Source organism: Niallia laureatilytica (assembly GCF_046613985.1).
Classification (GTDB): Bacteria; Bacillota; Bacilli; order Bacillales; family Cytobacillaceae; genus Niallia.
The window spans coordinates 1-41,530 of record NZ_JBKKHP010000022.1; the positions used below are offsets into that span (position 1 = coordinate 1).

Genomic DNA, 41,530 nt, shown 5'->3' on the forward strand with positions numbered 1-41,530 from the left:
CAGTATGGCTGGACTTCTGTATTAATTAGCTACAATATTAACCAATTTTCCTGGAACAGCAATAATCTTTCTGACTGTTTTCCCGTCAATTTGCTCTTTCACTTGACTGTCTTCCATAGCGATTTGCTCTAGAGCATCTTTATTCGCATCAGCTGGAACCATCAATTTTGTTTTTACTTTACCGTTGATTTGGATAACGATTTCGATTTCATCGTCTACCAATTTTGCTTCATCATATGCTGGCCATGCTTCATATGCAATCGTACCTGATGAGCTTCCAAGTTTTTCCCACAGCTCTTCTGTAATATGAGGGCAAATTGGGGAAAGAAGCTTCACAAAGCCTTCAATATAAGCTTTTGGAATCGCATCTGCCTTATAGCACTCATTAATGAAGACCATCATTTGGGAAATAGCTGTGTTAAAGCGTAATCCTTCAAAGTCCTCTGTAACCTTCTTCACCGTTTGGTGGTAGATTTTGTCTAGACCCTTCGCTTCATCGATTTCTTGAACTTTGCTTGAAATCTCACCATTATCATCCACAAGCAATCTCCAAATACGGTCAAGGAATCTTCTTGAACCATCAAGTCCGTTCGTTGACCAAGCTATTGCTGCATCAAGTGGTCCCATGAACATTTCATACAAGCGAAGTGTATCAGCACCATGGCTTGAGACTATTTCATCCGGATTAACTACATTACCTTTAGACTTACTCATTTTTTCATTGTTTTCACCAAGAATCATCCCTTGGTTATACAGCTTTTGGAATGGCTCTTTCGTAGGTACAACGCCTAAATCATACAATACCTTGTGCCAGAAGCGTGCGTACAATAAATGCAGAACCGCATGCTCTACACCACCGATATAAATATCAACTGGAAGCCATTCTTTCAGCTTTTCAGGGTCTGCAATAGCTTCACTGTTTTTCGGATCGATATAGCGGATATAATACCAGCTGCTGCCCGCCCATTGCGGCATTGTGTTTGTTTCACGTCTGCCTTTTTTACCTGTAACCGGATCTACTACATTAACCCACTCAGAGATGTTTGCCAAAGGCGATTCACCAGTTCCAGATGGTTTAATCTCTGCTGTATCAGGCAATGTTAGCGGCAATTCTTCCACAGGGACACCTGTCATTGTGCCATCTTCCCAGTGAATAATTGGAATTGGTTCACCCCAGTATCTTTGACGGCTGAATAACCAGTCACGAAGTCTGTAGGTTACTTTCTTCGTACCGATGCCTTTCTCTTCAAGCCATGCAATCATCTTAGTGATTGCCTCTTCTTTTTGCAGCCCATCAAGGAAGTCAGAGTTAACATGCGCTCCATCACCAGTATAGGCTTCTTCCTGTACATTTCCGCCAGCTACCACTTCTTTAATTGGCAAATCAAAAGTTTTTGCAAACTCGAAGTCTCTTTCATCATGTGCAGGAACTGCCATAATGCTTCCAGTTCCATAGCTGACAAGCACGTAGTCTGCAATCCAAATCGGCATTTTTTCGCCATTCACTGGATTAACAGCATAAGCTCCTGTGAATACACCTGTTTTTTCTTTAGCAAGGTCCGTTCTTTCCAAATCACTCTTGCTCTTAATTTTCTCTAAATATGCTTCAACTGCTTCCTTTTGCTCTGCTGTTGTGATTTTATCAACTAACGCATGCTCAGGAGCAAGTACAGCATAAGTAGCACCAAACAGTGTGTCTGGTCTTGTCGTGAACACAGTGAATGTTTCATCATGGTTATCAATTTGGAAAGTCACTTCCGCTCCTTCAGAACGTCCGATCCAGTTTCTTTGCATTTCTTTAATGCTTTCCGGCCAATCCACTTCATCCAAATCTTCAAGCAAACGGTCAGCATAAGCTGTAATCTTTAAAATCCATTGTCTCATCGGGCGTCTTTCAACAGGATGTCCGCCCCTTTCGCTCTTTCCGTCAATGACCTCTTCATTGGCAAGCACTGTTCCTAAAGCAGGGCACCAGTTAACTGCCACTTCATCAACATATGCTAAGCCTTTTTCAAATAGCTGTAAGAAAATCCATTGTGTCCATTTATAATAATCTGGATCTGTAGTGTTAATCTCTCTGTCCCAGTCATAGGAGAATCCTAAAGAGTTGATTTGACGTCTGAATGTTTCAATATTTTTTTCTGTGAATAGTGCTGGATGGTTGCCTGTATCAAGTGCATATTGTTCTGCAGGTAATCCAAATGCATCCCAACCCATTGGATGAAGAACATTAAAATCCTGCATTCTTTTCATTCTTGAAAGAATATCAGTAGCTGTATATCCTTCTGGATGTCCTACGTGAAGGCCCGCTCCGGATGGATATGGGAACATGTCAAGTGCATAGAATTTCTTTTTCCCTTTATCTTCACTTGTTTTAAACGTTTTATTTTGTTGCCAATAGCTTTGCCATTTCTTTTCTATGTTCTGATGATTAAAGCTCATCTTATTTCCTCCTATTAGTTTTCTATTCGCAGGGTTTGTTTTCCTTAGAAAACAAAAAATCCCCTCATCCCAAATAGGGACGAGAGGAATATATGTATATCTCCCGCGGTACCACCCACAATTAGTGAATAAATCACTCGCTTCATTTATCCCTTAACGCGGTGTACGGCAAGCATTACTGTTAGTTCACACTTGCAACTCAAAGGCGAGTTCAAGATTTTTTTTGACTGGCTTGCACCATCCGCCAGCTCTCTTCAACAAAAAAGCATCTTTACTATTCCTTTTCCTAGCTGTTGCCCTATATGATGTTTATTGTATGTTATTTTCTTCACGGATGCAAGAAGTTATTAAGCAAGAACTATCTCCGCCAGCTCCTTGTTAAGCATATGCACCGTTAAGGATTTCGGTCACCGTTTGTTTGCTTCAAGTGACGCAATAAATTGCAGGAGCTTTTTATCCTGACCTTTGCCAGCAATCACAGATACACCAACAGGAACGCCGTCTACTTCTGCAAGCGGGATATTCACCTGCGGGAAGCCGGTTAACCCAGCAATGCAGCAGAGCTGGAATGTCCTGCTTCTGCGCAGTTCCAGTTCTTCCACCGACAGATTGAGCAGAGGTGCTTTTCCAGGTGATGTTGGAATGATTAAAAGGCCATCATCCTTTAGCAGTTTTTCCATATTTTCTTGAATCATACGTCTTTTCTTTATAAATGGGGACATATCAGCTTCAGCTAGTGTGCTTGCCCATTGAAATCGTTCTGCAATGCCAGGACCGAAGGATGGTTTATACTTTTCAATCCATTTTCCATGCTCCTCCCAAATCTCTCTGCCTTGCAGCATCCTGAACGTCTCTGCCCAGTCAGCAAGCCCCTCATTTGCCAATACCGTTTGCGAATGTGTTAAAGAAGCTGTCTGCCATTTTTTCAACTCCGTTAATAATGCCTCTTTTGCATTAGGTTCAATCAATTCCCATGCATCATCTGCCATCAAAATACGAGTGAAAGGCTCTCTGGAACCTTCCTCTTTAATCAATACGTTGCCAACCTTTCGTAATGTCTCTGCGTCTCTTGCCATCCAACCGACAGTATCAAAGCTTTTAGCTAACGGAATGACTCCTTCCATATCAACAATATTATGAGTTGGACGGATGCCATAGATTCCACAATAAGAAGAAGGAATTCGGACAGACCCGCCCGTATCTGTTCCGATTGCAAAATCAGTTAATTCCGCTGCTACTGCGACTGCTGATCCGCATGATGAGCCGCCAGGAATGCGCTTTGGATCTTTCGGGTTGATTGGAGTTCCATAATAAAAGTTTTCTCCATTAAGACTATACATCAGTTCATCTGTTATCGTCGTTCCTTCAAGCCTTGCGCCATTATTAAGTAACAGGCTGAGAGAGAAAGCTGTACTTGCTGCAGCAGGGTGAGTCTTGAGCCAATCTGGATTTCCTGCCGTTGACTGATGTCCTTTTATAGCAAACACATCCTTAACTGCAAAGCTTAAGCCTGATAATTCCCCTGTATTTAATGGTTCTAATACAACCTCTTTTTTTGCAAATGCCCCAAAATCCTTAACCATCTTCTCCTCATCCTTCCCGTAATTAAACTTGCAAATGTGTGACGATGTTGTAGTCCTTTATCGCCCATTTACTGTCTTTATAATGAATATTGCTTATACAAGCATTTGTTAAGTATGTATTGTCTAATGTAATTTCCTCGTTTGACAGAATTCTTAAAATGGTATGAATGACAGCACCATGAGCAACAAGGAGAACTTTTTGCTGTGGGTAGCTTTGCAGAATATCTGCCAAGCCCTGTTTCAGTCTTTCTGCCAATTCCCAGTAAGGCTCTGCATTAGGATAAAGCATATCAGGATAAAGGACCTGTCTTTCCTCCTTTGTTTTTCCTTCTGCATCCCCAAAGCTTCTTTCAATGAATTCGGCCATTTCTACTATAGGCAGGTTTAGAGACTCGTTTATAATAGCCGCAGTTTCCTTTGCCCGAATAAGAGGGCTTGTGATGATAAGATCCCAGCTAGTTTCCTTCAAATAGTCCCGGCATTGTTCTGCTTGTCTAATTCCGTTCGAGTTTAATGGAATATCGGTTCTGCCTTGAATCTTCCCTAAGGAATTCCAATCTGTCTCTCCGTGCCTTATTAAACAAATATTTGTCATGAATCTTAATTCCTTTCTATACAAGAGCATGATATTTCTACTGTAGATTAAATAGTCTAACTTTTCAATAAATTATCTGTTTTATTCGCACGGTTGTTAAAAGTAACCGTTTTAATTAACAGAAAATAACTAATTTTCCGCCTTCATGCAGATGGAGTTATTTCTATTGCAGGAGTTCTAAAATCGCATTACACTTATTGCTGGTAGCAAATTAAATGGTAAAGGAGCACCACATATGCCTAGAGCACTATGGCTTTTAGTAATTGGAATGGCTGTCAATGTCACCGGCTCTTCTTTGCTTTGGCCATTAAACAGTATATATATCCACGACCACCTCGGAAAATCTCTTACAGTTGCCGGTTTTATCTTAATGCTTAATTCTGGTGCAAGTGTAATCGGGAATTTGGTTGGCGGCGCGCTTTATGATAAATTAGGAGGCTATCTCTCCATTCTTCTGGGAATTTCGTTAACAGCTTTGTCCTTGTTAGGGCTGTCCGTCTGGAATGCTTGGGAAGCTTATTGCTTCTTCTTCACATTGTCAGGCTTTGGATCTGGGATTATTTATCCAAGCATGTATGCAATGGCGGGAAATGTCTGGCCAGAGGGAGGCAGAAAAGCGTTTAACAGCATTTATGTTGCCCAAAACGCTGGAGTTGCATTAGGTTCAGCAATTGGCGGGCTAATTGCTTCCTATTCGTTCACTTGGATTTTTATCTCTAATACATTTATGTATGTTGTATTTTTCTTTATTGCTTTATTGAGCTATAAAAACATCCAAGTTCAACCAATTGTGCAAACGGCAGGAGACAATGGTATAAAAAGAAAGAAAGCACATCGAAATCCAGCTATTTATGCCCTTACTATTCTCGGCTTCGGTTATTTGCTGTGCTGGATTTGTTATGTACAATGGCAAGCGACCATTTCTACACATACACAAGAGTTAAATATTCCGCTTGCACAATACAGTTTACTATGGGCCGTTAACGGCGGCTTAATCGTTTTTGGTCAGCCTCTCATCAGTCTGTTTACGAAGAAAATATGTTCTTCTGTAAAAATGCAGATGTTAATTGGTATTGTTATTTTTATTATTTCTTTCCTTATCGTCGGTCAAGCAGACATGTTTGCAGGGTTCTTAGCTGCCATGATCATTCTCACCGTAGGGGAAATGTTAATATGGCCAGCTGTTCCAACCATTGCAGATAAACTGGCACCAAAGGGGCGGGAAGGCTTCTTCCAAGGTATTATCAACAGTACAGCAACCGGCGGCAGAATGATAGGTCCTTTATTAGGAGGCTATCTAGTCGATGTTAATGGAATTGGCCTGCTAGTACCTGTATTAATTTTCTTACTTGTTATTGGTATGGCAGCTGCTTACTTCTATGATGCACCATTAAAAACCAGCAAGCTTAGAGTACCTAAAACAGAATAATATTAAAAGGGCGATTCATCATTAGAATCGCCCTTTTTGATGCATTACTAAGACTCTTTATGGTAAATGTAGGGCCATTTGATTTTGCTTATCCTGTATAAGCAGCCTCATTCTGTATAATTGATCCCTTTGCTGCGCGTTGGCACTATGATCCATCGTTTGCAAGTCATTAAATACATTTTCCAGCTGAAATTGTGCATCTGTATATTCTTCTATATTATAATGCTCCTGCATTTGAGCAATTTTATACTGTTCTTCTGCATAGCCTATCGCTGTATTACATCTTTCCAAAAGCTCATCCATAGAATCACGAGTTGCCAATATATAGCCCTCCCAACAAGTGTTGCTGTCTTTGAAGCAATAGTGCTTCGCTACATATTATCTGTAGTCTGCAACCTTCTTATGACTTCCTTTTCTTTACTGAATTAGCGGTTTATATAAAACTGTTTGGAGAAGCAGCAGTTACATGTTAAAATTTTTGTTATGCATTTAGATTGCATTATAAGGAGGTCATTCTTTTGAGTCAGCAAAATCCTTTTGCTTATGCAGCTGATAATAAAAGATATCATACATGGAATTATCATTTGCGAGGCGAGTTTGGACATAAAGTATTTAAAATCGCACTAGACGGAGGCTTCGATTGCCCTAACCGGGACGGCACGGTGGCACACGGCGGCTGTACTTTCTGCAGTGCTGCTGGTAGCGGTGACTTTGCAGGGAATCGTGTCGATTCATTGGAAAAGCAATTTCACGATATAAAAAACAAAATGCATGGAAAGTGGAAAGACGGCAAATATATGGCTTATTTCCAAGCATATACAAATACACATGCTCCTGTTGAAGTGCTGAGAGAAAAGTATGAAACTGTTTTGAAGCAGGAAAATGTTGTAGGCATTTCCATTGCGACAAGACCAGATTGTCTTCCTGATGATGTTGTTGAATATTTGGCAGAACTGAATGAGCGCACCTATTTATGGGTGGAGCTTGGCTTGCAGACTGTCCATGAAAAAACAGCACAGCTTATTAATAGAGCCCATGATTATCAAACATATGTGGATGGTGTTAATAAACTGAGAAAACATAATATCCGCATTTGCTCACATATCATTAACGGGCTTCCACTTGAGACGAATGAAATGATGATGGAAACAGCGAAAGAAGTGAGCAAGCTTGATGTGCAAGGAATTAAAATTCACTTGCTTCATTTGCTGAAGGGCACACCTATGGTTAAACAATATGAAAAAGGATTGCTTAAGTTTCTAACCTTTGACGAATATATTCAGCTTGTTTGCGACCAGCTGGAAATATTGCCGCCAAGTATGATCATTCATCGAATTACAGGCGATGGACCGATTGATTTAATGGTTGGACCAATGTGGAGTGTCAACAAATGGGATGTACTGAACAGCATTGATGCAGAATTGAAAAGACGTGACAGCTGGCAAGGAAAATTTTATAATGCGGAAAAGGTGACGATATGAAGCTGGAACGCATACTTCCCTTTGCAAGAACATTGTTAGAAAATGCAATCGATGAAGACGATATTGCCATTGATGCGACAATGGGAAATGGTCATGACACCTGTTTTCTGGCAAACCTTGTAGGAGAAGGCGGCAAGGTATACAGCTTCGATATTCAGGATCAGGCCCTTGAAGCAACGAAAAGCAGACTTGCAGCCCAGTCCCTTACTAATCGGGTAATTCTTACTAAAACAGGGCATGAAAATGTGGAAAAAATTATTCCTGAAAAACTGCATGGACTTGTGAAGGGTGCTATTTTCAATTTAGGCTATTTGCCTGGTGGAGATAAATCAATCGTTACAAATTCGAACACGACTATAATGGCAGTCGAACAAATATTTAACATGCTTGCACCAGAAGGAATCATTATTCTTGTCATTTATCATGGACATACTGAAGGTGCACAAGAAAGAGACGAGCTGCTTACATTCGCTGAAAACTTCAGTCAGGAAAAAGCGCATGTTTTAAAATATCAGTTCATTAACCAAAAAAACAACCCGCCTTTTATTATTGCCATTGAGAAAAGATAAATAAGAAAAAATGCCGGATAATCAGTAAGACTGATTCCCGGCATTTTTTTATTTCTTTTCGTTTAAGGAAGGGTGAAGCAGACAATACATGAGGCAATCATAAATATGTTCATTTTGAACCATATATTTTGCCAAAGTACCTTCTTTATGAAAACCTGCTCTTTCCAGCATTTTTTGAGATGAATTATTTTCAGGATACACAATCGCTGAGATTCGGTTCAATTGCAAAGCAGAAAATCCGTATGATATAACTTCAGAAATAGCCTCCATCCCATAGCCCTTTTTCCAAAAATCCGGGTGAAGCTCATAACCGATTTCAGCCCGCTTATGCTTTTGATGCCATGCATGATAGCCAATTGTCCCAATAAAAGCGCCGCTGTCCTTTTCTACCATTCCCCAGCGAATTCCTTTTTGCATGCTGTAATTCATATTGAAAATTGCCAGCAAGGAACGTGCTTCCTCAATTGTGGTAAAAGGCTCTTGCCCGTAGTGCACCGTAACGTCAGGACGACTTAATATACTATAAATCGCTTTAACATCTTTTTCTTCTATCTCTCTTAAAAGCAACCGATCTGTTTCTAGTTCAGGAAACATCTGCAACTCCCCTTGTCGGCCTACATTTATTTAGATATCGTCTTCATCATTCCTGCTGGAATCATCTTTTGAAACTTGCGGTATGCTCGTCCATTAATATAAAAGAAGTAGCCAACCGGACCGGAAGTTTTAATAATTTCCCTTGCCAGCTTTCTAATATTTTGCTGCTTATATACTTTCTCGTCAGATAAGTAGACACCGAGCAGTCCTCTGTTAATAAGTTTGTGGAACCGTTGATGAGGGAGATTTTTTGTATGTCTGTCTGCTTCTTCTACAAAATGCTTTAACCGGCTGAAAAGCTCTTCTTCATCTTTATAATAGAAGCAGAAATTTAAATCGCCGCCCTGTCTGTCTTCTTCCTGATCGATAAAGTAATCTAATAATATGTGAAGACCTTGTATATATGGAAAATAGCCGTCTCGAATATTGGAGGAATAAGCTGGCTGAAAATCCTTTCTTAATGCATAAGAAACTAAACAAAATATCCCTAATGTTGAACCGGAGCATGCAGAGAATTCATACCAATCCATTTCAGGTATTGCGTGCTTGTTCTCATCAAACCATGATTTCAATCTTGGAATTCTTTCCTCTACCATAACATGCTTATGTATTTGCAAATCGCAATAATAACGGCAAAGTTCAAGTAACTGGTCTTTAATATATTCGTAATTCTCTAGCTCTGCGAGTGTGTCCCGGCATGTCTTGGCTAAATCATACAAGTAGCCGCCGTCGTCTTGATCCTCTCGGAACCGGTAATAGTTAGTGGGTTGTGCCCCGACTGTGAGCGCATGCTCCATTGATTCATGCAGTGCAGAGAAATCCCGCGGATCTAATGAAGTGCTCCGGTCACATAGATTATCAAGATAATCGCTGATTGTTTGGTATGCCACAATAAATTTAATGGCAGTCTTATATTCATGCCTTGAAATAAGGGCCATGATTGATCCGCCTTCACAGTGGAATGTTTTGTCCTTTATGCTCGCCAAAGCCTGTCTTTGCAGCTCAGGATTTGGAATTTGCTTTGCTCTGTTCGTCCAATAGTTCAGTTCCTTGTGAACAACAGGAAAAACCTTTAAATACACTTTAGACATTAATGTTAGTGGCATGTTTGGTACAGACATTTTTAAAACCTCACTTATACAATATAACCTATCGATTTTAGCTGACTATTGATAAAATCAAGCGCATAGTCAAACACATCATCTCGTTCCGGCTCGTTAAAGATTTCATGGTAGCATTGTGGCCATTCTTTAAATCTCTTTTCTGATAATGGTACCATATTGAACCAGTTTTTTACCATTTTTTTATCTACTACTGAATCGTCTCCCCCTTGCATAAGAAGAAGAGGCAAATCCTGCATTTTGTTTACATTCGCAAAGGCTGCAGCCATTGCACTAATCAGTTCTCTATACCATCTTACAGACACTTTTGTAATATATAAGGTATCGTTGCTATCTATTTCCCTAATTTCTGCATTTCTAGTCGCCATTTCGATTGTTAAGCCTGTATTCATGCGCAGTCTAGGCGCAGCTTTGTTCAAAAGGATTGAAATGGCGCTCAACAGCTTCGGCGGATATTTTTTTAACCCAAGACATGGCGATGAGAGAATAAGACCAGCAAGCTTAAGATTCTCCTGTTGCAGCAGACGAATAGATGCCAAGCCTCCTAAGCTGTGTGCAATCAAAAAAACCGGCAATTCAAATTGGTAGGCTGCTTGAATCCAGTCTTTAACTTCAATTGTATACTCACTGAAAGAGTCGATATGCCCCCTGCTTGACCGTGTTGTCATGCCTTGGCCTGGAAGATCCCCCATCACGACATGAAAACCAGATAAGCGAAACATTTCAATTAGCCAACCGTAACGGCGATGATGCTCCATAGCACCATGAACAATCACGACGACTGCTTTAGCCTCTCCTTCCGCTTCCCATTTCCACATAAAAAATCTCCCCCATTCGACTTATCACAGTATTGCTTCTTCTATTATGTAACACGTAAATGCACTTTGACAAATTTTTAAATTAAATTACGGCGATTGTTCCTGATTATTTAAGGAAAATTAAAGGTTGCCGCAGTACTCTATATTTGATAAAACACATATTTAATACAAAAAATCGGTTTTTATATTATGCACTAACGGGAAAAAAATATTAAAAAATAACCAAATGCAGCCTCTTTAGGCGTGAAAGGTATCTTCAAGTCAAGAAAGTTCATTTCTTACTATTTATTTTCTCAAAATTTATCCGATAAATACTTATATAAGAAATAGGTGATGAAAATGAATACAAACGAAATAATACTATACTCTGTCCTTGCTCTATTCTTCGTATTATTCCTTGTAGTTCAAAAAAGGCTTACTAAAATTGTAAAAGGACTGCTCTTTTCCTTAATAGCCATATTAGTTGGCATCAGCTTTTATGTATTAAATTTAGACGGTTCTAAGAATTTTGCGCTTGCAAAAGAGCGGGTAGAGGAAATAGCTGTTACAGCTAAAGAAAATGTAGAAAAATTGAGTTCAAAAGTAACTATAAAAGAATCTGTGTTATTGGAAGCAACTGCAATGAATCAACTGCCAGAGCTTCCGAGAGGCTGTGAAGTGACGGCTCTTGCGATGCTTTTGCAATATGCAGGTGTAGATGTAGATAAGATGACACTTGCAGAAGAAATTACTAAAAATACTACAGCATATGAAGTCGTTAACGGTACTATTTATTATGGCAATCCTAATGATGGGTTTGTCGGAGATATGTATTCCCTTGAAGGTCCGGGGCTTGGTGTTTATCATAAGCCGATTGCTGAGCTAGCGGAAAAATATCTTCCAGGAGCAATCGTTGATTTTACTGGCTCTGATTTCGATTCGGTAAAAGAACAGCTTTCAGAAGGCCGTCCAGTTTGGGTTATTACTAATTCAAAATTCCAAGAGCTTTCTGATGATAATTTCCGCACATGGGTAACTCCAAGCGGCACAATCGATATCACATATTCCGAGCATTCCGTCCTGATAACTGGCTATGACGAAGATTATGTTTACTTTAATGATCCATTGACAGGTGAACAAAATAAAAAAGCACCCATCGATGATTTTATTGCATCGTGGGTGCAGATGGGAAGCCAAGCAATAACTTACAGCAACTAACTTCCCTACTCCATTAATTAAACAAGTGTTTTTTCTTTTAAATATTCCTTTTCGAAGGAATATTTTTTTTCGATATAAACACTATGCCAAACCATAAACATCAATACAGTCCAAATTTTGCGGCTGTTGTCAGCTTTACCTTGGCAATGGTCTTCCAATAGCTGCAATACAACAGATTTGTTCAGCAAATGGTCTGTATCGCTTTCTTTAATGATTGTTTTTGCCCATTCGTTCATCTCATCTTTTAACCAGTGACGAATTGGCACAGGGAAGCCTAGTTTTTTACGTGTTAATACATGCTCAGGCACAAAGCTTTCCGCTGCTTTTCTTAAAATATACTTTGTAGTTCCATTTGCAGTCTTTAAGCTAGACGGTATTTTAGAAGCTACTTCAAACACAGCTTTATCTAAGAAAGGTACACGCAATTCTAGAGAGTGAGCCATTGTCATTTTGTCTGCTTTCAGCAAAATATCTCCTCTCATCCATGTGTGGATGTCAATAAACTGCATGCGGTCAACTGGATCATAACCTTTGCTTTCTTCATAAAGAGGTTTTGTAATATCTGTATGATCAATATTTTTGTTGTAGATGGACAGCAACTGTGCTTTTTCACTTTCACTGAACATCTTAGCATTTCCGATATATCTTTGTTCCATCGGTGTCACACCGCGTTCAATAAAGCTCTTTCCTTTAACACCTTCAGGAAGAATCGCTGCAATAGCACGCAACAGGGACTTACCAATTTTAGGAATTTTATTAAATACTTCCAATGACTGCGGCTCACGGTAAATATTGTATCCGCCAAACAGTTCATCTGCACCTTCGCCTGAAAGAACAACTGTAACATGTTTTCTAGCTTCTTGTGCAACAAAGTATAAAGGCACACATGCTGGATCAGCAAGCGGATCATCCATATGCCACATAATTTTCGGAATTTCATTCATATATTCCTGTGGTGTAATGATGCGGCTGATGTTTTCTAAACCAAGCTTATCCGCTGTTTCCTTCGCTACGTCAATTTCACTGAAACCATTATGCTCAAACCCGACAGAGAATGTTTTAATTCCAGGATGGAATTCTTTCGCAATACTAGCAATAATCGATGAATCAATTCCGCCGGAAAGGAAAGAACCAACAGGAACATCGCTTCGCATATGCATTTTTACACTGTCAAACAGCACATCTTTAATTTCTTTAACGAACTCTGATTCCGTTTTGTTCACAGGCTGGAAAGATGCTCTCCAATAGCGTTTAATATCCATTGGCTCACCAAGTTTTTTCGTGAAGTAATGACCTGGCTCAAGCTTGTTGATGCCTTCTGACATTGTATTAGTCTCAGGAACAAACTGGTAAGTCATATAATGCTGAAGAGACTCATAGTTTAATACATCGCTTTCTAATGCCATTGCAATACTCTTTTTCTCTGATGCAAAGTAAGTCTTTTCACCATCATCAAAATAGAAGAAAGGCTTGATTCCAAATGGATCACGAGCACCATACAATGTTTTTTCCTGCTTGTCCCAAATAACAAATGCAAACATGCCGCGAAGTTTTTCAACAGCCTTTTCTTTTTCATGGCTGTAAAGGGCAATGATTACTTCTGTATCTGAGTTAGTTTGGAACGTTAAGCCTGCCTTCACTAGCTCTTCTCTGATTTCCAAATAGTTATAAACTTCTCCGTTGAAGATGATCCAATAACGTTCATTTTCATATGTTAACGGCTGATGCCCAGACTCGATATCAATAATACTCAATCTTCTGAAGCCGAATTGGATATGTTCATCATAGAAGTATCCTTCATCATCCGGTCCACGGTGTGTAATAATTCTATTCATATTCGCAAATTGTTCTTTTTGCGCCTCTTGGAAGTTTTGCTCTTTTTCATGTATACAGCCTACAAAACCACACATACTGCTCACCTACTCCATTCTTCTCCTGTTACTAAGGAGACCTAAATTACTGTTAGTATAAACTTTTACTGTTAATCTTTAAATGTAATCCGAGCTATTTTAAAACATTATTATGTCCTATTAGCAAATATTGACTACCATTTATATTTTACATTAATCCATTATAGACGAAAGTCTTGATAATTTTAAGAGCTAAAAACAAGTAAAATTTTCTACTGACTTATTAGACGGAAAAAGAAAGAAGGAGTTACACTTTATTACCGTGCAACTCCTTCTTTTATTTTCCAGCGACAGCTGTTTTTAATACATCTGATTTATCTGTACGTTCCCAAGGCAAATCTAGGTCATTACGTCCAAAATGTCCGTATGCTGCTGTTTGCTTATAAATTGGGCGACGCAAGTCCAGCATTTTAATAATTCCTGCTGGGCGAAGGTCGAAGTTTTCGCGGACAGCGTCTACCAGAACTTCTTCTGATACAGTGCCTGTATTAAATGTGTCAATAGAAATGGAAACTGGCTGAGCAACACCGATTGCATATGCAAGCTGCACTTCAACCTTGTCTGCTAATCCTGCTGCCACGATGTTTTTCGCTACATAGCGTGCTGCATATGCTGCAGAGCGGTCTACTTTAGTTGGATCCTTCCCAGAGAAAGCTCCGCCGCCATGTCTTGCATAACCGCCATATGTATCTACGATAATCTTTCTTCCTGTCAATCCTGCATCACCTTGTGGTCCGCCAATAACGAAACGGCCAGTTGGATTAATGAAATACTTCGTATTTTCATCAATTAATTCTGCTGGAACAACTGGATTAATTACATATTCCTTAATATTGCGTTGAATTTGCTCTAATGTCACTTCAGGGTGATGCTGTGTGCTGATAACAATTGTATCAATTCTTACAGGTTTATCATTTTCATCATATTCAACAGTAACTTGCGTTTTGCCGTCCGGACGCAAATATGGCAAGATTTCCTCTTTACGCACTTCAGCCAGTCTTCTAGAAAGCTTATGAGCTAAAGAGATTGGCAAAGGCATAAGCTCTTTTGTCTCATTGCATGCAAAGCCGAACATTAATCCTTGGTCCCCTGCACCGATCGCTTCTATTTCTTCATCTGACATTGTTCCTTCACGTGCTTCAAGGGCTTGGTCCACACCAAGAGCGATATCAGCAGACTGCTCATCAATAGAAGTAAGCACTGCGCTCGTTTCTGCATCGAAACCATATTTTGCACGAGTGTAGCCAATTTCCTTAACTGTTTCTCTTACAATTTTCGGTATATCCACATATGTAGATGTAGTTATTTCCCCTGCAACTAAAACTAATCCTGTTGTTACAGATGTTTCTGCTGCAACACGGGCATTTGCATCTTTTGCTAGAATAGCGTCTAAAATCGCATCTGAAATTTGGTCACAGATTTTATCCGGATGACCTTCCGTTACCGATTCAGAAGTAAACAAGCGACGTTTTGATGACATCTGATTTCCTCCTTATTATAAGGCAAGCACTCTTGCCCTCTAAATTGATACGGTACTCATTCCCTAGATAGTATGAAGTAAACAAGGCGTTTTTATCCGAGAAGTGTTATCCTTTGGCAAAAAACACTTGCTCAAAAACACACATGAAAAATATACATTTTTTTAAAAGATAATGGACCAGATTGCATACAAAAAACCTTTTCAATAGTGAAAAGGCTCCAAGCAAAATTGATTCGCACCTTTCACTCTTATCGTTCAAGGATATTTCCTTGCTACAGGTTAGCACCTTTCCTAAGAGAATGTCTGCTCCATCCATCAATTAAATGGATGTTTCAGCCTATTTTCTTCACATAGTAGGTTGCTGGGTTTCATCGGGCCAGTCCCTCCACCAGCTCAGGATAAGAGAGTATCCGTTCAAGATTTCATAATAGCTCAAACTTTTAATTACTGTCAATATATTTATCTTTAATTAGTCGAATTTAATGCAATCAATTTGTATGTTATTTTCGTTTTTCCATCAGACCACTCCAGTTTTTCAATGGAAGCAGTTCCGATAAGTTCTCCTTTAATGGTCTTTCTGACTTCTAAAGGAATATGCAGGGGATATAAACGATATGCTTCTTTTTCGAGTTGAAACCAATTCTCCTCAAGGCGCAATTCATTTCCTTTGGTAACAATCATTGTATTTAATTCTAAGGGCATTCCCATTTTTCGTTCTCCCTCCTTCTTATCCTTACTTATATTCTACCAGCTTTTCACTGTGTTTTTTCATCCAACTGCATAAATTTTCTACAACCTTCCGATTGACTTTAGGAGGGAAATAGTGAGTGAATTCTGGAAAGTACCATGTTTCAACGGTTTTCCCTTGCTTTAGAAGCCCCTCTTCCAGCTTTTTGCTGTGTTCAATGGACACATTTGTATCCTGCATTCCATGAATAATTAAAGTAGGTGCGCAAATCTTGTCCAAATAATGAAGAGGCGTTCTCTCTTGAAACCGTTCCGGATATTTTGCCGGTGTGCCGCCAATGACTCTTTTCATCATTCTCCGCAAATCCTTCCTTTCTTCATATGTCAGCACCATATCAGAAACACCGCCCCATGTGACAATAGAAGCAACAGGACAATAAATGCCAACAAACAAAGCCATAACACCGCCTCTTGAAAAACCAAAAACATGGACTCGTTTAACGCTCGGGTAATTTTTCAGCAGATGAAAAGCAGCAATTCCATCTTCCCGATCTTCTCCAGCGAAATCTTCATTTCCTTCTCCACCTTGATTGCCCCGGTAAAATGGTGCAAACACAATAAAGCCCTCTGCAGCGAATTGAACAATTCTGCCTGGTCTAACCTTGCCAACATTTTTTATTCCGCCTCGTAAATACAAAAATCCGTCTGAAATGTCTTCCTGTTTAGGTACAGCAAGTAATCCTTTTACTTTCAAACCATTTACAGCATATGTAACGATATACAAGTCAATTGAAGGATTTGGGGAGGGGAATCTGATTTGCTCCAATATCTCTCCATTCATGCGAATCCCACCTTTTTATTTTTTTGTATAATACCCCAAATTTTCTCCTGATAATTGTTCCATCATTCTTTTTATACAATAATCAATCGTCCTATCTTTCATAATATAGCTGAAAGATTTATGAAAACGGACATCTAATATATCTCCGTTATAGATTCTTGGCCCTTCTGTTTCTAAATAATTATCTCTATGCTGCAGGGAAGAGATATGTGCAAAATAGACTGCTTTAACAAACTTAGAATCTTTTTCATGGACCTCATACTCTGCAATCCAAGTAAGCTTGCCGACAATTCCGCCTGTTTCTTCCATCACTTCCCGTCTGCATGCTTCCATTAGTGTTTCCTTGTCTTCGACTTTGCCTCCTGGAAATTCAATGCCTCTCGTTTTATGCTTTGTCATCAGCCATTTTCCATCCCATAAACAAATGACTAAAACATGTTTTGCAGGAAGAGAAAATGCATTTTTCTCAAATGATAAATTCACTTTTAGTCCATTATTGTCATAGAATGTTTTCATCATTGCCTCACATTCATTAGTAATCATTTTTCTAGTCCTACTGGAATATCTTTCAATTGATAGGGTATGTAACCATTATAAAGAATAGGGGTATAATAATGAAACTGAAAGCTTTAATTAAGTTGTGGCGAAAATAGACATTCTCCGATATTATAGTAAGTATAATTAATAAAGCGGTTACATTAATACACACCGATATACCATTTGGAGGGAATGGATCATGAAATTAGTCGATGAATTATATAATTTATATAAGAATAAGCTAACTGGTGATGAGGAAGATATTGATATGCTAGCATTCGCCTTTTTAGAGGAAATGTCTAGAGAAGATCTTCTTCATATCATCCAAGAGCTAAATGAGCAAGAGCTGTATGACTTGATGGGCTTATATTTAATTGAAAGCCTTAAAGGCAAATTTGCCAAAGATGATTATCGTCAGCAAGGTCATACATTGTTTTCGCCAAGAAACCTGCACTAATTCACTCTGCAAAAAAAGACAAGTTCCAAGCGGACTTGTCTTTTCCTTTTTAACCTTCATTCTCTACCTGCAGGAAATCTATTTAGAGCTTTAGCTCATTGGTCATGGATTTGTCCTTTATCAAGTTTTAAATAACCTCTATTAAGTACTTTTACCATCTGGATGTTTCGTTTAATATTGTTTGTTGGAGGGAAGATTATATGGGAACAAAATAGTTTTCAACATCAATCATTTTCACCTATAATGATACAGAAATCTTCAGTACTACCATTTTTTGAACCTTTTGTTGCTCTCGACCTTTGGCGTGAAGTGGTTGCAGATGATACACAAAAGAAATATTTAAAAGACAAAGGTTGAAAGGGATTGTTCTATGCACGTATACACTATTTTATTAAGTACAATCATTTTACTTAACATTATCTTCGCTTTCCTAGTCATTTTCTTTGAAAGAAAAGATCCCATCGCCACTTGGGCATGGCTCATGGTTTTGACCTTTATCCCAATACTAGGATTTATTTTATACCTTCTTATTGGTCAAAATTTGCGAAATAGGAAAATGTTCCAATGGGATGAGCGAAAAAAGCTTGGAATCGAACAAGTCTTGGCGTCTCAATTATTGCAAATCAGTTCAAATCAGCTGCGCACTACAAATGAAGTTATTAGAAATAATCAAGATCTTATTTATATGAATTTATTCAATAATGATGCTGTTTTGACAGAAAATAACGCAGTCGATATTTATACAGACGGCAAGGAAAAGTTCGACCAATTATTAAAAGATATTATGGCAGCTAAAAAATCAATCCATCTGCAATATTATATCTTTAAAAATGATGGGATAGGTTCCAAACTGATTGCAGCCTTAACTGAGAAGGCAAAGGAAGGGCTGGAAGTAAGGCTCTTGTATGATGAGCTTGGCTCGAGAACTTTACAAAAGCGCGCTTTTAAGGAATTAAAAGCTGCCGGTGGGCAAGTTGCCGTCTTTTTCCCAAGCAAGTTTCATTTAATTAATTTACGGATGAATTACCGTAATCATCGAAAGCTTGCCATTATCGACGGGCATATCGGCTATATTGGAGGCTTTAATGTTGGGGATGAATATTTAGGATTGAATCCTAAATTCGGCTACTGGCGCGACACGCATCTTCGTATTGTCGGCACAGCCATTTATGCTATTCAGACAAGGTTTATTCTTGACTGGAACCAAGCGGCCGCACACCATGAAATTCATTACTCTCCAGATTATTTTCCTGGTAAGCTTGACGAAATTATCGGGAATATCGGGATGCAGATTGTCTCAAGCGGTCCAAACTCTGAGTGGGAGCAAATCAAAAATGGCTATATTAAAATGATTACAGCTGCTAAGGATTCGGTTTTTATTCAAACACCTTACTTTATTCCTGACGCGAGCTTGCTTGATACTTTAAGAATTGCAGCCCTATCAGGGATAGATGTTAAAATTATGATACCAAACAAGCCTGACCATATGTTTGTTTATTGGGCGACATATTCCTATATTGGTGAAATGCTAAAAGCAGGAGCAAAGGTATATATATATGAAAATGGTTTTATTCACGCCAAGACATTGCTTGTTGACCGGAAAATCAGCTCTGTAGGTACTGCTAATATTGATATGAGAAGCTTCCGTCTGAATTTTGAGGTAAATGCATTTATATATAGTGAGGAAATAGCGAATTCACTGACTGACGGCTTTATGGAGGATATGAAGCTATGCACTCCCCTTTCATTAGACAGCTATTCAAAAAGAGCATTATGGATTAAATTTAAGGAATCATTCTCTCGATTATTAAGTCCACTGTTATAAAAAAGAGGTGCTAGATAGCACCTCTTTTGCTTTGCTTATGCGAAAACTTGCTTCAAGTCTTCTTTGCTTTGCTTTAACCAGAACTGCATAAGCTTTTTTGCTCCCTCAAGATCATGAAGCTTCGCTTGGCCGCATTGTGTTTCATTTGCAGCAGGAATTTCTGTGATTTCAACTGCTGTTTTCATTGTATCTTCAAGCAAATCGATAACTTCTTCCACAGTCGGCTCACCGCTGACAACTAAGTAATAGCCAGTTTGGCAGCCCATTGGGGAAATATCAATAATATCAAAATGATTATATTTTTCTACATGTGCACGAAGATTAAATGCTAATAAATGCTCTAATGTATGAATCACATCAGGCTTCATTGCCTGTTTGTTCGGCTGGCAGAAACGGATATCATATTTATTAACAACCCCGTCACTTCCTACTTTGTGGACACCACAGTGTCTAACATACGGAGCTTTTACGGCATTATGATCTAGTTCAAAGCTTTCAACTGAAGGCATTCATGTCATCCCCTTTTTTTTCGTTACCTCATTATAACGTAAAACCCGAGTATTTTCATCAACTTAATTATATTATATTTTTCCAATTTAAGAATGTTCGTAAAATGGAGTGCTGTCATTTTCTTCTCTTTAACAGTCATGCTATACTGACTTCAAGTAAGCATTAGAAATTAGGAGTGCAAAATATAAATGATAAGCAAACTGTTCATCTTACTAATCCGGTTTTATCAAAAGGCCATTTCACCACTTACTCCGCCCTCCTGCCGCTTCTATCCTACCTGTTCCTCTTATGGTTTAGAGGCTATCAGAAAGCATGGTGCATGGAAGGGCGGATATTTAACAATAAGGCGCATTCTCAAGTGCCATCCATTTCATCCAGGCGGCATTGATCCAGTCCCGGAAGAATGGCCGCACAAAAAGGATCATTCCCCTAATTAAGCTTTATAGCCATCGACTACAAGGTCAAGCTTTCCTGTTTTAGGATCAATTACTAAGCCGTGAACAGGAACATTTGGTGGAAGAAGGGGATGATTCTTCACCATCTTAACACTATGTGACACACTTTCTTCAACAGAACTAAAGCCTGTTAGCCATTTATCCAAGTCCATGCCGGAGTTTTCTAATGTGCTGATAGTATCCTCAGAAATTCCTCTATCCTTCATTTTATCAAGCATAGAGTCATAATTTAAGGCACTCATTCCACAATCATGATGTCCGATAATCATTACTTCATCTGCCTTTAATTCATAGACAGCTACAAGAATGCTTCGCATGATACTTCCGAAAGGATGTACTACTACTGCCCCAGCATTTTTTACAAGCTTTACATCACCGTTAGAAATATTCAAAGCATGTGGCAGAAGCTCAAGCAGTCTTGTATCCATACAAGTAAGAATAACCATTTTTTTATTTGGGAATTTCGTTGTTATGTAACGCTCGTATTTGTTTTCTGCTACAAATTGTTCGTTGAAAGTTAAAATTTCATTTAATAATGTCATTATCCTTATCTCCTATCTTATCTACTCTTTTTTTTACTATATCCATCTATTATATAGTAAGTAAAAAATCTTTTGAAGACAACTCCTAATAACTAAAAGCCTGTATCTATCCATTCTTACATAATTGCGCCAATTCCTGAAAATACTAACAGCAGTATTCGGAATACAAAAGGAAAGGATAGATATTAATGGATCATCTAGTTACTGCTCGAAGCATGTTCGGGATGACGATGGGGTTTCACATCATCTTCGCAACAATCGGGGTCGGACTGCCTTTAATGATGTTAGTGGCAGAAATTCTTTATCAAAGAAAGAAGGACCTTGATTATGTCATCATGGCGAAAAGATGGACAAAGACATTTGGGATTTTGCTTGGTGTCGGTATTCCCACAGGGACGATTGCCGGCCTTCAGCTTTCCTTGTTATGGCCAGGCTTCATGAAAGTGATTGGAGAGGTAATGGCACTCCCTTTTCAGATAGAAATCTATGCTTTCTTCATAGAGGCATTATTTATGTCCATCTATGTGTATGCAGCCGAAAGGATTCCACCATGGGCCAGAATCAGCAGTCTTATTCTTGTTGCAATTGGTGCCCTTGCATCTGCCATCCTTATTACAAATGTACATGCCTTTGAAGGAACACCGCAAGGATTTCGCATGGAAGACGGACAAATTACAGACGTAGATCCATGGAAGGCTTTCTTCAATCCTACCTTTTTTGTATCCGCAGGACATGTAGCGATGAGTGCTTATACAACAGGAGCCTTTGTTGTCGCAGCTGTTTCTGCATTTAAGATGTTAAAACAGCCATTCGGCTCGCGCATCTTTCAGTTCCATCAGAAAGCATTGATTTTAAGTATTTCAGTCGGTGCTGTCTTTTCCTTATTGACTGCCTTAAATGGACATGAGTCTGCTCAAAAACTGTATGAATATCAGCCGGAAAAGCTCGCTGCTGCTGAAGGGCTCTTTGAAACACAGTCTCATGCACCTCTCGCCATTGGCGGTTTCACAGACAAGGAGAATAGAGAAATAACCGGTGCGATTGAAATACCATGGGCACTTAGCTTTTTAGCAGGAAACAGCTTTGATACGGTTGTCACAGGCTTAAATGACTTTCCTGAGGAATATTGGCCGCCGCTTTATGTTCATACACTATTCAATGCCATGGTGGGGATAGGCTCCTTTCTAATTCTCCTTTCCTTCGCTTCATTGGCATGGAAATTCCTTTTGAAAAAGGAGCGTTTTCCTAAATTTATTATGTGGATCTTTGTAGCTTCTGGTCCTCTCGCTATTGCTAGCATAGAATTCGGCTGGATTTTTGCTTGTACAGGCCGTCAGCCTTGGACTATTTACAGGCAGTTATCAACGGCAGATTCGGTAACTACAAGCGGCAACCTTCCATTGCTGTTTTTCTCTTTTATGATTGTTTATATCATTTTAGGGGTTACGGTGGCTTTAGTACTTATCTATTACTTCCGCAAAAACACAGTACTGAAGGACTTAAATGCTGCAAAGGAAAAAGAGATCCCGCTGTTTGGATCTAACAGTTAAGGAGTGTTAGCAACATGACAGATTCATTACTGGCGATTACTGTACTGTGGGGATTTGTATTCATATACGCCATTATGGCAACGATGGACTTTGGTGCAGGCTTCTGGTCGATGGTTTACATCAACAGGGAAAAAACGCGAGCAACAAATATTGCAAACCGTTATCTTTCTCCAACATGGGAAGTAACGAATACTTTTGTTGTTGCCATCGTTGTTGCAGTTTACAGCTTATTTCCAAAAGCTGCTTATACTTTAGGAACGGTTCTGCTTATACCAGGAAGCATCATTCTTCTGCTTTTGGCAATCAGAAGTGCCTTCCTTGTTTTTTCAAATATTGTGGAAGAATACCGCAAGCCGCTAACGTATATTTCAGGCATTACTGGAATGCTGATTCCAGGTATTTTACTCAGTGTCCTTCCAATCACCCATGGAGGATTTGTTGTATTTCAAGATGGCAAGCAAAGCCTTGATCTCGTCGGATTGTTCTCTAGTCCTAACGAATATGCCTTTTTCGGCTTTGCATTAAGCAGCACACTTTTTCTATCTTCGTTGCTTCTGGCAGATTATTCAAATGTTTCGAATGAACCTGAGGCCTATCGGCTATACAGGAGGGATGCAATTATTCTCGGTCCTATTTCTTTATTGATGGCAGTATTTATCATGCTCACATTAAAGCAGGATGCCAATTGGATTTATGTAAAAATGATGGATGATTTATATTTGCTTCTCCTTTCTCTTTTCTTCTTTATACTTGGGGGAGCAGGTCTTTTCCTTCCCTCACGAAAAAATAAAGACATAAAGGGAATGCCCAGGCTCGCTATAGTATCCATTACTATTCAATATTTAATGGCTAGCTATGTTTACGGTAAAGCGCATCTTCCATATATCGTTTATCCTGAAGTAACAATCACATCGTCCTTTACTAGTCCTAGCTCATTTCATGCGATATTCGCAACTTATATTGCAGCTTTCATTATTCTGTTTCCTGGTTTTTATTTCTTTTGGAAATTGTTTATGCATGATAAAAAATACTTACAGCAAAAGGCGACTAAAAAATAGGACATCACTGCTACAAGTATAAAATTTTCGTTTCTGCTTCATACTAAGTATAGGAAGAGGGCTACCCAATTCCTGTAAATCATAAGCCAACTAAGGAGAGTGTTTCTATTGGCAAAAGATGTACTTTGTGAAGTAAGAAATTGTACTTTTTGGGAAAGCGGAAATTTATGTGGAGCCGATCAAATTTATGTAGTAAGCCATGTAGGTGAACATGCTGATAACAGCAGAGAAACAGATTGTAAAACATTTCAGCCTACAGAATAACGCAAAAAAAGAGAGGACTTTGCCTCTCTTTTTTGTTTACTTGGAATATAACTTCTTCTCTGGTCTGTCTGGAGCAACCAATTCTTCATCAGGATGCTTGCCATAAAGAATAATATCCCTGATTATTTTGGCACCAAGCATGCTGTACACTGTGCCATTTCCCCCATATCCTAAACAATAGAAGATACCATCCTTGCTTGGGTGCTTGCCGATAAATGGTCTGCCGTCTGCAGATTCGCCAAAGGTAGCTCCATAAACATAGTCAACATCCATTACATATTCAGGGAAATGCTCCTTTATTTTCTCCAGCAGTCTTTCTCCATATTTCTTTAATACTTTAGCATCTTGCGGAGCTTCCATTGGATCTTCATCAAGACCGCCTGCTACAATCCTGCCATCATATGTAGTCCGCATATAAAAATACGGTCGTTTCGTCTCCCATATCATGCACTGTCCTTCCCAGCCAGCAAAGTTTTCAAGTCTGCTTGTTGCGATTGCGAAGGAACGATTTAATTCAGCTCCAAGCCGGTCCGTATGAAGTGCGGCTTCATACCCTGTTGAATAAATAATTTTTTTCGCATGAATGATTGCTCCGCTGTCAGCTTTAATTTGCCAATATCCATCTCTAAAGCCTTGCTCCTGTACATTAGTTTGTTCATATACACGGACATTTTGCTTTAAAGCTGCCTCTTTAATAAGCTGAATAACAAGCCTCTGAGGATTAACCTCCGCATCTCCTTCTGTAAGAATAGCAGCAGGCTTTGAGAAGCCGAAGCGCTCCTTCATTTGATTATCATCTAAATATTCAACAGGAAAACCATGTTTTTTCAACATCGCATACTCTGTTTTCAACTTATCTGCATCTGTTTGACTGCTTGCATAATATAAACTTTTTCTTTCTTTGAATTGAACATCTTCTGTTAGAGAACTGGCAATGTCTTTTAAATCTTTCATTGCCTCAAAACACAGTTCGTAAAATCTTACTGCTTTTTCCTCTCCGATTGTTTGAGCAAATTCATGGAGCATCATATCGTTGGAGTATTGTAGAAGTCCTGTATTTGCTGCAGAACTTCCATGCCCTATTTTCCTTTTATCTGCAAGTACAATCTCTAAATCTTCATTTGCTAAGATATTCGCTGCTATAGCTCCAGACATTCCACCGCCAATGATAAGTACATCACAAAAAACATCCTCCTCCAAACGAGGATAGGAAGGAATATCTTTTAATGTATGTGGCCAATACAGCTCTCCATGATATAAATCAAGCCCCATGACAAAGCCCCCTAAAATATATTAGTCTTGGCTATTACAGCCACTCTCTTAATGTTTTTCTGACAATTTTTTTTGAGGCATTCCTCGGAAGCGCTTCTATGAAACGAATTTCTTTCGGTAGCTTATAGGAAGCTAATTTCCTTCTGCATTCTTCCAACACATAACTTTCAGTCAAGTCCGTTCCTTCCTCACATACAATAAAGGCTGCAGGAACTTGTCCCCATTTTTGGTTATCCATTCCGACAACCCCAGCTTCTTTAATTCCTTCTATAGAGGAAATTACCGATTCTAATTCAGCTGGATAAATATTCTCTCCGCCAGAAATAATCAGGTCTGAACGGCGATCAAGTACATACAGGAAGCCTTCTGTATCTTTATACCCTATATCGCCAGTGTGAAACCAGCCATCAGCTGAATGAGCTCCTTTATTCAAATATCCTTTAGACACATTAGGACCATATACAACAATTTCGCCAGCTTCTCCAGCTCCTAATTCATTTCCATCATCATCGACGATTTTCAACTGAGCAGGAAACAAAGGCTTGCCTGCAGAGCCAATCTTCCTTGCAGCATCTTGAGGCGGTAATGTTACAATTTGGGAAGAGGTTTCAGTCATGCCATAAGAGTAATACACTGGAATTCCCTTTTTCATACAGCTTGAAATTAACTCAATAGATGCCGGCCCACCTCCAAGAAGCATGTAACGGAAATACTCTGGAAACGGGCTCGTTGCTGCCTTTTCTATTTTTTGGAGCATTGCTGTCACAACAGACATAATTGTTATTTTTTCCTTCTGCAAATCAGTCAGAACTTGCTGTTCATCAAAAGACTCGTGCAGGACAATTTTCATTCCATATAGCAGACTTCTTATTAATATAGAGTATCCGCTAATATGGAAGACAGGCACAGTACAAAGCCAAACATCCTTTTCGGTCATCCCCGCATTTAACACATTGCCGACAGCGCTCCACCAATGATTTCCGTATGTTTGGATAACACCTTTAGGAAAGCCTGTCGTCCCAGAGGTATACATGATGGTACATGTATCTGCTAAATTTACTGTTTCCTGAACAACAGGCTGCTGAAATGGACCATTTTCCAGCTCTTGATTAAACATCACATTTAAAGAGGGTAATGCACAGACCAATTCCTCTGTCTTTGTATGAAAATCATTGTCTGCAATAAGAGAATGAGATTTGGAGTCTTTGATTTGATACAGCAGTTCATTTGCTGTAAGGCGATTGTTTAAGAGCACGGCTCTTGCTCCCAGCAAATGAAGAGAAAGAAGAGCGATTACAGTGCGAAGATCGTTTTTCACTAAAAAAGCGACATAGTCCCCTTTCGTAATCCCTTTTGCAGTTAATACTCCTGCTGTGTAATATGCTTTTTCATACAGCTCCTGAAAGGTCAATGAAGTATTTTTGTAGACAATTGCCTCTTTGTCAGGTGTTAAAGAAGCTCGGTTCTTCAGGAAATTAGGAAGCAATTCTTCCATATGATTCTCTCCTTTTTAGTTAACAGCATTTGTTTTTTGCAATCAAAACAGGGTGACCCCCATCTTCTCCACTAATAGAGTGGAAAAGATGCTAGAAGTCACCCTTTTTTGGTTTATCCCGTTATTTGAAAATCAAGGAAAACGTGGGAATTGGCCAAAGTCAGGCTTGCGTTTTTCCTTAAAGGAATCGCGTCCTTCTTTTGCTTCATCCGTTGTGTAGTATAGAAGCGTTGCATCTCCAGCAAATTGCTGAATCCCTGCAAGTCCGTCTGTGTCTGCGTTAAACGCCGCTTTCAAGAAACGTAAAGCAGTCGGGCTCTTTTCTAGGATTTCCTCACACCATTTGATTGTCTCTTCTTCCACTTGCTCCAATGGAACAACAGTGTTTACAAGCCCCATATCCAATGCTTCCTGAGCATTGTATTGTCTGCATAAGAACCAGATTTCTTTTGCTTTTTTGTGTCCGACAATGCGAGCTAAATAGCCAGAACCGTAACCTGCGTCAAAGCTTCCTACGTTTGGTCCAGTTTGTCCAAATACAGCATTGTCTGCTGCGATTGTTAAATCACAGACTACATGCAGTACATGGCCGCCACCGATTGCATAGCCTTTAACCATTGCGATAACCGGTTTAGGAATTACACGAATTAATCTTTGCAGGTCCAGAACATTCAAACGAGGAATCTGGTCTTCTCCCACATAGCCGCCATGTCCTCTTACTTTTTGGTCTCCGCCTGAGCAGAAAGCTTTTTCTCCTGCACCAGTCAAGATAATAACACCAACACTGCTGTCATCTCTTGCTCTTGCAAAAGCATCAATTAATTCATTTACCGTTTTTGGTGTAAAGGCATTATGTACATGCGGGCGATTAATCGTAATTTTCGCAATGCCATTGTATGTTTCATAGATAATTTCATCGTAATTGCGCACAGCAACCCATTCTACTGCCATTTATATTTCCTCCTTTTATTTTGCCGAACTTTTATGAAGTCCTCAACTGCTGTTCGACAAAAACTCACTTACTATTGTACCAAAAATTTCAGGTTTCTCCACATGAATTGCATGCCCTGCATCATCCACGTTAATCCACTCGAAGTTTTCGTTTTGTTTTTGCATCTCACCAGCGATCCTGCAAAACTTTTCATCCAGCTTTCCTGTTAACAGCAATGTTGGACACTTCAGCTCTCCTAACCTTTCCCACCAGGAAGGCTGAGAGCCGGTCCCCATTTGTTCAAGGCTGTTGGCAAGACCTACTGGATTATTCATAAGCCTTTGGCTTCTAATTTTTTCTTTTACGTCCTTGCTTAAACGAGTCTGTGTGGCAAATAGGGGAATATTTTCCCATTTGTTCACAAACTTGTTAACTCCTTCTTTTAAAATATAGTTTCCTAATTGCTCATCCATTATCCGTCTTTCTCTTCTTTCCTCTTCTGTTTTCAGACCAGGTGTCGCACTTTCCAGCACTAAATTTCTGACCATGTCAGGATAGATGAATGCAAATGTTAGGGCAAGCCGCCCACCCATGGAATATCCTAAAAGATTTGTTGAATCAACTTCTAACGTATCAAGTAGCTTTTTGATTGCTTTAGCAGCATATTCTATCTTGTAAGGCTGCTGTTCATCAGGTGATGCAGTTTGGCCATGTCCAATAATGTCCATCATGATAATCTGGTGGTTCTTTTCAAAAACAGGGATAAACTGCTGCCAAGTACTAGAATCCCCTGTAAAGCCATGCAGCAGCAATAATGGCTCACCTGAACCGTAAACTTCTACATGGTAGGAGATATTATCGACAACTATATTCATTTGCCTTCATCTCTCAAAAAATGTTGTATTTCCTGGGAAACTTTCGCCATAATCTGACGATGCTCCTTCAAGTTTTCGTCTCTATTTGTCTTTATTTCAAATAATCGGATGCTAAAATTCGACTCTGCATCCGTACATAAAGCTCGTAAGTGATCCCAATTCTCCACAACACTGTATTGTCCACCGTACAAGTTAATAAGATGTTCAAAATTTAAATCTAACGGTGTTCCAAATAATAGTTCAAAATGCTTTGGATGCTGAGCTTGGGGCAAGAAGGAGAATATTCCTCCACCGTTATTGTTAATGAGTATTATCGTAATCGGCACGTCAAATTGCTTTGCTGCAATAAGACCATTCATGTCATGGAAGAAAGTTAAATCCCCCAGCACTAAATACAACGGCTTTCTTTTGGCTGCTCCCACACCAAGAGCTGTAGACACAGTACCATCAATTCCATTAGCCCCTCTGTTCGCATAAATAGAAATATTCTTTGCTTGTTTATGAAAGAATGTATCCAAATCTCTGATAGGCATACTGTTGCCTACAAACAATACAGAATTGTCAGGGATAAGATCTGCTAACAAATGAAATAGCTTCGCTTCACTTAGTTCAGTTATATCTGCTACCTGACTTATTTCTTGTTTTGTTTTCTCATTGAGACTGGTCCAAAGCTGTCTGTGGTTTCCCTTACTGTGCTCGACATGTTCAATCAGTTTCCTGCAGAATGTTGTTTCATCACAATAAACCATTTCAGCTGTCAGCTGATTAGGATCTCTGAAACCAGCACCGCCGTCGACTACTATTTGCAGAGCTTCTAATTCCCTCATATATATAGTGAGGGGCTTGCTGACAGGCATGCTTCCAAAACGAATGATAACCTCAGGAACTAATGCTTGCTTTACATCCTCGTTCCGTAAAAAAACATCATATGTGTCGACAATCAGATTATCGGGATCCTCCATGGATCGAAGCTGTGATAATGGATCAGCGAGGATAGGGAAATCGAGTGCTTTTGCTAACTCCAATATTGCCTCCGAAAAATTCCCATCGTTCATTTCTCCGCAAACAATAATTCCTTTAGAAAAGCCTGTAAGCCTTGCTGCAAGTCCTTTTACATATTCATCTGAAACAGTTAGTTCCCCATTAATGATTTGTAAATATGGATCATCCGCTTCATACTTCTCTAACTGATTAAAATCTGGGATGAGCGGTTCGCGAAATGGAAGGTTCAAATGGACTGGACCTTTAGGTTCCTTTGTTGCTGCGGCAACAGCCCTTGCACTGACGGTTTTAACATAACGCAGCATTTCTGGAGCTGCATCAGGCGGAGACATTTCCATAAACCATTTTACTTGGTTTCCATACAAGTTTATTTGATCTATTGCCTGAGGTGCACCGACATCCCTCAGCTCATGAGGTCTGTCCGCCGTTAAGACAATCAGCGGTATTCTTGAGATTTTTGCCTCCACAATAGCAGGAAAATAGTTTGCAGCCGCCGTACCGGAAGTGCAAACTAAAACAGTGGGCTCCTTTAAGGCTTTTGCCATCCCTAAAGCATAAAAAGCAGCAGACCGTTCATCCACATGAACATGGACATTTACATGAGTATGCTCAGCCATTAACAAAGCAATCGGCGTTGAACGAGAACCGGGGCTAATAACAGCATTTTTAATCCCGTTTCGGACCAGCTCATTTACGAATGACTGTAAATAAGCAGTTAAGTTTTCTTGATGGTTCATCCTAACTTACCTCCTAGTGCAGAAAGCATCGGTTTGAATTTTATTGCCGTTTCCTTGAACTCTGATTCCGCATCAGAATCTTTTACTACACCGCAACCCGCAAACAATGAAGCTTCCTTGTTTTGAATAAGAGCAGAGCGGATACTCACGGCAAACTCGCCATTACCTTGATAATCCATCCAGCCTATTGGAGCTCCGTAAAGCCCTCTATCCAAAAATTCCGCCTCGCGGATTTTTTCAATAGCCTGCTTTTGCGGATAACCGCCTAATGCAGGTGTCGGATGTAATAATTCTATAAGTGAAAATATAGAAGCTGAATTTTTTAAACTTCCTGTAACTGGAGTAAATAAATGTTGAATATCTCTCATCTTTATGAGGCTAGGCTCTGCTGGGATATCAAAAGTGCTGCACACCTTTTCCATCGCCCCTTTTATCATTTGCACAACATAATCATGCTCCATCCTGTTTTTCGGGTCATTCAGCAGTTCTAAGCCGAGTGCTTCATCTTCTTCTGCACTGCTTCCTCTTGCAATAGATCCTGCTAAGCATACGGAAAAGACTTGTTTACCTGATTTTTTGACAAGTCTTTCTGGTGAAGCACCGATAAAACAATCTTCCCCTGATTCTAATGCAAACACATAGCTGTTTTTTTGTCTGTTCAATAAATTTTGGAGGACAGATTCAACGGAAATTACCTTTTCAAAACTTAAGCGGCTTTCCCTTGCCAGTACAACCTTTTTTAACGATTGTCCCAGTTCCTGAACTACCTCTTCTACCATCTTCTTCCATTCAATACCATTAATTTCTGTACAGTCGAGCAGCTTATTTGTCAGTGTTTCGCTTGAGAAAGATTCATTGCTTTTTGGCATTTTCTGTAAACACGCTTTCAGTCTCTCATTTACTTGATCAGAATCTCCGAACTGGTTAACTGTAAGGTATTGCTCGCCATCTATTTCACTAAACATGATGGATGGCAAGTAAAAATACGCGTTTTGAAAGTTTTCCCACAAATCTGTCCGTTCCTTCAAAGGATCAAACGCAAAACCGCCGAACAGAACCGGGCCAACCCCTGCAGTGTTAAATGGATTATTTATTTCACTGTTCTCAAGTAGCTCATGCCATTTTTTTTCAATCACTTCATAAGTATGCTCTTGCTTGCTGGATTGAATTGTTTTGCAAATGCCAATTCCAGCGTATATGGAAGTACCATCAGGGCTTTTCCAAAAAAATCGTTTTCCTTTATATTTATTATTCTGAGCATAAAAAGATAAAAAATCCCTTCTCTGCTCTAACTTAATCACCTTGCTTCTTAAAATAGAAGTGGACGCTTTTACTGCACTGCCTTCTAACAGAAGTCCTTTACTTTCTTTCATTACCTTGTAAATCCCCCTATAAGATCAGCCATTCCATATTGGTTTATAGCTCTGACCTTGAACTGAACTGCGATAATATCTATTCATATGCTCACAAATGTTCAATTTGACTTATTTTAAGATACACCTCCATTTCCTATTATGTCAATGATGTTATCCTATATTTCCGAATCCTGGTTTGTTATATTTGGATAGCTAAATAACTACTTCTTTTATGTTTATTATTCTTTACACAATGGAGCACTTTTACTTACATGTTTTAAGTGGGCTTAAGGCGGGAACGGTACAGTATGGACATTGGGACATGCATAAATTAATTACTTAAGGATGTGAGATCATGCTTACAAAAGAACAATTAGCATCGTTACAAAAGCAATTGGAAGATAGAAAAGAACAATTAACAAATAGATTAGATGGTAAAGAGGAAGAAACAATGCAAGACTCTGTCGGAGAGTTATCGACATATGACAATCATCCGGCCGATATGGGAACAGAATTATTTGAACGAGGCCGTGACCTAGCGTTAGAAGAGCATGACCAAGCTGAGCTAGATAATATTAATTCTGCTTTAAAAGCGATCCAAGATGGAACATATGGTATTTGTGAAGTTTCCGGAAAAGAGATTCCATATGAACGGTTGGAAGCAATGCCTACTGCCACAACATTAATTGAATACAGTGACCGGGAGTTAAATATGGACCGGCCTGTAGAGGAAGACATATTAGAGCCTGCACACGGCAATGTTTTCCGACACAGCGATACTGCTGAAATCCGTGACTATCAAGATAGCTTTCAAGAAGTTGCCCGTTACGGAACATCCGAAACCCCTGCAGACTTAAAAGGTGATTATGAAGATTATGACAGCCTTTATTCTGACAATGAACAAAACGGCGGCTTTCCAGAAGACTATGAATCCTTTACGGCAAGTAATATAACTGCCCAAAAGCGCGAAGTTTACCGTTCAGATGAAGAGAAGGAGTATGAAGATACCCTCAATGATGCTGGAACAGACGCTCCATTTGGTGATGTTCCCTACAAAAATAGAGACAGTTATACAGATGATAAGAACTAAAAAAAAAGCGATTGTCAGCTAGCTAAGTGACAATCGCCCTTCCCCTTATTTTAAGGCTTTAATATTCCAAATTTCAGCCGCATATTCTTTAATTGTGCGGTCACTCGAAAAATGTCCCGCTTTTGCAATGTTGACTGTACATTTCTCCAGCCATTGCTGTTTATTCTTATAAGCTTTGTCTACCTCATCTTGAATACAGGCATAGGAGTGAAAATCTTTTAGCAGGAAGTACTGGTCATTCTCCGTTAATAAGGAGTCGACAATTGGTTCAAATTCATTGAGATTTGTTGATAAATGGCCATTCTTCAGCTGGTCAACAACTTGATGAATTCGCTTATCATGATGATAATATTCAGCCGACTTGTATCCTCCATTTTTATATAATTCTAGCACTTGGTCTGCATTCATGCCGAATATAAAAATATTGTCATCGCCAACTAAATCCCTCATCTCAATATTAGCACCATCAAGTGTTCCAACAGTCAAAGCTCCGTTTATCATAAATTTCATATTTCCGGTACCAGATGCCTCTTTGCTTGCAGTAGAAATCTGTTCACTTACATCTGCAGCAGGAAAAATATGCTCTGCAAGGGAAACACGGTAATTCTCTAAAAACACAACCTTTATCTTGTCTTCAATTGCTTTATCTTGATTGATTTTATCGGCGACTGAATTGATGAGCTTGATGATTTTCTTCGCATAATAATAGCCTGGTGAAGCCTTCGCGCCAAATACAAATGTCCTAGGAGTAATAGGTAAGGATGGATTCTCTTTAATGCGGTTATATAGATGCATGATATGCAGGACATTCAATAACTGCCGCTTGTATGCATGCAGTCTTTTTACTTGAATATCAAAAATAGATTGCGGGTCAACTATAATTCCATTATTCTCCTTGATGATACGTGCTAATTTCCGTTTATTTTCCTGTTTTACTGCGTCAAGCTGCTCTAAAAAAACAGAGTCGTGCTTGTATTCTAACAGCTTCTCAAGGCTCGAAGGGGTTTGAACCCACTCTGTACCGATTGTATCACTGATAAGATCTGCAAGCTTAGGATTGGATTTAATCAGCCAGCGTCTATGGGTTATTCCATTTGTTTTATTGTTGAATTTTTCAGGGAAGATTTGATAGAAAGCAGCCATTTCCCTCTTTTTCAAAATCTCTGTATGAATTTCTGCCACGCCATTAACACTATGGCTTCCTACTAAAGCTAAGTGCGCCATCTTAACCATACCATGGGCGATGATAGCCATATTCTCAATCCGGCCGAAATCTCCTGGATATAGCTCCCATAGCTGTTTGCAAAAACGTTCATTTATCTCATCAATAATCATATAGATTCTAGGCAACAAAGGCTGAAAAATAGAAATCGGCCATTTTTCCAATGCCTCAGAAAGGGTTGTATGATTTGTATAGGAAATAGCTCCTGTTGTTATGGTCCAAGCCTCTTCCCAGCTAAGCCCTTCTTTATCAAGCAATATCCTCATTAATTCCGGGATTGCCAATACAGGATGTGTATCATTTATATGGATGCTTACATGCTCATGAAACTCTTTTATGTCTTTATATTGCTGTTTGTAATCCTTGATGATAGACTGCAGGCTCGAAGAAACTAAAAAATATTGCTGTTTCAAGCGCAATATTTTACCTTCATCATGTGCATCATCAGGATAAAGAAACTCTGAAATCGCTTCTGTTTCTCTTTTGTATTTCATGATGTCCCCAACATCCTTAGCGAGCAGTGACGCAGGCTCTGCATTCCATAGCCTCAGCGTATTAACGGTACTGCTGCTATAACCGATAACAGGGATATCGTGAGGGACAGCGGTTACAGTTTCAGCATTTAAATGCCGAAACTGCAGTCTTCCATCCTTTTCAAACGAATCAATATTGCCCCAAAAGGAAATATCTACAGCTAGATCCTCTTTCCGGACTTCCCAAACCTGCCCTTGCTTTAACCATTGCTCTGGCAGTTCTAATTGATATCCATCGACAATTCTCTGCTCAAATAATCCATGCTTGTAACGGATTCCAAAGCCGTGGCCGGGAAGATTCAAGGTTGCCAATGAATCTAGGAAGCATGCAGCAAGCCTTCCCAGCCCTCCATTGCCAAGACCTGCATCACATTCAATTTCTTCTACGTCTAGCAGGTCGATTCCTAATTCAGAAAGCCCCTCTTCCACTACTTTATCAATTCCTAAGTTAATTAAATTATGGTGCAGTAATCTGCCCAATAAGAATTCTATTGATAAGTAATACACTTGTTTTCCTTTATTTCTGCGGTAAAGCTCATTTGTATTAATCCAATCTCCGCTAACATACTCCCTGATCATATGTCCTAATGTCTGGAAGTGATCGCTGCTGGTACAATCTTCAAACGGTTTGCCGTAAGTCATCTCAAGCTTTTGCAAAAAATAAGTCTTAAAATTTTCTTTGTTAGAAAACATGTGTTTCACTCCTTGAGATAAGCTCAGCATATAGTTGGTTATATTTAAATGCTGACTGTGCCCAGCTATTGTCCATTGTCATTGCATTTTTGACAATAGTGCTCCATACGTCTTTGTCATGAAAGAATTGTAGGGCTCTTCGGATAGTATAGAGCATGTCGTGAGCATTGAAATTAGTGAAACTAAAACCATTTCCGCTATTAGTAAGTTCATTGTATGAAAACACTGTGTCATTTAATCCCCCTGTCTCCCTGACAATTGGGATATTCCCGTACTGCAATGCAATCAGCTGGCCTAGCCCACATGGTTCAAACTTGGATGGCATAAGGAACAGGTCTGCACCGGCATATATCTTATGTGCCAAGCTTTCATCAAAACCAATATATGCTTTGCATTTATCGGGATATTTGAACTCCATTTCTCTAAAGAAATTCTCAAATTCAGCATCTCCTGTGCCCAGCACAAGAAATTGCACATCCTCCTCCATGATTTCATGGAAGACATGCCGTACTAACTCAAGCCCTTTTTGGCTGGTCAGCCTCGTTATCATTGATATCATTGGAATGGACGCATCCTCTTTTAATCCAAACAGCTTTTGGACTTCAAGTTTATTTTGGACCTTTCCACTAATATTTGTATTCGAGTATTTTTGAATAATGACATCATCTGTTGCAGGATTGTATACTTCTTCGTCTATTCCATTGATGATACCATTTAAGTCACTCTGCCTTAAATGTAAAAGCTGGTTGAGCTTTTCTCCGTAATAGTCTGTTTGTATTTCATTCATATAGGTTGGGCTGACAGTTGTTATTTTGTCAGAAGCAATTAAGGCGGCCTTCATAAAGTTGACATTTCCATAAAACTCTAGCTGATCTGTTGTAAAGTAATCATCATTTAAGTTCAGCATATCTCCAAGGGCCCCTCTTGGCATAATCCCTTGGAACTGAAGATTATGTATAGTAAATACTGTCTTAATCTGACTGTATTCTCGTCTCCATTTATAATCCACATTCAGCAGGAACGGAATCATTGCCGTATGCCAATCATGACAATGGATAATATCTGGATAATAAGATAGATAGGAGAGGCTTTCTAAGACAGCCCTGTTAAAGAATGAGAACCTTTCTCCATCATCGAAATAGCCGTATAGCCCCGGTCTTTTAAAGTAGTATTCATTGTCTATAAAATAAAAAGTGATGCCGTCTTGCTCGAGCTTTTCGATGCCGCAGTATTGATTTCTCCACCCTACCTGCACACGGAAGTCCATTACCTTCTCCAAGTCTTTTAGTAACTTCTCGGGAATGTCCCGATACTTTGGCATAATGATCGTTACCTCTGTTCCTTGTTTCACAAGCTCTTTCGGAAGAGAACCGGCAACATCAGCCAGTCCTCCAGATTTGATAAATGGTACACATTCTGATACTGCAAACATTACTTTCACGAATTCATCAACGCTCCTTGCACTGTCCCTTTTCTAACGACAAATGGTGTATTTTTGCTGCCTGTCATAACCGTTTCATTTCCTACCATAACATCTTTATCTAAAATTACATTTTCTAATACACAATCATCCCCAATAGAGCATTTTTGCATGATGATGCAGTTTTTAAGGCGTGAACCTTTGCCAATTTTCACAGCCCTAGAAATAATGCTGTTTTCTACATCTCCTTCAATAATGCAGCCATTAGCGATCATTGAGTTTTTCACTTCTCCTGTACTCGTATAGCGGGTAGGTGGTTCATCCTTCACCTTTGTAAAGATTGGCCTTTCCTTAATGAAAAGCTGATTCCACGTTTCTGCACGCAGTATTTCTTTACTTACTTCAAAATAAGCAGAAATAGAGTCGATTTTTTCCGCATAACCGTTGAATTCATAGTGGCAGATTTTATATTCATGATTGAGGTCAAGCATGACATCCTTCATGCATGTATAGCCTGTAATATCTCTTGTTAAGATTAAGTCTATTAATAGAGATTTCTTGATTAAATATATTTCTAGTGAATCTCCATTGTTGGTGATTTCAGTGATATCACAGCCAGAGGTAAGATGGCGTATTAGGACGGGGTTAAAGTCCATGTTAAAAACAGTAAAGCAATTTGCTACTAAAGCATATTCCTGTTTGCTTCGATAAAAATAATCCATATTTGCGGCAAACTGATTAAAAGATCCTATTCCTTCACTATCTCCATCCGTAATGGATGCTGGAAAGAAAAATAATCCGTCTCTTTTTCTGTCTAAGTCCCAATTTTTCCCGGATCCAAGATGATCCATTAATGATCGGTATTGGTACTTTGGAAAGATAGCGACACTGCCTATTCCTGAATTAACCATATTAGAAAGGACGAAATCAATAAGCCTATATCTCCCTCCAATTGGTAAGGCAGCAAGAGTCCTATGCGAAATTAATTCCTCCAAATCATGTTGATATGTTGTAGCATCAATTACCCCTAGCATTGTTCTTAACACTAAAAACCCCTCCCTAGTCTCTGTTGTTAATCAGGATATAAACGCACTAACCATTTCTTCTGTTACGAGCACAACGTCGTTATTACCTTCTTTTGGCTTAATAACCATTCCATCCGGTATCTCGATATCTGACGGAACGATTGCCTTTTCGATATAAGTATTTTCGCCAATCCGAGCATCGGGCATAATAACAGAGCTTCGGACGATTGAACCTGTTCCTACATTTACACCTTGAAAAACAATGGATTTTTCAATATTGCCACTAATCGTGCAGCCTTCATTTATTAATGACTCTTTAACTATTGCATCACTAGAAATATATTGGGGCGGATGGTTAGGATTAACTGTGTAAATTCTCCAATTATAATCTGATATATTCAGTTCACTAGAATTATCTAACAAGTCCATATTGGCTTCCCACAAGCTTTGGACTGTACCAACATCCTTCCAATAGCCTTTGAATGGGTAAGCGACTACCTTCCGTTTCTTCTCAATCAGCATCGGTATAATATCTTTTCCGAAGTCATGGGTTGAATGGCTGTTTTTATCATCCTCTTCCAGCAATTCCTTCAGCACTTTCCACTTAAAGATGTAAATGCCCATGGAAGCGAGATTGTTCTTCGGCTTTTTTGGTTTTTCTTCAAACTCAATGATATCCATCTCTTCATTCGTGTTCATGATACCGAACCTGCTTGCCTCACTCCATGGCACCTCTATAACAGAAATAGAAGCATCTGCCTGCTTCTGAATATGATAGTCTAACATCCATTCATAATTCATCTTGTATATGTGGTCACCTGAAAGAATCAGCACATATTCTGGATCATATTGAGAGAGATAATTTTGATTTTGGTAAATGGCACTGGCTGTGCCTGTATACCATTTCACCTCTGATGATTCGCTGTATGGAGGCAGCACAGTGACACCTCCATTTACCCTATCCAAATCCCAGGCACTGCCAATTCCGATATAGGAATTTAACACAAGAGGTTGATATTGTGTCAGCACACCTACTGTTTCAATTCCTGAATTGGAGCAATTACTCAAAGTAAAATCAATAATACGATACTTACCTCCGAATGGAATGGCTGGCTTTGCCAGCTTTTTTGTCAAAGAGTAAAGTCTACTTCCCTTTCCTCCCGCTAATAGCATTGCGACGCACCGTTTCTTTCCCATTCTCTTTTCTCCCCTTCCGATGTTGAACAGGCCGTAATATGATGATGCTAAAAGCTGGAATCGTCACTGGAACGGAATATGGCTTTCCGTGGAACGAAGTCTCATTGGCCTTTATCATTTTTTTATTTATATAGTTGGCTCCTCCAAACCTCTCATCATCGCTGTTCAATATCTCTCTATAGCTGCCAGCCTTTGGTACGCCAATTAAATAATTCTCATAAGTTTGATAAGTAAAGTTGCAGATAACTACTAGGAAATCTTCCTCCTTTTCTCCTTGTCTAATAAAGGAGAAAACAGATTGTTCATGGTTGTTAGCATCAATCCAATCAAATCCTTCGTGGAGATGATCCAATTCATACAGGGGTTTAGAGCGTTTATACAGCTTCAGCACTTCTTTGAAGAATACATTTGCCTTTTCATGCATTTCATAATCCATCAGCATCCAATCAAGCTGTTCTTTATCCTTCCACTCTGAAAACTGTGCAAGCTCCGCTCCCATAAATAATAGTTTCTTTCCTGGGTGTGTCATCATATATCCGATTAATAAACGGAACTGCGCAAATTTTTGCCAATAATCACCAGGCATTTTATTTAGGAGTGATTTTTTTCCATGAACAACTTCATCATGGGAAAGAGGTAAAGCAAAATTCTCCGAAAAAGCATAGAGCAAAGAAAAAGTAATTTTATTGTGCTCATGTTTTCTATTGGATGAGTCTGTTTCCATATATGACAGTAAATCATTCATCCAACCCATATTCCATTTATAATGAAATCCTAGACCTCCATAATGTACTGGAGCAGTAACTTGGGGTAGATCGCTTGAATCCTCTGCAAACATCAGAACGGTAGGATCATATTGACAGACGGTTGTGTTTAGCTTTCTTAAGAATTCAACTCCAAATGGGTTAAGCGAATTCTCGCCAGAGTTTGGCCAGTAAATAATATTAGAAACTGCATCAACCCTAAAACCATCAACATGAAAATAATCCATCCAAAAGATCGCGTTGGAAATTAAAAAGCTATGTACTTCCATTCTTCCTAAATCAAAGTTTGCTGTTCCCCATACAAGATTTTCCCTGTCATTAGCATTCGGGTAGTCAAATTGGCTGGAGCCGTCAAATTGATATAAGCCATGAGCATCCTTGCAAAAATGTCCTGGAGCCCAATCTAACAGAACTCCCAGCCCATTCTGATGACATTGATCCACAAAATACATAAAATCCTTCGGCTCGCCAAATCTGCTCGTCGCAGAGTAATACCCAGTGCCTTGATATCCCCAGGAAATATCTAAAGGATGTTCTACTATTGGCAGTATTTCTATATGGGTAAATCCAAGCTCGATTACATAAGGGATAAGCTCATCTGCTAATTCTCGGTATGTATAAAGAGATCCGTCTTCTTTCAGTTTCCAAGATCCTAGATGTACTTCATAAATAGAAACCGGCTCTTTCAAAAAATTTTTTTTCTTCTTTCTTTGAATCCATCTTGCATCATTCCATTTGTAACCTTCCAATGAATAGACGATGGATGCGGTGTTCGGCCTCACTTCCGAATAAAAGGCAAAAGGATCAGCCTTCAAGTGCTTCCTCCCATCCTGACCAGTGATTTCATACTTATATAAAGCTCCGGTCAAATCTTTGGAAATACTGATATGCCATATTCCTTCTTTATTTATTCTTTGAAGGTCATACTGTTCACCTTGCCAATTATTGAAATCTCCTACTAAACGAACAGTCTTAGCATTCGGTGCCCACACACAAAATACCGTACAAATTTCTCCGTTCTCTTCCTTTACATGAGATCCAAACAATTGATAGCTTTCAAATAGATTGCCTTCATGAAATAAATGCTGCTGAAATTCAGTTGGGAATACTGTCTCCACATTCATCCTACTTTCTATGACTATTGATTTGATTCGACTGCAAAAAAAAATATAATTTGTACAAACCGTTTTCCCTTTTTTGCTAGTTTTAAAACTATATGATTAAAAAGGGGAAGCAATTCGAAAAAGGATAAAATTATTCATTTAAATGTAATATTCTATTAACATTAATCTAAATCCTTTTTAAGTTTTTTTAAAATTTTATGACAATAAATAACTTTTTATGTTTGCTCTCCGAAAAATAGCAGTGGATTTTTATAACATAGTTTACATTCATTTAAGAAAGGATATTAAAGTAAGAAATAAAGGAGGGATTTGCTGATGAGTAAAAGCGAAGAAGAATATCTTTTAGAACAAAATCAAAAAGATCCTAGTCCCTATTTTGATGCACCAGACAAGAAGATTCTAGCCGCAGATATTTTCCGAGGTCCTCATACAGGAATGTTCTCTGATTTTGACCTGAATAATCCTGGTCAAAAGCTGATGACAGACAGGGACAAGCTTGAGGAAGATATAAAGAAGGGTAACTTTTAGCACTAAATAGCTTATGTCTATCTATGCTGATATAAGCCTAGACTTTTATAAAATATAGTCTATCTTTTTGAGTTATCCACAGGCATAAGCTAAAAAAAACAATAGAAAGAGCTGTTGGCAATATACCAACAGCTCTTTCTATTGTAAGTATGACCCATACGGGATTCGAACCCGTGTTACCGCCGTGAAAGGGCGGTGTCTTAACCGCTTGACCAATGGGCCGTCTGGCGGAGAAGGAGGGATTTGAACCCTCGCGCCGCTTACGCGACCTACACCCTTAGCAGGGGCGCCTCTTCAGCCTCTTGAGTACTTCCCCAAAAAA

Annotated in this window: 37 protein-coding genes, 2 tRNA genes, 1 riboswitch and 1 other annotated feature; of the genes, 12 read left to right on the top strand and 27 right to left on the bottom strand. The window is 39.1% G+C overall.

Annotation, left to right across the window (positions count from 1 at the left end; all coding sequences use genetic code 11):
* Positions 1-21 precede the first annotated feature (21 nt).
* The 3 genes from leuS to ACLIJJ_RS25850 all read right to left on the bottom strand — a co-directional run bounded on the left by leuS (position 22) and on the right by ACLIJJ_RS25850 (position 4,620).
* Positions 22-2,442, bottom strand: a complete 2,421-nt coding sequence (leuS, locus tag ACLIJJ_RS25840; RefSeq protein WP_251646814.1) for a leucine--tRNA ligase — start codon at positions 2,440-2,442, stop codon at positions 22-24.
* A gap of 72 nt (positions 2,443-2,514) precedes the next feature.
* Positions 2,515-2,739 (bottom strand) — a binding site (T-box leader).
* 110 nt (positions 2,740-2,849) lie between these two features.
* Positions 2,850-4,025, bottom strand: a complete 1,176-nt coding sequence (locus ACLIJJ_RS25845; protein WP_233317627.1) for an amidase — start codon at positions 4,023-4,025, stop codon at positions 2,850-2,852.
* Positions 4,026-4,047: 22 nt separating this feature from the next.
* Positions 4,048-4,620: a histidine phosphatase family protein gene (locus ACLIJJ_RS25850; RefSeq protein WP_237941817.1), complete on the bottom strand. Its 573-nt coding sequence runs from the start codon at positions 4,618-4,620 to the stop codon at positions 4,048-4,050.
* Between the two features lie 235 nt (positions 4,621-4,855).
* Between ACLIJJ_RS25850 and ACLIJJ_RS25855 the strand changes: the two genes are divergently transcribed.
* A complete protein-coding gene (locus tag ACLIJJ_RS25855) occupies positions 4,856-6,049 on the top strand; it encodes an MDR family MFS transporter (RefSeq protein WP_233317623.1) in 1,194 nt (397 codons plus the stop codon).
* Between the two features lie 57 nt (positions 6,050-6,106).
* On the opposite strand, the gene ACLIJJ_RS25860 is transcribed toward ACLIJJ_RS25855, so the two are convergent.
* On the bottom strand, positions 6,107-6,370 hold the full coding sequence (locus ACLIJJ_RS25860) for a YtzC family protein (RefSeq protein ID WP_233317621.1): 264 nt from the start codon (positions 6,368-6,370) through the stop codon (positions 6,107-6,109).
* Positions 6,371-6,567: 197 nt separating this feature from the next.
* Between ACLIJJ_RS25860 and mnmL the strand changes: the two genes are divergently transcribed.
* Both mnmL and mnmM read left to right on the top strand, forming a co-directional pair.
* Positions 6,568-7,530 carry a tRNA modification radical SAM protein MnmL/YtqA gene (gene mnmL / locus ACLIJJ_RS25865; RefSeq protein WP_411411909.1) on the top strand — a complete coding sequence of 321 codons (963 nt, stop codon included), beginning with the start codon at positions 6,568-6,570 and terminating at the stop codon, positions 7,528-7,530.
* On the top strand, positions 7,527-8,099 hold the full coding sequence (mnmM, locus tag ACLIJJ_RS25870; protein WP_233317617.1) for a tRNA 5-(aminomethyl)-2-thiouridylate-methyltransferase MnmM: 573 nt from the start codon (positions 7,527-7,529) through the stop codon (positions 8,097-8,099). The genes mnmL and mnmM overlap by 4 nt, the downstream gene beginning before the upstream one ends.
* Positions 8,100-8,147: 48 nt before the next feature.
* Here mnmM and ACLIJJ_RS25875 read toward each other — a convergent pair whose 3' ends face one another.
* The 3 genes from ACLIJJ_RS25875 to ACLIJJ_RS25885 are packed head-to-tail and all read right to left on the bottom strand — an operon-like array spanning position 8,148 to position 10,632.
* Entirely contained in the window at positions 8,148-8,693 is a 546-nt protein-coding gene (locus ACLIJJ_RS25875) for a GNAT family N-acetyltransferase (RefSeq protein WP_233317615.1), read from the bottom strand.
* A gap of 26 nt (positions 8,694-8,719) precedes the next feature.
* On the bottom strand, positions 8,720-9,814 hold the full coding sequence (locus ACLIJJ_RS25880) for a tetraprenyl-beta-curcumene synthase family protein (protein ID WP_233317614.1): 1,095 nt from the start codon (positions 9,812-9,814) through the stop codon (positions 8,720-8,722).
* 14 nt (positions 9,815-9,828) lie between these two features.
* Positions 9,829-10,632: an alpha/beta hydrolase gene (locus ACLIJJ_RS25885; protein WP_233317613.1), complete on the bottom strand. Its 804-nt coding sequence runs from the start codon at positions 10,630-10,632 to the stop codon at positions 9,829-9,831.
* Positions 10,633-10,971: 339 nt separating this feature from the next.
* Here ACLIJJ_RS25885 and ACLIJJ_RS25890 point away from each other — a divergent pair, with 339 nt between their 5' ends.
* Complete coding sequence (locus tag ACLIJJ_RS25890) at positions 10,972-11,829, top strand: C39 family peptidase (RefSeq protein WP_411411910.1); 858 nt, start codon at positions 10,972-10,974, stop codon at positions 11,827-11,829.
* A gap of 17 nt (positions 11,830-11,846) precedes the next feature.
* Here the strand turns inward: ACLIJJ_RS25890 and asnB are convergent, their stop codons facing one another.
* The 5 genes from asnB to ytkD form a co-directional block, all read right to left on the bottom strand.
* Positions 11,847-13,739 carry an asparagine synthase (glutamine-hydrolyzing) gene (asnB, locus tag ACLIJJ_RS25895; protein WP_233317722.1) on the bottom strand — a complete coding sequence of 631 codons (1,893 nt, stop codon included), beginning with the start codon at positions 13,737-13,739 and terminating at the stop codon, positions 11,847-11,849.
* A 277-nt stretch (positions 13,740-14,016) separates the two neighbouring features.
* Entirely contained in the window at positions 14,017-15,219 is a 1,203-nt protein-coding gene (gene metK / locus ACLIJJ_RS25900; protein WP_233317609.1) for a methionine adenosyltransferase, read from the bottom strand.
* Between the two features lie 245 nt (positions 15,220-15,464).
* Positions 15,465-15,624: riboswitch (SAM riboswitch) on the bottom strand.
* 60 nt (positions 15,625-15,684) lie between these two features.
* Positions 15,685-15,927 (bottom strand): DUF2584 domain-containing protein, encoded by a 243-nt coding sequence (locus ACLIJJ_RS25905; RefSeq protein ID WP_233317607.1) that lies wholly within the window; start codon positions 15,925-15,927, stop codon positions 15,685-15,687.
* Positions 15,928-15,952: 25 nt separating this feature from the next.
* On the bottom strand, positions 15,953-16,747 hold the full coding sequence (locus tag ACLIJJ_RS25910; RefSeq protein ID WP_233317606.1) for an alpha/beta hydrolase family protein: 795 nt from the start codon (positions 16,745-16,747) through the stop codon (positions 15,953-15,955).
* A 15-nt stretch (positions 16,748-16,762) separates the two neighbouring features.
* Positions 16,763-17,266, bottom strand: coding sequence for an RNA deprotection pyrophosphohydrolase (gene ytkD, locus ACLIJJ_RS25915; protein ID WP_411411911.1), 504 nt, complete (start codon positions 17,264-17,266; stop codon positions 16,763-16,765).
* A 217-nt stretch (positions 17,267-17,483) separates the two neighbouring features.
* Between ytkD and ACLIJJ_RS25920 the strand changes: the two genes are divergently transcribed.
* Both ACLIJJ_RS25920 and cls read left to right on the top strand, forming a co-directional pair.
* The gene (locus tag ACLIJJ_RS25920) at positions 17,484-17,741 is read left to right on the top strand and encodes a DUF6154 family protein (RefSeq protein ID WP_233317602.1); all 258 of its coding nucleotides are present in this window, start codon (positions 17,484-17,486) and stop codon (positions 17,739-17,741) included.
* 370 nt (positions 17,742-18,111) lie between these two features.
* Positions 18,112-19,566 (top strand): cardiolipin synthase, encoded by a 1,455-nt coding sequence (gene cls, locus ACLIJJ_RS25925; protein ID WP_411411912.1) that lies wholly within the window; start codon positions 18,112-18,114, stop codon positions 19,564-19,566.
* 35 nt (positions 19,567-19,601) lie between these two features.
* Here the strand turns inward: cls and ACLIJJ_RS25930 are convergent, their stop codons facing one another.
* Complete coding sequence (locus ACLIJJ_RS25930; RefSeq protein WP_233317599.1) at positions 19,602-20,075, bottom strand: S-ribosylhomocysteine lyase; 474 nt, start codon at positions 20,073-20,075, stop codon at positions 19,602-19,604.
* A gap of 189 nt (positions 20,076-20,264) precedes the next feature.
* Between ACLIJJ_RS25930 and yidD the strand changes: the two genes are divergently transcribed.
* Positions 20,265-20,513, top strand: coding sequence for a membrane protein insertion efficiency factor YidD (gene yidD / locus ACLIJJ_RS25935; RefSeq protein WP_245399887.1), 249 nt, complete (start codon positions 20,265-20,267; stop codon positions 20,511-20,513).
* Here yidD and ACLIJJ_RS25940 read toward each other — a convergent pair.
* Positions 20,510-21,073: a beta-class carbonic anhydrase gene (locus ACLIJJ_RS25940; protein ID WP_233317598.1), complete on the bottom strand. Its 564-nt coding sequence runs from the start codon at positions 21,071-21,073 to the stop codon at positions 20,510-20,512. The genes yidD and ACLIJJ_RS25940 overlap by 4 nt on opposite strands.
* Before the next feature lie 188 nt (positions 21,074-21,261).
* Here ACLIJJ_RS25940 and ACLIJJ_RS25945 point away from each other — a divergent pair, with 188 nt between their 5' ends.
* The 3 genes from ACLIJJ_RS25945 (at position 21,262) to ACLIJJ_RS25955 (ending at position 23,945) form a co-directional block, all read left to right on the top strand.
* Positions 21,262-22,623, top strand: a complete 1,362-nt coding sequence (locus tag ACLIJJ_RS25945; RefSeq protein ID WP_233317596.1) for a cytochrome ubiquinol oxidase subunit I — start codon at positions 21,262-21,264, stop codon at positions 22,621-22,623.
* Positions 22,624-22,637: 14 nt separating this feature from the next.
* Entirely contained in the window at positions 22,638-23,681 is a 1,044-nt protein-coding gene (locus tag ACLIJJ_RS25950; RefSeq protein WP_233317595.1) for a cytochrome d ubiquinol oxidase subunit II, read from the top strand.
* A gap of 108 nt (positions 23,682-23,789) precedes the next feature.
* Complete coding sequence (locus ACLIJJ_RS25955) at positions 23,790-23,945, top strand: DUF1540 domain-containing protein (protein WP_233317593.1); 156 nt, start codon at positions 23,790-23,792, stop codon at positions 23,943-23,945.
* 36 nt (positions 23,946-23,981) lie between these two features.
* On the opposite strand, the gene ACLIJJ_RS25960 is transcribed toward ACLIJJ_RS25955, so the two are convergent.
* The 6 genes from ACLIJJ_RS25960 to ACLIJJ_RS25985 form a co-directional block, all read right to left on the bottom strand.
* Complete coding sequence (locus ACLIJJ_RS25960) at positions 23,982-25,217, bottom strand: NAD(P)/FAD-dependent oxidoreductase (RefSeq protein ID WP_411411913.1); 1,236 nt, start codon at positions 25,215-25,217, stop codon at positions 23,982-23,984.
* 34 nt (positions 25,218-25,251) lie between these two features.
* Positions 25,252-26,712, bottom strand: coding sequence for an o-succinylbenzoate--CoA ligase (locus tag ACLIJJ_RS25965; protein ID WP_341078241.1), 1,461 nt, complete (start codon positions 26,710-26,712; stop codon positions 25,252-25,254).
* 132 nt (positions 26,713-26,844) lie between these two features.
* Complete coding sequence (gene menB / locus ACLIJJ_RS25970; RefSeq protein ID WP_127736786.1) at positions 26,845-27,663, bottom strand: 1,4-dihydroxy-2-naphthoyl-CoA synthase; 819 nt, start codon at positions 27,661-27,663, stop codon at positions 26,845-26,847.
* 42 nt (positions 27,664-27,705) lie between these two features.
* Complete coding sequence (gene menH, locus ACLIJJ_RS25975; RefSeq protein ID WP_251646806.1) at positions 27,706-28,518, bottom strand: 2-succinyl-6-hydroxy-2,4-cyclohexadiene-1-carboxylate synthase; 813 nt, start codon at positions 28,516-28,518, stop codon at positions 27,706-27,708.
* On the bottom strand, positions 28,515-30,257 hold the full coding sequence (gene menD / locus ACLIJJ_RS25980) for a 2-succinyl-5-enolpyruvyl-6-hydroxy-3-cyclohexene-1-carboxylic-acid synthase (RefSeq protein ID WP_233317584.1): 1,743 nt from the start codon (positions 30,255-30,257) through the stop codon (positions 28,515-28,517). The genes menH and menD overlap by 4 nt, the downstream gene beginning before the upstream one ends.
* Positions 30,254-31,630, bottom strand: coding sequence for an isochorismate synthase (locus ACLIJJ_RS25985; RefSeq protein ID WP_411411914.1), 1,377 nt, complete (start codon positions 31,628-31,630; stop codon positions 30,254-30,256). Before ACLIJJ_RS25985 ends, menD begins: the two co-directional genes overlap by 4 nt.
* 337 nt (positions 31,631-31,967) lie before the next feature.
* Here ACLIJJ_RS25985 and ACLIJJ_RS25990 point away from each other — a divergent pair, with 337 nt between their 5' ends.
* Complete coding sequence (locus tag ACLIJJ_RS25990) at positions 31,968-32,702, top strand: TraR/DksA C4-type zinc finger protein (protein ID WP_237941825.1); 735 nt, start codon at positions 31,968-31,970, stop codon at positions 32,700-32,702.
* A gap of 45 nt (positions 32,703-32,747) precedes the next feature.
* Here the strand turns inward: ACLIJJ_RS25990 and ACLIJJ_RS25995 are convergent, their stop codons facing one another.
* From ACLIJJ_RS25995 to glgB, 5 genes are read right to left on the bottom strand one after another with little or no spacing between them, the layout of a single operon-like run.
* Positions 32,748-35,150 carry a glycogen/starch/alpha-glucan phosphorylase gene (locus ACLIJJ_RS25995; RefSeq protein WP_251646798.1) on the bottom strand — a complete coding sequence of 801 codons (2,403 nt, stop codon included), beginning with the start codon at positions 35,148-35,150 and terminating at the stop codon, positions 32,748-32,750.
* A complete protein-coding gene (gene glgA / locus ACLIJJ_RS26000) occupies positions 35,140-36,591 on the bottom strand; it encodes a glycogen synthase GlgA (protein ID WP_411411915.1) in 1,452 nt (483 codons plus the stop codon). The genes ACLIJJ_RS25995 and glgA overlap by 11 nt, the downstream gene beginning before the upstream one ends.
* A complete protein-coding gene (locus tag ACLIJJ_RS26005; protein ID WP_233317574.1) occupies positions 36,588-37,616 on the bottom strand; it encodes a GlgC family sugar phosphate nucleotidyltransferase in 1,029 nt (342 codons plus the stop codon). The genes glgA and ACLIJJ_RS26005 overlap by 4 nt, the downstream gene beginning before the upstream one ends.
* Positions 37,617-37,646: 30 nt before the next feature.
* Positions 37,647-38,792 (bottom strand): glucose-1-phosphate adenylyltransferase, encoded by a 1,146-nt coding sequence (locus ACLIJJ_RS26010; protein ID WP_233317572.1) that lies wholly within the window; start codon positions 38,790-38,792, stop codon positions 37,647-37,649.
* The gene (gene glgB, locus ACLIJJ_RS26015; RefSeq protein WP_411411916.1) at positions 38,740-40,680 is read right to left on the bottom strand and encodes a 1,4-alpha-glucan branching protein GlgB; all 1,941 of its coding nucleotides are present in this window, start codon (positions 40,678-40,680) and stop codon (positions 38,740-38,742) included. The genes ACLIJJ_RS26010 and glgB overlap by 53 nt, the downstream gene beginning before the upstream one ends.
* Before the next feature lie 315 nt (positions 40,681-40,995).
* Here glgB and ACLIJJ_RS26020 point away from each other — a divergent pair, with 315 nt between their 5' ends.
* Positions 40,996-41,208, top strand: a complete 213-nt coding sequence (locus ACLIJJ_RS26020) for a hypothetical protein (RefSeq protein WP_233317568.1) — start codon at positions 40,996-40,998, stop codon at positions 41,206-41,208.
* 150 nt (positions 41,209-41,358) lie between these two features.
* Here ACLIJJ_RS26020 and ACLIJJ_RS26025 read toward each other — a convergent pair.
* Positions 41,359-41,430: transfer RNA gene (locus tag ACLIJJ_RS26025), tRNA-Glu, on the bottom strand.
* 3 nt (positions 41,431-41,433) lie between these two features.
* Positions 41,434-41,524, bottom strand: a tRNA-Ser gene (locus ACLIJJ_RS26030).
* Positions 41,525-41,530: the final 6 nt, after the last annotated feature.

What these genes read in the sequence shown, in the direction of transcription:
- leuS (WP_251646814.1), bottom strand. Translation starts at nt 2,442, where the DNA reads ATGAGCTTTAATCATCAGAACATAGAAAAGAAATGGCAAAGCTATTGG.
- ACLIJJ_RS25845 (WP_233317627.1), bottom strand. Translation starts at nt 4,025, where the DNA reads ATGGTTAAGGATTTTGGGGCATTTGCAAAAAAAGAGGTTGTATTAGAA.
- ACLIJJ_RS25850 (WP_237941817.1), bottom strand. Translation starts at nt 4,620, where the DNA reads ATGACAAATATTTGTTTAATAAGGCACGGAGAGACAGATTGGAATTCC.
- ACLIJJ_RS25855 (WP_233317623.1), top strand. Translation starts at nt 4,856, where the DNA reads ATGCCTAGAGCACTATGGCTTTTAGTAATTGGAATGGCTGTCAATGTC.
- mnmM (WP_233317617.1), top strand. Translation starts at nt 7,527, where the DNA reads ATGAAGCTGGAACGCATACTTCCCTTTGCAAGAACATTGTTAGAAAAT.
- ACLIJJ_RS25875 (WP_233317615.1), bottom strand. Translation starts at nt 8,693, where the DNA reads ATGTTTCCTGAACTAGAAACAGATCGGTTGCTTTTAAGAGAGATAGAA.
- ACLIJJ_RS25880 (WP_233317614.1), bottom strand. Translation starts at nt 9,814, where the DNA reads ATGTCTGTACCAAACATGCCACTAACATTAATGTCTAAAGTGTATTTA.
- ACLIJJ_RS25885 (WP_233317613.1), bottom strand. Translation starts at nt 10,632, where the DNA reads ATGTGGAAATGGGAAGCGGAAGGAGAGGCTAAAGCAGTCGTCGTGATT.
- ACLIJJ_RS25890 (WP_411411910.1), top strand. Translation starts at nt 10,972, where the DNA reads ATGAATACAAACGAAATAATACTATACTCTGTCCTTGCTCTATTCTTC.
- asnB (WP_233317722.1), bottom strand. Translation starts at nt 13,739, where the DNA reads ATGTGTGGTTTTGTAGGCTGTATACATGAAAAAGAGCAAAACTTCCAA.
- metK (WP_233317609.1), bottom strand. Translation starts at nt 15,219, where the DNA reads ATGTCATCAAAACGTCGCTTGTTTACTTCTGAATCGGTAACGGAAGGT.
- ACLIJJ_RS25905 (WP_233317607.1), bottom strand. Translation starts at nt 15,927, where the DNA reads ATGGGAATGCCCTTAGAATTAAATACAATGATTGTTACCAAAGGAAAT.
- ACLIJJ_RS25910 (WP_233317606.1), bottom strand. Translation starts at nt 16,747, where the DNA reads ATGAATGGAGAGATATTGGAGCAAATCAGATTCCCCTCCCCAAATCCT.
- ytkD (WP_411411911.1), bottom strand. Translation starts at nt 17,266, where the DNA reads ATGATGAAAACATTCTATGACAATAATGGACTAAAAGTGAATTTATCA.
- ACLIJJ_RS25920 (WP_233317602.1), top strand. Translation starts at nt 17,484, where the DNA reads ATGAAATTAGTCGATGAATTATATAATTTATATAAGAATAAGCTAACT.
- cls (WP_411411912.1), top strand. Translation starts at nt 18,112, where the DNA reads ATGCACGTATACACTATTTTATTAAGTACAATCATTTTACTTAACATT.
- ACLIJJ_RS25930 (WP_233317599.1), bottom strand. Translation starts at nt 20,075, where the DNA reads ATGCCTTCAGTTGAAAGCTTTGAACTAGATCATAATGCCGTAAAAGCT.
- yidD (WP_245399887.1), top strand. Translation starts at nt 20,265, where the DNA reads ATGATAAGCAAACTGTTCATCTTACTAATCCGGTTTTATCAAAAGGCC.
- ACLIJJ_RS25940 (WP_233317598.1), bottom strand. Translation starts at nt 21,073, where the DNA reads ATGACATTATTAAATGAAATTTTAACTTTCAACGAACAATTTGTAGCA.
- ACLIJJ_RS25945 (WP_233317596.1), top strand. Translation starts at nt 21,262, where the DNA reads ATGGATCATCTAGTTACTGCTCGAAGCATGTTCGGGATGACGATGGGG.
- ACLIJJ_RS25950 (WP_233317595.1), top strand. Translation starts at nt 22,638, where the DNA reads ATGACAGATTCATTACTGGCGATTACTGTACTGTGGGGATTTGTATTC.
- ACLIJJ_RS25960 (WP_411411913.1), bottom strand. Translation starts at nt 25,217, where the DNA reads ATGGGGCTTGATTTATATCATGGAGAGCTGTATTGGCCACATACATTA.
- ACLIJJ_RS25965 (WP_341078241.1), bottom strand. Translation starts at nt 26,712, where the DNA reads ATGGAAGAATTGCTTCCTAATTTCCTGAAGAACCGAGCTTCTTTAACA.
- menB (WP_127736786.1), bottom strand. Translation starts at nt 27,663, where the DNA reads ATGGCAGTAGAATGGGTTGCTGTGCGCAATTACGATGAAATTATCTAT.
- menH (WP_251646806.1), bottom strand. Translation starts at nt 28,518, where the DNA reads ATGAATATAGTTGTCGATAATATCTCCTACCATGTAGAAGTTTACGGT.
- menD (WP_233317584.1), bottom strand. Translation starts at nt 30,257, where the DNA reads ATGAACCATCAAGAAAACTTAACTGCTTATTTACAGTCATTCGTAAAT.
- ACLIJJ_RS25985 (WP_411411914.1), bottom strand. Translation starts at nt 31,630, where the DNA reads ATGAAAGAAAGTAAAGGACTTCTGTTAGAAGGCAGTGCAGTAAAAGCG.
- ACLIJJ_RS25990 (WP_237941825.1), top strand. Translation starts at nt 31,968, where the DNA reads ATGCTTACAAAAGAACAATTAGCATCGTTACAAAAGCAATTGGAAGAT.
- ACLIJJ_RS25995 (WP_251646798.1), bottom strand. Translation starts at nt 35,150, where the DNA reads ATGTTTTCTAACAAAGAAAATTTTAAGACTTATTTTTTGCAAAAGCTT.
- ACLIJJ_RS26010 (WP_233317572.1), bottom strand. Translation starts at nt 38,792, where the DNA reads ATGGGAAAGAAACGGTGCGTCGCAATGCTATTAGCGGGAGGAAAGGGA.
- glgB (WP_411411916.1), bottom strand. Translation starts at nt 40,680, where the DNA reads ATGAATGTGGAGACAGTATTCCCAACTGAATTTCAGCAGCATTTATTT.
- ACLIJJ_RS26020 (WP_233317568.1), top strand. Translation starts at nt 40,996, where the DNA reads ATGAGTAAAAGCGAAGAAGAATATCTTTTAGAACAAAATCAAAAAGAT.